Source organism: Spirosoma pomorum (genome assembly GCF_054776615.1).
On record NZ_BAAHBP010000027.1, the window covers coordinates 115,343 to 173,013 of the forward strand.

Sequence of the window (57,671 nt, forward strand, 5' to 3'; positions counted from 1 at the left end):
GGGGATTGATAAAGCCGCTGCCAGCGATACCACACCACGCATGCCGGTCCAGCCGAGAAGCATAGGCGTCAGCCAGCGTCTTCTGGTCGAACGAGCAGGGGGCAGCACGGTAGGGCGAAAGACAAGCGTAGCCAGCAAGGCCGTGTATGCACTAATCATTCTGGAACCAACCAGGACAGCCGTTACCAACATACCGTAGCCAATGGCGGTATGCAATGGAACGCCTTCGGCCCGTAGCCCGTCGACAATTTCGGGGAGTTCCAGACCGATGACCAGAAAGACAATACCGTTTAGGATGAACACAAAGCTTTCCCAGACGCTGAAGCTCTGAATTCGGCTGGCGCTGTTTAAAAAAACCAGTCGTCGGGCCGACATAAACAAGCCACCGCTTACGACTGCCAGCACGCCCGAGCAATGAAGCTCTTCTGCCACCCAATACATGAAATAGGGTTCGATAAGCGTCAGCGCAATATGCGATTGTGCATCAAGAGGCAGTCGTTTGTGGCCCTGCACAAAAATCCAGGCCAGCAACAGGCCAATACCCGCCCCGCCCAGGACCATCCAGATAAAACTCATGGCTGCCTGCTGCCAGATGAACTGCCCGGTGCCCACCGCGACCAGGGCAAATTGAAAGATAATCAGCGATGACGCGTCGTTGAGCAGGCTTTCTCCCTCCAGAATCGCCGACGTAGATTTAGGGATTTTGACAAATTTGGTAATGGCCCCCGTACTGACCGCATCCGGTGGTGATACGATCCCACCCAATAAAAAGCCGAGAGCAACCGTAAATCCTGGAATGAAATGGTTCGCCACCAACGCTACGGACAAGGCGGTGAACAGAACAACCAGAAAGGCGAAACTGCCAATCATACGCCACCATTTTTTCATCTCTTTGAAAGAAATCGTCCAGGAGGCTTCGAAGAGGAGTGGCGGCAGGAAAATAAAAAAGATCAGGTCGGGGTTGATACGTACCCTGGGTAATCCTGGCACAAAACTGACTAGTAGTCCGGCCACAACCAGCAGAATTGGGTACGCAATTTTCAGTTTGTTAGCCCACATATTTAGCAGCACAATAGCCGCAATCATAGCGAGCAGGAAAGGTAAAAGTGTATGCATGAATTTGTCGTAAGTCTGTGAAAGTGGGCAAGTGAAATAGCGTCAATGATCAGATATCAGACCCAATTCTACAAGTTCTTGGGCATCCATAAATCTGTCCTACTTTGTAGTGGAGACCAGTATAAGTAAAGTTAAATTTTCTTCACGATTCCAACGCTTTTGATTAATTGCCTATCATTATCAAACGCCTAATAACACACCATGATGAACTGTTGGATTTACTTTATCTGTCTGTTTTTCTTTTCTCAAACGGTGTATGCCCAAGACTCGACCATTCGCTATGGGCGTCCGGCGGCAGTACTATTGAAAGTAGCCCCACTGTCCATCTTGGTAGATCCTGACGCAACCATTCAGGCAGGCGCAGAAGTTCGCGTCAGTAAACGAAACTCGATGCAGGCCGAAGTTGGATTTGGGCGAAAAGGGTTTGCGATCACCACCGACGATAAGCAAAACTTTACAGATTGGTCCGTCTGGCGCGTTCGCTCGGAGTGGCGACACTACATGAATCGCTATCGTACTAATAAACGTAGAAACATTCGTATCAGGAGTGGTTTTCCGTTAGGGAATTACCTGGCTATAGAAGGTTTCGCCAAGCAGATCAACGGTACGAAAGCCGGCTGGCCGTATAATAACGAGTCGATTTCATCCCCTGTGGAGCAATCAATTCATCGATTTGTGTGGGGCAGCCACGTCAAATGGGGACGACAGATTGCCCTTCCCGGCGAAACATCGAATAGTCCATCGCGGGTGTTACTTGATTTTTACGTGGGGGTAGGCATCCGTTACGGTAGTACTGAAACAAATCCGGAACTGGGCTCCTGTGGTTGCGGCTTTTTGCCAAACCGGTTTGCGAAAGGACACTCTATTTTGCCAAGTGCAGCGGCAGGCATAAAAATTGGTCTGGTAACATTCCGCAGATAGAGCGTTAGCGAAGCGGTCTAGACGAATGGTTTGTTCCGGATTAAGACGCTCTGCCGGAGCCGAAGGCCTACATCTCCCGCACCCAGATAATGAAGTCAGTGACGGGGGCTTGTTTCACCATGGGGCGGATAAGCTGCACGACCTGCCCCCGGTGATAAGCCGCGTGGTGGCTCATGTGGGTGAGCATATCCAGCAACGTATTCTGGTAATTGTCGCCCTGTGAACTGACGTAATCGATTGGTTTGAGCAGATCGGCTTCGGCCAGGGTGTTTACGTAGCTTACTATTTTGTGATGCTGCCGTTCGGCCATTTCGTTCATCCAACTCACGGGGGTATCCTCCCAGATGGAAATGAAGGTCGGTTCGCCAACGAACCGACCTAACCATACTTGTTGCGCCGACAGGATATGACCCATTACGGCCACCGCCCGGCTGGGTGGATTCTCCAGTACCTCAAGGGCGTCAATAACGCGTTTGTTCGCCCAGAGCTCGTAGTTCAGCAGATGAATCAGATGGTTTTTCATGGCATACCGTGACGGATGGCCTGATAGAGAGCCTCGACTACATTCGTCCTCGTATTCAACGTGCTAATTTTATTATTGTTTCGCGTTGGATACACCCGGTTGGATAGGAAAATGTAAGTCAGATTATAGGCTGGATCGGGATCAACCCAGACGAACGTACCCGTAAAACCGGAATGGCCGTAGCTGCTGGCTGTCCCGGAGCGGGGGGCGTTGCCCGAGTAAGGTTGCGATGGTTTGTCGAACCCTAGGCCCCGGCGGCTTTGTCCCGGAAACTGATAGCGGGTGAATTCCGCAATGGTTTTCGACGTAATGTACTGCTTGCCGGCGTAGTTACCTTTCTGGCGGTACATCTCGAATAGTTTCATCAAATCATTGGCCGAGCCGAACAAGCCCGCATGTCCCGAGAGCCCATCAAGCATAGCCGCGCCCTCGTCGTGAACGCGCCCCCAGATCAGCGTTTTCCGGAATAGCGAATCGTATTCGGTCGGTACAATTCGATTGAGTGGGTAGAACCGACGTGGTTTGAAGGTTAACGTTGAGGCACCCAGCGGTTTGTAGAACGTTTCCTTCAGGAAGTCTTCGAATGGCTCGTCCGTGAGCCGCTTTACGATCTGAGGATACAGGATGAATGACAGATCGGAATAAACGTATTCCTTTTTGCCACTCACCGGCGAGTCCCGAATTTGCTCAAAAATAGTTTTGGGGTACCGTCTGAATTCGTAAAGACTGTCGGTTACTTCGATCGAGTATCGACCAGAGCGCTCCGCCTGAAACGTCCTGGGTTTCCAGCTGCCATCCGGCTCTTTGGTGTCCATCCAGAATGGAATCCAGGCTTTTAACCCGGCCTGGTGGGTCAGCACGTCGCGCCAGCGCAGATTAGCCTTGTTCGATTTTTTGAAATCGGGCAGGTAATCGGCCATAACACCGTCGAGGTTGAACTTGCCTTCGTCGACAAGTTTCATCAGCGCCGGGGTCGAGGTACTGACCTTCGTCACCGACGCCATGTCGAACAGGTCGTCCAGCTTCGTAGCAATTGGCTCGATGCCCAGTGAAGCATCATACGTGTGCGTACCATACGCTTTTCGGAAAATGACCTTGCCGTTGCGTGCCATCTGCACGACACAGCCAGGGAAGGCTTTCTGGATGAGGCCGACATTGACCAGTGAGTCTACTTTCTGCGTTAGGTAACGGCTGTCGATCCCCACTTCTTCGGGGATTGTGTATTTAAGGCGTCCGTTTGGCTGAATGTTGATACCATCGCCCAGCCGGAAACGCTGATTAACGGTTACGGGTAGTTTTCCCGATGCGCCAATCGCGCCAAAAATTAATTGGGCTGCGAGTTCTTCGGTGTAGTTGGTCAGTTGGTAGGGCATCACAATAGCCCGCGCCTGCTCAATGCTGCGTTCCGAACGGACCGTGTCGTTGGGGAAGGTCAGTCGATCCAGGACGTACACGTTACCAAATACCGTAACGACGGCCTTGCCGGTTGCTACCAGTTCGCTGACGAGTCCGGCGGTTTTTGCCTGAAGACCGTATTTAGCCCCTGGCCGAATGTTGTTCAGGTGAACGTCAACCAACAGCAAGTTGTAGTTCTTGAGCGAATCCCGCACCTGCGCAATGGTTGAATCGGGTGATTTTGACGTCAGATTAAAGTGGGTGACGTTGGTATAATTAGCCGCCATTTTTTGGAATAGCGTTGGCTGATCGGCTTCAATCGCGATCGATGCGATACGTAACGTATCGAGATGTTGCAGCGGCAAGATATTCTGCGTATTCTTCAGGACCGTCAGGCTGGCTTCGGTCATCTGGCGATTCAGTAGTTCATCCTGAACGGGATTAAGATCCTGCACCAGATTGTCCAGCACAATAGGTTTGTACTCGTTCAAGCCTACCCACGCTTTGGCCCGTAATACTTTCAGACAGCGGGCATCCAGCGCTTCCTGCGTCAGGCGGCCCTCGACTACGGCCTGTTTGATCTGCGCAATGGCCAGTGGTACGTTCTCCGTGAATTCCAGAATGTCCATTCCCGCTTCCAGTCCCATGCGGTCGGCCTGTCCCGACGGAAAGAATTTGGTAACGCCTTTCATGTTCATGGCATCGGAGAAAACGAGTCCTTTGAAACCAAGCTCATCCTTAAGCAACCGGGTTACGATGTTGGGCGATAGAGTAGAGGGCAGGTTTCGGGTGGTGTCAAGCGAAGGGATATTCAAATGGGCAACCATGACCCCGGCTGCCCCGGCGTTGATCAACTGCCGGAACGGATACAGCTCCAGCGAGTCCAGCTCGACGCGACTCTTGTTGATGAGGGGTAGGTCGTAATGGGAATCCGTACCAGTGTCGCCGTGACCGGGGAAGTGCTTGATGCTGGTCAGTAAGCGGTTGTCCTGCATACCACGAACGTAAGCCAGTGCTTTGCGCGTAACGGTGTATTTGTTCTCGCCGAACGACCGGAAGTTGATGACCGGATTATTAGCGTTGTTATTGATGTCGACGGAGGGGGCGAAGTTGACGTGAACGCCCAGTCGGCGAGCTTGTTTGGCCAGGTTTGCCCCCATTTTGTAAATCAGGCTATCGCTACCGGCTGACATAGCCCCTAAGGTCATCTGGTAAGGATAACGAACCGTGCTGTCGAGCCGCATGGCCAGCCCCCATTCGGCATCCATCGCGATCAGCAGCGGTACCGTTGACAAGGCCTGTAGTCGGTTGGTCAATTTGGCTTGCCGCATCGGTCCGCCCTGAAACATGACTACCCCGCCCAGCTTGTTCGTCCGAACGAGTGAAACCAGCGAATCTTCGTAGACTGGGTTACGGTTCGAGTAACCCGCTACCATAATAAGCTGGCCGATCCGCTCGTCTGGGGTCAAAGCCGCAAAGACGGAATCCGCCCAGCGGTTTTGACGAGTCGTTAGCTGGAGAAAAGCAGGTTCTTTACCCGAAGCAGGTGTCTGCGCAAAAGTGGTTGCGGACAGAAGAAGGCAGAACAACGTTACAAACAGGGACCGGCAACTGGTCATCATACGGAAAGCAAATGTCTTGAACGGGTAAAAATACGAAACAATTGGCGTACGGGCCGAATCAAACAATAATGCCGCACGCACCAGGCTGTTCGTTAGCTATCCTTAGCTGGAAGACAGCCAGGGATAGAGCATAAAAAAACGTGCTGTATGTATTTCACTCACGAAATACATACAGCACGAATGCAAGCTACGCTTGCTGGTATGCCTAGCGACGGTACCGGCTGGGATGTTCTCTACCTACACCGAAACCATAGCCCAGGGTAACCGTGATCGTTGAATTATAGATATTCTGCGCGCCGGTAGCACCGGGTACTACGTTAACGGGCGTAAAGGGAACCGTGATGTCGGCGAGACCGAATGTGTAGCGGGCGTCGATCAGGAACCGCTGCCGTTCGCCAAAGCCAGGAAAATTGAGTTGTAAACCCGCTAGTAAACCCAGGTCCAGGTTTTTGAATGTACTGGAGTTGTCGGTGTTTGGTTGATCAACGTTGTTCAATTTCTGACGAACCCGCTGAGCACTCAGGGGAATGGCCAGCGACGGACCAAAAAATACGTTTGGCCGGAAATCGCCACTCCGCGTCAGGAAGTAACGAAGCGCTACTGGAATTTCAAGATAATTGATGCGCTGCGTGAATTCAGTGGTCGTACCACCATTCGTCGTACTTGGGAACCGGCCTCCGCGTTGAGAATAAAGAACGTCAGCTGAGATACCAAAATGGTTCAGGGAGCTATACATGACGAAAGCACCAGCGGCCAGACCAGGTGCCAGTTTGTAGCCCGTTACGTCCCCACGCAATGTGGATAAATTCAAGCCGACGCGAGGACCAACGCTAAAGCGTTGTTGTGCGTAAGTTGTTGACAAACAGGTAGTAGATACTAAAAGCGAAAGGAGTGCTACCTTTTGTGAAATTGAGCGAAACATAGAGTGTAATGAAAGGTGTTTTGCCCGATTAACTATTGGCCTTTCTTAAATGTTTCGCGAAGCAGAGAAACTTTTGAGCATACGGGACTTTTCGTGGCGCCCTCTTATAGGTCTATTAATGTAGATAAAATGCCGTAAATCCTTGATTAAACGGTGTCTTTACCGATCTTTTGGTTTAGGCGTCGTGTCAATAATAAACCAGCTGGTACTATCGGTACTGGCAACTTTTTCGATAGTAATCTGCCTGAACGTACCGGTGAGTGCGCTCATCAGTTGCGCCGTAGCGTGGGTAGGTGGCGCTGTTTTGGGACGGGCTGGTCGGGGATTGGCAAAGAAAATAAAATAGATCGCCATGGCCAGCATGAACAGAATGGCGGCAGTCGTGGTGGCAATCCAAAGTGGCCACAGCCGCTTTTTCGTGGCCGACTCATGAATACGCTCGTGCAGGGCTACCCGTAAATCGGCCAGTTGCTCGGCGGTGGGAGTCGCTGTTTGCTGCATGGCCTCCAATCCGGCCAGTGCGTCGGCGTAAAACGGATTTTCGAGTAACAACCGCTCAACGCGGTGTCGCGCCTGAGTACTTAGTTGCCCGGCCTGGTAAGCGCGGAGGTCATCAAAAGTGAGTTGGTCGTTCATTATCAGTAGGGTAGAGGCAAGCTCAGCCTATTTGCTTAGACAAATTTTTAAATTTCGTCGCCCGTTCTGCAAACAGCTCTTGACTTTTTTCAGATCGAAGCCCGTTAGGGTAGCCACGTCAACGTAGCTTTTACGTTCCAGATAGAACAGCGTCAGGCAGATACGTTGCTCGTCGGGCAAGGTTTGCAGACAGGCTTCCAGTTGAGTTAGATCGGCTTCCAGATCAAGCTGGTCGTCTTCGTTGCCCGTATGCAACTGATGGTCCAGATCGGGCGTGTCGGCCAGGCTCGCTACGGTATGGTTTTTTCGACTGCGTAGTTGCATCAGGCAGTAGTTTCGGGCAACGCTGTGGAGCCACGCCTGAAAGTTCTGTACGTCATGTCGGCGCAGATCGGTAATCAACTGCTCGAATAACTGCATGACCGCGTCCTTTGCCTCTTCTTCATCGCGCAGGTAATTGTAGCAAACAGCGTATACCAGCTCCATATACTGTTCGTACAACTCACCCAATACGACCAGATCGCCCGAAGCCCGGTAGGCTGCGATGTAATCGGCCGGCGTCTTCGGTCGGCTACTGGCTGATCTAGATGAACGAAGTCGTTTTAAAAACATGAACTAGCTGCTTATCGGGAGTAAGATGCACGTATCGCACCAATTCCACACGGAGGCTGATTAATTTGCCGCATGGGCGTTAATCGTATGATGCATAAAAAGTCCATAATGCGACGTTTTGTCCCGTGAATCCGACCACTCGTCGTTTTTTTACGTGAAACCCCGGCTCGTTTCTTCAGCTTTGCTTTCATAATGAACCGCAAGCTACTACCCCTGATTAATGCATCCCTGTACCAGGCCAATGGGCAGTACCTGTTCATCGGCCTCGCCGTTGGCCTGATGCTTAGTTTACTGCAAACTGTTTTTACGGGGCATTGGATAACGCCGAAAAACCTGCTGTTTTATCTGGCTTTCAGCGTTGCCATCTCAATTAGTATCGCCAATAGCCTGTATCTGTTTGAGCACTGTATAAAAACACGGAACATAAATCAATGGCAGCGCATCGCTGGCTACTACCTGTGTAATCTGGCCGGAATGTTTGTGGGTATCGAACTGGCCTACTGGGTCCTGTCGAGTCTACTGGGTGCACCGTTTCATTTTCTGACGCACTACGATGACTATAAACTAACACCAATCATTGTTTTCATTGTCAGTACGTTAAACTTAGTGTATCATACCAAGCGCTCGGCCTTGCAAATGCGGTTGCAGGAGAAAGAGCTGGATGTGATTCGACTGAAACAACTGACGACGGATGCGGAGCTGAAAAGCCTACAAGCCCGGATGAATCCCCATTTTTTGTACAACTCGCTGAACGCCATCGCCGGGTTAACCATGACCAACCCTGAGAAGGCCGAAGAAATGACGCTACAGTTGTCCAAACTATTCCGGTACAGCATGGGCTCCCAGCACAGCAATAGCATCACGGTTCAGGAGGAAATTGATATTCTAAATACGTATCTAGCTATCGAAAAAGTGCGGTTCGGCGACCGGATTCGGTTTGACGTAACAGTTGACGACAACTGCCAGCTAGTAACGATTCCCCGATTCCTGCTGCAACCACTGGTGGAGAATTCGCTGAAACATGGACTCAAAGACATATTGCAGCGGGGAGAGCTGTTGGTGTCCGTGACCAGAACCGCCTACGAGCTCGTCATCAACGTAGCGGACAACGGTATTCCGTTTCCTGATTCACTGCAACTGGGGTACGGTTTGCAGAGCACGTTCGACAAACTTAACCTGCTGTACGGAAGTAATCACCAGATCCAGTTAGTCAACCCGCCCGATAAGTGCGTACGTATCGTCTTACCAATCATAGTCCCTGCTTCCGCCACATTATTACCCTACTAACCAGCCTACCAATCCTATTTATGTTCCGTAAGTACTACCTCATCGCCCTGTGCTGCTGGCTAATGACTGCCGCTTCAGCTCAGTCTGTCACCGATTACCTGAAAAATAACCGTGCTGATATTACGCAGCAGGTCACCGAGAGCGCTATTGTCAACGACGATTTCTTCAATCATCAGGTGTTCCTGCTGGGCGAGTCGCACGGCATCCGCGAACCACAGAACGTTGATTTTAATTTTCTGAAACTACTGAATCAGAAGGCTGGCGTTCGCACGTACGTGGCCGAAGTTGATTTTGCCAAAGCCTGGTACCTGAATGAATACCTGGATCATGGCGGTGAAGCGAAACTGGATTCCGTTTTCGCCGATTGGGTCAGACAAGATGCCCAGTGGGCCAACAAAGACTTCCAGGAGAAAATACGAAAGATCAGAGCACTTAATCAGACTCTGCCAGCTAATAAACGAATTCATTTCACCGGCATCGATCAAATTCAGAATCCGGTCTTAGTCGCTAACTACCTGGATGCGTTGCTGGTGACAAAGCCGTTGATGCGCTACAAAGCTGACTTCAGTACGTTGTCTGGATTACTCAGGAAAGCTGTGCCAGACAGTGTGATCAGCGAAGAAGCTACTCGGCTGATCGCTCAGCTACAAACGAGCACCTTCGCCAAACTAGCGTCTTCGGAGCGCCAAGAGCTTACATTTGCCTTGACCAACTGCAAGCAAATCGGTGCTCGTCGGGAGGGCGTTATTTACGAAAACTTTAAAACCTGTTACCAGACGCAGCACTGGGCGAAGCAAAAGATATACGGCTTTTGGGGCTTCTTCCACGTACTGCAGGCGAAGACGAACGAAGGTAAGGCCAGCTCATTTGTTGACCGGCTTCTGAGCGATACGACGCTGGCGCTCCGCGGTAAAGTGCTATCAGTTGGTTTCCTGTATGTAGGCTGTAAAATGGCGCTGCCTACACAATTTCTTCCGCCAATGGTGCAGGCCAAAGGAAAACGGTTCACGGTTTTCGACCAGATGAACTACGATGGCCCGATGACTAAATTCGATTTCATTGACGATTTCAAGCAGGTAACGCAGCCAAACACCGTTACGTTATTTAAACTCGATGGTCCGGCGAGCCCGTTTGTGCAGCAACCTATAAAGATTACGTACAGTAACTTCATGCCAGCTGCCCAGCGTCTGCAACTGAACGAGCCGGGTAAGCAGATGGCCGATTATTTTCAGTACGTTATCCTGGTGCGTGATTCGCCCGCCGTGACGACGATAGTCCCTTAATAAAAGTACGCATGAAGGTCTGGAGAACGCTGCTGGTTGAAGATGAGGAACCCGCCCGGGAGCGGTTGAAGCGCTTGCTGCTACCATATCCTGATTTCGTTATTGTGGGCGAAGCCGCCAACGGGATTGAAGGACTTGACCAGGCAAGGGCGCTGCAACCCGAGCTGCTTTTTCTGGATATCGAAATGCCCGGCTTAAACGGCTTCGATATGCTGGCCCGGCTGGAACGTCAGCCCAGGATTGTGTTTACCACTGCCTACGACCAATACGCCATCCGGGCGTTCGAGGAAAACTCGCTGGATTATCTACTGAAGCCCATCGAGAAAGAGCGGCTGGATAAGACCGTAAAAAAGCTGCAACAGGTCGAAGCAACGGAACTGATTCCCTTACCCCTGGCTAGCTTGATCCGGCAGTTACACGAGAAAAAAGAATACAAAACGCTCACGGTAAAACAGGGCGATCGAATACTCCTGGTTAAGCTAAGCGAAGTCGTATATGCCGAGGCTGACGAGAAGTATGTGTTTTTGCATACCATTGATGGCAGGCGGCTCCTGACGGAGTTTACAATCAGTAGTCTGGTTGATCAACTGCCCGATCCGTTTTTACGTATCCATCGAAGCTATATTCTCAACACGGACCATATTCGAGAAATGCGGAGAGGCTTTAGCGGAACTTTGGTATTTTACATGAACGGGCCCGAGGGGCGGAAGCTGACGTCCAGTCGAACCATGAACGAGCAGATACGGACGCGGTTCAATTTATAACCTGGGATTCTTGATTAGGCGAATAGATCGGTTGGTGGACGTAGTCGCTTGATAACCTTATGCATAAGCCATTGGTTAAAGAGCTATATCAATCCATCAACGTTATGCAACGGATCTTATTTCTGACCTTGTCCCTGACTGTTTGCCTGCTGCTTAACGCGCAGGGGCAAAGTAACCAGTCTCCGGTGATGCAGCAGTCGACTTCGACGGAGAAAACACCGCCCACGAGCGAGCCGAAACCAATGATGAAAAATGTTGGTCCCAAGCAGCGGGCTAAAATGGCTGCCGGTCTGGACACGACCCTGCCGAAAGATCGTAAGAAAAAGCGCCTGCGCCCTGATTCGTTACGTCGGGGAGGAGCCACAAAAGTGGACACTGTTCGGTAGCGTAAACAAATACATCAATCAGTAAAAACAAAAAGCCCTCGCCAGAATTGGTGAGGGCTTTTTGTTGAAGATCGAGTAGCTTATTTGGTACCGTACCGTTTGCGGAACTTGTCCACACGGCCAGCCGTATCGAGCAGTACGTTCTTACCCGTATAGAAAGGGTGCGACTGCGAGCTAACTTCAATTTTAACGAGTGGGTAGGTCTGGCCTTCGAACTCGATGGTGTCTTTGGTTTGAACCGTCGAACGCGTCAGAAATTTGTAGTCGCTCGACAGATCGTGGAATACCACGTCGCGGTAATCCGGGTGAATGCCCTTTTTCATAATCTAATGCTCAGTTTCGTCTTCTCGGTTTCCGTCCGAAAAGGATTGCAAAGATACAGGGTTCTTTGTGGATTGGCAAACGTTTTTTATGCTTCTTTTATGTGTTGATTATCAAGATGCTAAGATAATTCCGTTGCCTAAAATACTACAGGAATACCTTGTCCGTATTGGCAATGTCCGTACATTTAGCTACCGTCTGCTCAACACTACTGCGCCCACAACTGGCGGGTATATCAGAGCAGGCTCTTGCGCAATCACCCGAAATTTTAATGTGGTGATTTTACGCTTCATTGACTTGCGGCTAAGTCATTAAGCGTGACGCCTTAACAATTTCTTTACACAGTGCTTGGCCCGGCAGGGCGGCTGGTTTCCGAAATGAGCCTGAACCTTCAGGCTTGATTTTCCGTCTATTTCGAAGCAACTTTAAAAAATCAAGCAACTCCAGTATCGCTCATTTATATATATAATCATTAATCCCAAACGCTCATGCAAGTAGTCAAGCGCGATGGTCGCCGGGAGTCGGTCAAGTTCGATAAAATCACCGCCCGGATCGAGAAACTGTGTTATGGTCTTGATCCGTCCTACGTTCAGCCGGTCGATGTGGCCATGAAGGTAGTTAGCGGGTTGTACGACGGCGTAAAAACCACCGAACTCGATAACCTGGCTGCCGAAACGGCCGCTTCGATGACCACCCGTCATCCCGATTACGCAATTCTGGCCGCCCGAATTGCTATATCGAACCTGCACAAAGAGACGAATAAGTCGTTCTCCGGCACTATCAAGAAATTGTACCACTACGAAGATCCGAAGACGGGTGAGAACGCGTCGCTGATCTCGAAAGAAGTGTACGATGCCGTTCGGAAAAACGCAGCGCTGCTCGATTCGACAATCATTTACGATCGGGATTATAGCTACGACTACTTTGGCTACAAAACGCTGGAGAAATCATACCTCCTAAAACTCGATGGCCGGATTGCTGAACGGCCCCAGCATATGCTGATGCGGGTTGCTGTTGGGATTCACATGGAGGATATCGACGCTGCCATTGAAACCTACAATCTGCTGTCAGAAAAGTGGTTTACGCATGCAACTCCAACGCTGTTCAACGCGGGTACGCCAAAACCACAGATGTCGAGCTGTTTCCTGCTGACGATGCAGGACGATTCGATTGACGGTATCTACGACACGCTGAAACAAACGGCCAAGATCTCGCAATCGGCGGGTGGTATTGGTCTGAGCATTCATAACGTTCGGGCAACGGGTACCTATATCAAAGGCACTAACGGTACGTCGAACGGGATCGTACCGATGCTACGTGTCTTCAACGACACCGCTCGTTACGTCGATCAGGGTGGTGGTAAGCGCAAAGGCTCGTTTGCGATCTATCTGGAGCCCTGGCACGCTGACGTTTTCGACTTCCTGGATCTGAAAAAGAACTCAGGTAAAGAAGAACTGCGCGCTCGTGACCTCTTCTTCGCCCTCTGGACACCCGATTTGTTTATGAAACGGGTAGAAGCCGATGACGTCTGGTCGCTGTTCTGTCCTCACGAGTGCCCAGGTCTGGCCGATTGCTACGGTGATGAGTTCGAAGCGCTGTATGAGCGGTACGAACGTGAAGGCCGCGCGCGCCGGACGGTGAAAGCGCAGGAACTGTGGTTCGCCATCCTGGAAGCACAGACCGAAACCGGTACCCCGTACATGCTGTTCAAGGACGCGGCTAATAAAAAATCGAACCAGAAAAACCTGGGTACGATTAAGTCGTCAAACCTGTGCACCGAGATCATCGAGTACACGTCGCCCGATGAAGTAGCTGTTTGTAACCTGGCGTCGATTGCACTGCCGAAGTTTATCACGCGGGGTCAGGACGGCATAATGCGGTTCGACCACCAGAAGCTTTACGAGGTAACGCAGACCGCCACGAAGAACCTCAACAAAATCATTGACATCAACTACTACCCAGTTGAAGAAGCCCGTCGGAGCAACATGCGCCACCGGCCAATTGGACTGGGTGTGCAGGGGCTGGCCGATGCGTTCATCATGCTGCGGATGCCGTTTGAGTCGGACGAAGCGCGTCGCCTGAACGAAGATATTTTCGAAACGATTTACTTTGGCGCCATGACGGCATCGATGGAACTGGCCAAAACGCTGGGACCATACGAAACCTGGAAAGGCTCGCCAATTTCGGAAGGTGTCTTCCAGTTCGACATGTGGGGTACTTCGCCAAAGTCAGGCCGCTGGGATTGGGAAAGCCTGCGCAAAGATGTCGTTGAATACGGTGTTCGGAATTCGCTGCTGCTGGCACCAATGCCAACGGCGTCGACCTCACAGATCCTGGGTAACAACGAATGTTTCGAACCGTACACGAGCAACATTTACACTCGTCGCGTGCTGTCGGGTGAGTTCGTCGTGGTGAACAAACACCTGTTACGTGATCTGGTGAAACTAGGTCTGTGGAATGATGCCATGAAGAATAACCTGATTCTGGCTAATGGCTCGGTTCAGGCAATTCCAAACATCCCGCAGAACATCAAAGACCTCTACAAAACGGTTTGGGAGATCAAACAGAAACATATCATTGATATGGCTGCCGACCGGGGTGCTTATATCTGTCAGTCGCAGTCGCTGAATATCCACATTCAGGATTCGAACTTCGGCAAACTGACATCGATGCACTTCTACGCCTGGAAAGCAGGGCTGAAAACAGGTATGTATTACCTGCGAACGAAAGCTGCTGCCGATGCGGTGAAGTTCACTGTTGTACAACCACAGGCTGAGCCACAACTGGAGCCCGTGATGAGCGAAGCAGCACCTATCGAGAAGCCACTCGATTACATACAATACGCGAAAGAACACGCAACTAACGCCCAGCCTATGCCGGTGCCGATGGTAACCGATCTCGAACAGCAATACGCGGCCATGACTTGTTCACTGGACGATCCAGAAGGTTGTGAGATGTGCGGCAGCTAGTCGAGTAGCTACGTAAAAAATTGATAAGACCCCGCCTGAAAACGGGGTCTTATTTTTTTATGCTGGTTTGTAGTGAGTAAGTTACTTTGATAACTGACGGCTAAAATAGACTGTGGCTCGGTAAAAAGCCTCGTCACAGTACTTACGTAGTAGATTGACAGGCTTTGAGCTCAATCTATTGGCATGAATCGACGTACTTTCCTCGAACACCTATCGGCTGGTAGTGGTGCTGTGCTGGCTACACCGTTGTTAACTCTTCCTTCTTTTGACACGCAGGCTGGCTCGTGGCTAGACCCCAGAAATCAATCCGGCTACTCTGCCGACGTAATTATTGCGGGTGGTGGACTCGGAGGTTGTGCGGCTGCATTAGGGGCGCTACGAAATGGGCGGACCGTCGTCTTGACCGAAGAAACGGATTGGATTGGTGGTCAGTTGACCCAGCAGGGCGTACCACCTGACGAACATCAATGGATTGAAACGCACGGCGCTACGCAACTCTACCGCGATCTGCGTACTACTATCCGGCAGTATTACGTTCAGCGTTACCCACTAACTGAAGAGGCCAGAAAGCGGCCAAGCCTAAATCCGGGAGACGGGGCTGTTTCACGACTTTGTCATGAACCGCGGGTGGCATTGGCATCCTTGTATCAGTTGTTAATGCCTTACCTGAGTTCCGGTAAATTGACGCTGCTGTTGGAACACAAGATTAGCGGGGCTGATGTCGACGGTGATGTGGTACGAGCTTTACAGTCCGTTGACCTGCGCAGCGGTAAGAAATATACGTTGACGGCTCCCTACTTTGTTGATGCCACTGAGTTAGGTGATTTACTACCCCTGACCAAAACCGAATTTGTGACGGGAACTGAGTCGCAGCAAGAAACCCGTGAATTACACGCACCTGAGAAAGCCGACCCGAATAACTGCCAGGCATTTACGATGTGCTTTGCGATAGATTACGTACCTGGAGAGAACCATATTATTACTCGACCCAGGGAGTATTCGTTCTGGCAGAGCTACGTGCCTAACGTAACGCCTGCCTGGTCGGGAAAGCTGTTGAGTCTAAGCTATTCAAACCCGAAAACACTGGAGCCAAAGCAACTGGGCTTTCACCCGGAGGGTATCAAAACCGGTGAGACGTTGAACCTGTGGAACTACCGGCGGATCATCAGCAAGGCCAATTTCAAACCGGGGACCTACGCGGGCGATATTTCCAGCGTCAACTGGCCTCAGAACGATTATATATTAGGTAACTTGATCAGTGCCAGCGACAAAGAATTTAAAAAGCACGTGGAACGAGCCAAGCAGCTGAGTCTGTCGTTGCTCTACTGGCTACAGACTGAAGCGCCCCGCCCGGATGGGGGACAGGGTTGGGCTGGCTTACGCCTGCGTCCTGATATTATGGGCACAGAAGATGGGTTGGCCAAATATCCATACATCCGCGAATCCCGACGTATCAAATCCGTCTTCACAATACTGGAGGAACACGTTGGGGCAGAAAACCGGGCGCTCATCACGGGAAAGAAAACCGGCAACATGGCGTCTGATTTTTACGATAGTGTAGGAACTGGCTACTACCACATCGACCTGCATCCGAGTAGCAGCGGGTCCAATTACATTGACTTCAGCTCATTGCCGTTTCAGATACCACTGGGTGCCTTACTTCCCCAGCGCGTGACGAATTTACTCCCCGCCAACAAGAACATCGGTACGACGCACCTGACTAATGGCTGCTATCGCCTGCACCCGGTTGAGTGGAGCATTGGGGAAGCGGTGGGGATGCTGGTGGCTTATGCGCTGAGCAAAAAAGTGCCGCCCCGTGCTGTTCGGGAAGACAATAAGCTACTCCAGGATTTTCAGAAATTGGTTCGCTCGCAGGGCATTGAGACGCACTGGCCCAACTAACTACTTCTTCCCCAACTCGATCACCTGCATATCGCCGATCCGGCCGGCGTCGAGGGTGAAACGGATAGCGGTACGCATTTTATGAAAACCTGTTTTGCCAGCCGCTCCGGGGTTGAGATAAAGCATATTATTCAGGCTGGTATCGCGTAACACTTTCAGAATGTGTGAGTGACCACAAACAAATAGATCCGGCGGGGTGCCCTGTAGTACAGGGCGAACCTCCGGATTGTAGCGGGGTGGTGCTCCACCAATGTGCGTCATCCAGACGTGGAAGCCTTCGATCGAGAACCGTTGCTCGGCGGGTAAATCGGAACTTACCCGATCAATATTACCGCTAACGACACGTAGCGGCCGAAAATCCCGTAGTTGCGTTAGTACGTCCAGCGCCCCTACGTCGCCCGCGTGCCAGACCTCGTCGCAGGCGTCGAAATGAGTAAAAATCTGTGGGTCCAGAAAGCTGTGCGTGTCCGAGAGTAAGCCGATGCGGGTCATATTAATCAGGTTGTGATGAGGCAAAGGTCGGTACTTTTCGCCACTACTTACCCGTTCAGGAGGCCGACGTAGAGCTTGCCAGTTGACTATTCAGCTCAGCGCGGATCTGCTTCTTGTCGATCTTGCCTACGCTCGTTTTCGGGATGGCTGCTACCAGATGAACGCCATCCGGAACGTACCATTTGTTCAGCTCGCCCTTGTCCACCTTGGCCTGTAGTTGTTGTTTGATGCTGGCTTCGCTAAGCTCGTAGTCAGGTTTCAGGACAACCAGCGCATGAGGGCGCTCTCCCCACCGCTCGCTGGTGATACCCACCACAGCTGACTCCGCGACGCCCTCCAACTGCGACAGCACGTTTTCCATATCCAGCGAGGAAACCCATTCCCCGCCGGTTTTGATAACGTCTTTCAGCCGGTCGGCAATCTGCACCCAATTATCGGGCGTGATGCTTGCTACGTCACCAGTATGGAGCCAGCCGCCCTGCCAGAGCGTTTTTTCTCGCTCGGGGTCCTGGTAATAGCCCTGGGTAAGCCAGGGGGCTCGCACGACGAGTTCACCAACGGACTCTCCATCGTGTGGTACATCATTACCCGCATCATCCAGCAGTTTAAACTCAACGAAAGGAGCTGTGCGCCCGGCGCGGGTACGCAACGCAAGCTGCTCATCGCCAGATCCGTTACGTTCGGTATCATTCAGGTGGGTAAGGGCCAGTACCGGAGCCGTTTCCGACATCCCATACCCCTGATAAATCTGGATACCCAGTGAAGTAGCTGCCTGCGCCAAACCTCTGGTTAAGGCCGAACCCCCGATGATAACTTTCCAATGACTCAGGTCGACTTGCTGCGCAGCGGGGCAAGCCAGGATCATTCCCATAACCGTCGGCACGCAATGGGAGAGCGTGACGCCTTCGTTCGCCAGCAGCTTGACCAGCATGTCCGGTTCGTAACGGCCCGGATACACTTGCTTCGTAGACAGCATCGTCGCCAGAAACGGAAATCCCCAGGCATGGACATGGAACATGGGCGTTAACGGCATGTACACATCCGATAGTGATGAAAAGGGAACCGCCTGATACCCGCACACGTACGTTGCGAGTCCCATGGTATGCATAAAGAGCTGCCGGTGGGAGAAATAAACCCCCTTAGGATTCCCCGTTGTGCCTGTCGTGTAAAACGTAGTAGCCCAGGTATTCTCGTCAAAATCCGGGAAGTCGTACTGGGTCGAATTGTCAGCAAGCAAAGCTTCGTACTCGCCGGAAAAATTTGCGGGTACGTCTGGCACGGCACCCGTATAGACTTTATCCGACAGCAGGACGTACGATTCGACGGTTGTCAACTGATCCTTGACCGCATTCAGAATAGGTAGAAAGTCTTCATGAATTAGGACGACCTTATCCTGTGCGTGATTCATCGTGTAGAGAATCTGCGCGGGCGATAACCGAACGTTGACCGTGTGCAGAATGGCGCCCAGACTCGTTACGCCGAAAAAACATTCGAGATACCGATGACTGTCCCAGTCCAGCACAGCTACCGTATCCCCCGGTTGTACGCCCAGGGCCGTCAGCATGTTGGCTAGCCGACGTACCCGCTCGTTGAACTGAACGTAATCCATGCGAAACAAATCCCGATAGATGATTTCCCGCTGGAGTTCGTATTTCAACGATTGGGCCAGCAGCGATTTAATCAGCATGGGTGGTTCGTACGCTTCAGCGGCTCGGGGAATCAGCTTGGTCTGAATCATGGTAGTCGTAAGTTTTCCTTAAAACGACCACATAATACAATAAATTAAATTATACGTAGAAAAAATGGTAAAAAATAAAAGGCCCGGTAGTTGTACCGAACTTTTAAAAATTGGTGCGTTTGAAACCAGCTTATTGTATCAGGTTTTTAATTGCTACTGCAAAGGTCCTCGAGGAACGTGCTAATGCAGAATAGTTAACTTGGCGGGTGAGTTAGAGTACGTCAACCGTGAATAGCCGCTGCTTAGTTCTCGAAGGCTAACAGGTAAATGTCTTTTTTGAGAGCTAATCAATTGCTCATAAAAAAAGCCCTTGCAAGGGCTTTTTTATAGATGTTCGGCTGAGTAGACCAGGTATACGGCAAATTTAAAGAAGCAGACCGGCCAGCGTTGCGGACATGTAACTGGCCAGTGTACCGCAAATAAGCGCTTTAAAACCCAGCCGTGCCAAGTCACTCCGGCGTTGGGGAGCCAACTCGCCGATACCACCCACCTGAATGGCAATGGAACTAAAGTTCGCAAAACCGCAAAGCGCAAAGCTGGTGATGGCGATGGTTTTCGGGTCGAGGGTACCTCTGACTTTAACTAGCTCTAGATACGCCACAAATTCATTGACCACCATTTTGGTCCCCATCAAAGAACCCGCTACTTCAATGTCTTTCGAGGGTACGCCCATGGCCCAGGCGAAAACAGAAAACAGCTTACCCAGCAGAAAATTCATGCTCAGGTTGTCCATGTTCAGGACGTAAAAACCGATTCGGAACAATAGACTGTCGATCAACGCAATCAGCGCAATAAAGCCAATCAGCATGGCAATTACGTTGAAGCCGACTTTTAAGCCCTCACTGGCACCAGCCGCAATGGCATCGAGCAGGTTGGCGTGTGATTTCTTGATTTCTACCTTAACGGTACCCTGCGTTTCCGAAACCTGCGTCTCGGGCATGACAATTTTACTGATGACCAGTGCGCCCGGTGCAGCCATGATACTAGCGGCCAGCAGGTATGGAGCCGGAACGCCCAGCGAGATATAGACGGCCAGAACGCCCCCGGCAATACAGGCAAACGAACCCGTCATGCTGGCCAGCAGTTCGGAATTGGTCATGCCGTTCAGATAGGGCTTGATCATGATCTGTGCTTCTACCTGCCCCACGAAGGTGCTGGCTACGTTCGACAGGGCCTCGGCTCCGCTGACGCCCATCAGCCACTTCATGGCCCGCGCCATAATGGCTACTACGCGCTGCATGATGCCCAGGTGATAAAAGATATTGACCAGTACGGCTACAAAAATGATGGTCGGAATAATCTGGAAGAAAAAGATCAGATTGTTGTCCGTACCGAAGGCCTGAGAGAGCAAATAGCGCTTAACGAGGGGGCCAAAAACGAACTCCGCGCCCGAGCTGGCCTTTTGTAATAAACGGTCGACGTAATAACCCAGTCCCTGGAAAAGATCCCGGCCAACGTCGGTTTTAAGAACAAAGACGGCCAAGCCGAACTGGAGGGCTAAACCTACACCAACGGTTCTGAAGTTGATGGCTTTGCGGTTATCAGAGAGGGCATAGGCGATTCCTAAAATCAATACGACGCCTATTAAGCCTGTAAAACGATCCATTCAATAATGACGAGCTTACGGTTGATTTGGCGAAGATACAACGGAAAAAGGGAGAATGAGATTACCCAACGGTCCCCATTCTCCCTTTTTGTCGGTTTCTAATCGCTTAAATATCGGCAATAGCGCGTTCGGCGTTTTCCTGATATTCTGTTTCGATCTGAGCAATTTCGGTTTCTTTTACCGTCGTGAACAGTTGCGCATCGGCAATGTCTTTCTCGGTGACATCGAAAAAGCGTTCGTGCATGTTGAACGGCTCGCTGCCTTCGGCTACTTCGCACTTCGTGAATGAACCATCCTCGTTCAACTCGTAGGCGTTGACGTTATCCAGCAGGTTGTACTTCAGAATCAGAATGGCCTGCTGTTTTACGCGCTGGTCGGCCAGGTAGAACAACGATTCAATCCGGCGGTCAAAACTACGGACCATGATGTCGGCACTGCCACCGTACACCTTGGAATCCCCGTTGTTGTGGAAATAGTAAATCCGCGTGTGCTCCAGGAAGTCGCCGACGATCGACCGAACGGTAATGTTCTCGCTCAGTCCTTCGCGTTTGGGTCGCAGACAGCAGATACTCCGCACGATCAGCCGGATGGGTACGCCCGCCTGCGACGCCAGGTATAGCTCGTCGATGATCTGTTTGTCTTCCAGCGAATTTGCTTTGATGCAGATACCGCTGGGCAAACCCCGCTGGGTGTTGCTGGCTTCGGTTTGAATCAATTGGATGAGCTGATCCCGCATGCCTCGCGGGGCCGTAATCAAATACTGGTAGTCGTTCGGCAGCGAGTGCCCCGTAATGACATTGAAAAATTCCGAAATGTCGTGCGTGTAGACTTCGTTGGTCGTTAGCAGGCCAATATCCGTGTAAAGCTTCGACGTGTCTTCGTTGTAGTTGCCCGTTGCCATGTGGGCGTACCGGGCCACTCGGCTACCTTCGTTACGTACTACCAGCAGAAGTTTAGTATGGGTCTTAAAGCGGCTGATTCCGTAGATCACAAAGCAGCCCGCTTTCTGTAGCTTCTGGGCTTCACGTATGTTATTTTCTTCGTCGAAGCGAGCTTTCACCTCGAACAGGACCGAGACGTGTTTGCCATTTTCGGCCGCTTTCAGAAGGGCCTGCGTAATACGGGAACGTTTGGCCAGCCGATACACGGTTATTTTGATCGCCAGTACGTTGGGGTCTTCAGCCGCCTGTTCCAGCAGTTGCAGGACAGGCTCGAAGTTGTTGTACGGGTGATGCAGCAGCAGATCACGCTGTTTAATGACCTCAAAAATATCATCGGCTTTCTCGCGGTTATAACCAATCGGAGTAACTGGCGCGTGGGGCCTGGGCATGTCGTCTTTGAACTCAGGATTGCCGATGATCTGCCAGAAAGCCGAAAAATCGAGCAGACTCTTCGATTCGAAGATATTGAGATCGTCCAGCTCCCATTTCTTCTTGAGCATATTCAGCAGCCAGGCCGCAGTGGGCGTGTTCTCCAGGGCGGATTCGATCTCGACGCGGGTAACGCGGCCAAGGCGCCGGTTTTTGATTTTTTGCCGTACCTCGTCAATGAAATCAACTTCGTCGTCGTCGTTTTCATCAAGCGTGAAATCACCATTCCGCGTAATCCGGAAAAGATGGACGGACGTAATATCGACGTTTCGGTACAGCTTTTTGATATGCTGCCGGATAATGGCTTCGATGGGTAAAAACGCTATGGTTTCGTCCCGGTCAAACGTCATAAACCGAGGCAGGTTGGCCGGAATCTGCACAAAGGACAGTCGCTGCCGATCATCGTCATCGTCCGCTTTGGTCGTGAGCAAAGCATCATTATCCGGGTCCTGGGAAATAACCCCAAATATCAATACTCTAGCCAGCAGTACCGGAAACGTATGCGTGTAGTCATACAGCATCGGCGTCAGCGTAGGGTAGATGGCTCGATCGAAATAATTCGTGGCTTCCTCCTGCTCTTCTTCCGTGAGCTGATCGTAGCTGATCAGTTGCAGACCATTCTCCGGGAAAAGCGGCAACAGTTCTTCCGTGAACAATTGCTGCTGTTGCTGCACAAACTGTTGAGCCGCCGTAAACAAAGCCTTCCGGAAAGGGCCTTCCCGCAGACCTGAATAATCAATCCGCTGTTTGTGATAGTCTAAGTAATTATAGAGACTACCCACCCGGATCATAAAGAACTCATCGAGGTTTGAGGCCGAAATAGCCAGAAATTTCAGACGCTCGAGCAACGTCCGGTGTTCGGGCGATTGCTGGTTGTCCCGAGCCTGGTCAAGTACTCGTTCGTTAAATTTAAGCCAGCTCAGGTCACGACTCAGGTAATTACTCTGGTCAATTACGCTGCTGACTTTTTCACTTACTTTAGCCATTTTGTCGGTTGTCTGCGTTGGCTTATCGGTTGGCCGATTCGTAAACCGGGAAACCAGATTCCCTAGTAGCGTTCGGTTGGGATCTAATGGGTGTCGCATAGCGGTCAGGATCATTCGGAAGTCGACTGACGAGGTCAACTCCGCAAGGTTCGTACTATAAAAACCGATCCAATTGGATCAGTGATGATGGTAGTAAATTTAGTTCGTCAATAATCCTCTCTGGCTAAGCACAAATATGTTGCTGCAAATACTCAGTTTATTGGCTATTTTAAAACAGAAACAAAATTTCTTAATAATGTGGTAAAACAAAAAAGCGGGCTAAGTGGCCCGCTTTTTTTTGCTGAGAGGACTAAATATCCACTCGGGCATATTTGGCATTTCGTTCGATAAAGTCGCGTCGGGGAGCAACCTCATCGCCCATCAGGGTCGAGAAGACGTGGTCGGCGTCAGCGGCCGATTCGACCGTAACAATTTTTAGCGTGCGGGTGTCGGGATTCATGGTCGTGCTCCAGAGCTGCTCAGCGTTCATCTCGCCAAGACCTTTATAGCGCTGTACGCCCACGTTCTCTTCCCGACCACTGCCGGCCAGTTCTTTCACCGCTGCTTCGCGCTGGGCTTCGGTCCAGCAGTACCGCTCTTCTTTACCCTTCTTAACCAGATACAGGGGTGGCTGAGCAATGTAGATATATCCATTGTCGATCAGCGACTTCATGTTCCGGTAGAACAGGGTCAGAATCAGTGTTCGAATGTGACTGCCATCGACGTCGGCATCAGTCATGATGATGATTTTGTGGTACCGGAGTTTTTCCAGGTTCATCACGGTTTCGTCATCTTTTTTCTCCAGCCGAACGCCCAGGGCCGTCCAGATATTTTTAATCTCTTCGTTTTCGTAGATCTTGTGCTCCATGGCCTTCTCCACGTTCAGGATCTTACCCCGTAGTGGCAGAATCGCCTGGAACGCCCGGTTACGCCCCTGCTTGGCAGTACCACCCGCTGAGTCACCCTCTACCAGGTAGAGTTCGCACTTTTCCGGATCGGTATCCGAGCAGTCGGCCAGTTTGCCCGGCAGACCAGCTCCACCCATGAAGTCCTTACGGTCCGTCATGATGCGTTTGTAAGCCATATCAGCTGCGATACGTGCCTGAGCCGATACAAGGACTTTCTTGACGATACCTTGGGCTGTTTTTGGGTTTTCTTCCAGCCAGGTTTCGAGCATATCGGCCATGGCCTGACTAACGGCGCTCACAACTTCCTGGTTACCCAGTTTTGTTTTAGTCTGCCCTTCAAACTGGGGTTCAGCTACTTTTACAGAAATAACCGCCGTTAGACCCTTACGGAAATCTTCGCCACTGAACGTGATCTTACCCGCGTTCTTTGGCATCACACCGGGGTTTTTGTCGGCGTAGTTTTTCAGCACCCGCGTCAACGCCGACCGGAAGCCTTGTACATGGGTACCGCCTTCGTGCGTGTTGATGTTGTTCACGTACGACAGGACGTTTTCACCGGCTTCATAGTTGTACACCAGCGCTACCTGAACGGGCGTTGCGCCTTTGGTACTTTCCATATAAACGGGATGCATACCGTCCAACGCCGGGCGGGTTTCGTCCAGGTACTGGACAAACTCAACCAGACCCCCTTCCGAGAAGAACTCGTCCTGCCGTAGGGGGGCGCCGGCTTCGTCCAGCTCACGCAAATCTTCCAACGTAATCCGGATACCCTTGTTAAGATAGGCCAGCTCACGCAGACGACCGGCTACGGTGTCGTACTTATAAACGGTTTCGGTGAAGATGCTTTCATCAGGCTTGAAATGAACGATCGTACCGGTGTCTTCAGCTTGGCCGATGATCCGAACCGGATACTGTGGGTGCCCGATTTTGTATTCCTGCTCATAAATGTTGCCCTCCCGATGGACCTCAACGCGCAGATCCGTAGAAAGCGCGTTTACGCAGGAAACACCCACGCCGTGTAGACCACCCGAAACTTTATAGTTGTCTTTATCAAACTTACCACCCGCGTGTAGTACGGTTAATACTACTTCGAGGGCTGATTTGCCCATTTTGCTGTTGATACCCGTTGGGATACCCCGCCCGTTATCTTTTACGGTAATCGAATTGTCGGGGTTTATGGCAACCGAAATCTTATCGCAATAACCCGCCAGTGCTTCGTCGATCGAATTGTCCACGACCTCCCAGATCAGGTGGTGTAGCCCACGGATACCGACGTCGCCGATGTACATGGATGGACGTTTGCGAACGGCTTCCAGACCTTCTAGTACCTGAATGTTATCGGCACCGTAATTGCCTCTGGGGGCTTCGGCTGGAGCGTCTGCTTCAATCAGTTCATTGGTCATATGTGAAATCAGATAATGTCGAAGAAATTACTACGTAGTGTGTAGAAAATGAAGCCAGAAAGGCCGTACTTACAGATTGTAAAAATACAAAAAAAAAGCCGCATTTCATAGCTATTTAACAAGAAAAGTGAACGGTTACTTAAAGAAGGTTTTCTTCCTCCAGGAAGAATTAATTGGTAACCAGAGCCGTATTTCCTGCAAATTTCTGAGTAGTAGTAGACCCAATTCTTACCGCAATGTAGGCCTATTCGTATAGGATCGCTTATCTCCAAAAAGTATCATTAATCGGTTGATTGTGCTTCCCCTTATTTTACCGAGTCTAACAGGCTGAAAAAGCAAAAAGGCCAGACCCTAGTAGGGCCTGGCTTGCAAAATCTGCGTATAACGGTATTAATCTTCCGGATAAGGAATATAGACAAAGCCTGCAAAATCGCCGTGTACGACGAACAGGCAGCAGTACTCATCCGGCTTCTTGTAGTTTTCCTTCCAGAGATCAACGGACTCCGCGCCGATCAGGGCCCGCTGCACAAACTCATCCACGAACGACGCTTTGTAATTCCATTGATTGCCGAGTTCGTCAGTACCAATCAAGAGCTGCCCAAGAGGTACTTCGCGCCGGGAAGCCACGAAGACCGGGAACTCCGAAAAGCCACGTTTCCGGATCTGGTACGAAGCTTCCTTCAACTGGTCGGATACTTTAATAAAATCAGACGAAATGACACCCATCAGCTCCTTGTTAACATCATAGGAGTTGGCGTCGTCGAGTAGGGTATTTTCGTTACTATGATTAATCATGTTGATGATCAGTGATGTAGATAAGCCACCGGAGATGTCTATTCTAGAAGCGGGCTGCCAGCAGCAGGTCCAGGTCCTTGTAGCGCATGTTATACTTCCGGGCGATGTAGGAGTTTGTGAGCATCCCCTTATGGGCATAAACACCTTTCATAAACCATCGGTTCGCGTACATCATCTGTTCAATACCTCCCGTCGTGCCGGTCTCCAGCAGGAACGGTAAAAAGATATTACTCAACGCCATACTAGCCGTGTGCGACACGCGTGAGGCAATGTTGGGGACACAGTAATGGATTACCCCGGCATGCTTAAATGTTGGCTGTTTATGGCTCGTCATGCGGGATGTTTCGAAGTTGCCGCCCTGGTCGATGGAGACGTCGATAATGACCGAATCGGGTTTCATCCGGCTGATCATTTCCTCGGTCACGACGACGGGGCTGATGCCGTCTTCGGCCCGGATCGCACCAATAACGACGTCGGCACGCTGGATGGCTTCGGTAAGCGTATCCGAATCGATAATAGACGTATAGATGTGCTGGCCGAGCGAGTATTTAAGCCGCTGGAGTTTGTACAGATGCCGGTCAAAAACCTTCACGTCGGCACCCATGCCCAGCGCGGCACGAAGCGCGTATTCCGTTACGGTACCGGCGCCCAGCATCACCACTTTCGTCGGCGGAACCCCCGTTATACCCCCGAGGATAATACCCCGGCCGTTATCGGCATTGCTGAGGTACTCGCCCGCAATAAGCATAACTGCGCTACCGGCAATCTCACTCATGGAGCGGATGATTGGTAAGCCGCCAGCCTGATCCTCAATGTATTCGTAGCCGAAAGCCGTTACGTTCTTGCTTGTGATTTTTTCGAAATACTCCCGCTCCCTGGCCGGAAGCGTCAGGGCGGAGATAACCGTACTCCCTGATTTGATGTGCTCGAACTCTTCAGTGACAAGGGGCTCAATTTTCAGGATGAGGTTGGCGTCGTAAACCTCTTTCGGCGAATAAGCAATCTGGGCACCTGCCTCACTGTATTCGCTGTCGGTAAATTTTGCTTTCTCGCCGGCACCCTGCTCCACAATAACGTTGTGGCCGTTGCGGACCAAAATAGCGACCGCTTCGGGCGTCAGCGCGATTCGGTTTTCTTGGTGAGACACTTCTTTGGGTAAACCGATAAGCAGGCTGTTCCGATTTGTTTTCACCGCCAGGGGGGCTTCTTTCGGGTACAGTGCCGTTTGTTTGGCTAATTCCTCAAATCCAGTCATGCGCTCCGGCAAAAAACAAATTAGTGGGGAAGAATTTTAGAGATTACGTAACGTCTGTTCTAGTGAGTGGTAAACAAACGTCAACGTCAGGTCAGAGTGGCGGTAACGGTTCGGCTACCATCGGGATTGACATTCAGCTGCACGCGATAATAATTGCTGGGCCACAGCGCTTCGATCCGTTCCGGCCATTCAATGAAGCAGTAGTCGCCGGAATCGAAATACTCTTCAATCCCGATGTCCAGTGCTTCGGCTTCGTTGCGCAATCGATAACAATCGAAATGATACACCGAATGCCCTTCGTGGGTAGTGTATTCATTGACGATCGAAAACGTCGGACTTTGTACCATGCTAATGACACCCAGCGCCCGGCATAATGCTTTGATTAGTGTCGTTTTACCAGCGCCCATGTCACCATCGAATAGCCAGACGGATCGAACGCGCCCTTCGGCCAATAATTGATGAGATACGGTATCGAGTTCGTCAAGCTGTTGAAACCGGGTTGTCATGGGGCTAGATAGTTGACCGGCAAAGATACGTATTTTAAGCGGTCTGTTCCTGCTAACTACTAGTAGAAGCGAATTCGAATCGAAACTGTTACCAGCTTCTGGTATACATTGTTTGTCGACTTCGAGCCGAACAGTGCGCGGAAGAACGTCAGAGGACCGTCGTGTATCGCCCGGTAGGATTGACTGCAAACAAAAACAGTCAGCAGGGAGATACCCCTGGCTGACTGCTTTGCATCGATTCGTTGTGGGTTAATAGCCCGGATTCTGCTTTAATGTAGCCTGGCCATTTAGTTTACTGTTCAAGATTTCCTGCAGGGGAATAGGGTAATATTCGTGCTTGCCTTTGACGAAGGCCGCGCCTTTGAAATACGTACGCATACCGGATTCTTTCTGCATGTAGGCGTTCAGCGTTTCAGCCGCGATGCCCCAGCGAACCAGATCGAAGAAGCGGTGGCCTTCCATGCCAAATTCAAGTCGGTGTTCAAACTGAACCGCTTTTCGGGCTGTCGTCTTATCGGTCCAGGCTTGCGTATACTGGTTGACTACATAATTGGCCGCTGCTTTGCCATCATCCATTTTAACAAAGCCATCCGAATTAGAAGCCCGCTTCCGGATCAGGTTTACGTATTCCCGGGCTTTTTCCAGGCTACCGACTTCTACTTCTGCTTCAGCAAGCCACAGGTAAACGTGCGACAAACGTAAAATCCGGTAGTTGTTCGCGTTCTGGCGGTTATTGCTGGCGAAGGTATTTGTGCCCACGTCAGTCCGGTAGAACAAGTGTTTCTTGGGTTCATAAGGACCGCCATTACCTTGGTCGCGTACCCAGGCTTTGCCGGGCATGAGACCCCAGTCCAGATAAGGAATACCCCGGCGACCCACGGTCCAGTCCAGTCGAGGATCGAGCTGGCCCGAGTAGGGCGTAAACGACTGCGTTGATTCCAGTCCCTGATCGCTGGTTACGTCTGAGCTGTTGAATGTATCAAGTAGGGGTAGGCCGTTCGCGTCGGTTTTGTACGCGTTAACCAGGTTCTGCGAGGGTTGGAAGAAGCCGCAGCAGGTGGTAGGCCCACCGTAGGGATAATTCAGTACGGCGCCGTTATTACCATTCTCGCCTGTACCGTCATTCACCGAAAACTGAATCTCGAAAATAGACTCCGCGTTGTTATTCATAGCCGCGCGATGGTTGTCGTGGTATTTGTCCATCAGTTTGTACTGACCACTGGCTACGATGGCTTCGAGCAGGGGTTTGGCGTCGGCCCATTTTTTCTGGAAGACATACGCTTTTGCCAGCATCCCGGCGGCTGCCCACTTTGTCGGACGACCCACTTGTGTTTGTTTGGCAGGCAGATTTTCGTACGCGAATTTGAAATCGGATTCAATGTTGGGCCAGATGTCCTTGTCGTTGGGAACTTTGGTACTGTTCAGATCTGTCGGATTGTACGTCTTCTCATCGATGTAAGGCACCATGTTCCACATTTTCTTGGCTTCGAAATGGTAATGCCCGCGCAGAAAACGAGCCTGTGCCCGAACCTGAAGCTTATCGGCATCCGCCATATCCGTTGCTTTCTCAACGGCCTGCAAGGCGTCGTTTGACCGGGCAACACCGTCGTAAACGACCCGCCATTTACCCCGGAAATACCCGTTGTCCGGCTGGATACTTTTGTACTCAATGTACGAAATATCGGGTTGGTCGCCTGTGGTCGAGCCTTTGTACGCATCGTCGGCGGCAACAGCGCCAAACACCCAGTTATCGGCCGCTGAGTGGTAGGATGTACCACCCGAGCCCCAGCCGTCGAGCAGAGAATAGGCACCTACTAAGAGGTAATTCACGCCCGTTGCGTTATTGAGACTTTGTGCGCTCAGTACAGCTTTGGGTTGCACATCTAAAAAACTGTCGTTACAGGCCGTTACCAAACCCGCGGTCAGGAAGAGGGCCCAGAGTCTATATTTTTTCATGATGATATCGAGAGGAAAGGGTCGTTAAAAAGCCAGATTTAAGCCAACCAGCATAGTTTTCGCAACGGGATAAGCGCCTTCGTCAACACCAATGTGCCGGTCATTGCCAGTACCGCTTGAGTTCCGCAGGTTAATTTCAGGATCCAGACCGGAGTAGTTCGTGACGGTAAATAGGTTCTGGCCCTGGATGTAGATCATCGCGTTACTTACGCCCAGGCGTGACATAACTTTCGCCGGTAGGTTGTATGACAACTGGATATTTTTCATCCGCAGGTACGAGCCGGGTTCCAGGTAATAGGTCGATGGGTTCGAGCTGATGTTGTCGTTCGAGCGGAGTTGCGGCAGTTTAGCATCCGTTTTACCGGGACGCCACGAATCCTGCCACATCCGTACGCTACGGTTACCCGCAAACGTCTGGAAGTCGGTCCAGTAACGGTTGTAGTTGAAAATCTCGTTGCCATACACACCCTGACCAAAAACCGTCAGACTAAAGTTTTTGTAGCCAACGTTCAGGTTCAGCCCGTACGTAAATTTGGGGTGTGGGTTGCCGATCACCTGCCGGTCGCTGGCGTTGATGATACCATCGCCGTTCAAATCCCGGAAGTGAAACTGCCCTGCTTTATTATTTAATCCGCCACCAAACTGAACGGCGGCCGCAGCTGCTTCTTCGTCCGTCTGGAAGATGCCGTCGATGACGTAGCCAAAGAAAGATGAGATAGGATACCCCTGCTGAGTGATCGTCATCGCCGGAATGCGGGGCGTGAAGCCAAAATACTGTGTGCTGGGGTTTCCGTCAGTGCGAGTCACCAGGTTGCGATACGTAGCGATGTTAGCACCAACGCTATAAGTCAGTCCGGTCCGGCCGATGCTGCCGTTGTGGTTAAGGCCCAGTTCGACCCCCCGGTTCCGGAAGGAAGCAATGTTCTGGAACGGGTTGGTTGCCTGCCCCTGGGTGAATTGTACCTCAACTGGAAAGAGCGCATTAGACGTAACGCGGTTGAACCAGTCAAACGTTACGTCCAGTTTGCCCTTAAACAAGGACGCATCAACCCCGAGGTCAACGGATGTGGTTGTTTCCCACTTAGCGTTGGCGTTGCCAAACTGTTGCAGTTCATAGCCCTGAATAGACGAGGTACGGGAACCGTTGAGGTCATAGAACGCCGTGGTTGGGCTGGTTCCGTAAATCAGATAAGGGTTGTAGTTACCAATTTCCTGGTTTCCGGTTTGGCCGTAGGCCGCCCGAATTTTTAGATCATTGAGCCACGTAACGGGCTTAAGAAAAGCTTCCTGCGAAACGCGCCAGCCCGCCGATACCGCCGGGAAGTAAGCTACCCGGTTGGCAGCCGCAAACCGCGAAGAGCGGTCCCGGCGGATGGTTCCGTCGAGCAGGTATTTGTCGTAGAAAGAGAAGCTTGCTTTGGCAAACTCAGAGGCTAGCCGCCAGTCGGAGCCGCCACCCGTGTTGGTTTGTGTACCGGCGTTACCAGCATCTAGGTAGCGGTTGTACAGATCATCGTTGGCAAACCGGCTTCGGTTAGCTTGAAAAAACTCGAAGTTGTTTTTGATCGATTCTGTGCCCGCCAGGAGGTTGTATTTGATGTTACTGCCAATCTCGCCGTTGTACGTCAGCGTGTTGTACCAGGTCCAGGTATAGCCAAATTCATTCCGGGTAAACATGGAATTGGCTGTGGCCGCTTCCGACGACTCAATGTCACGGGGGGTATATGCCCGAATGTTGTAGATGTTGTAGTCAACCCCGAAGCTGGTTTTTGCCGTCAGGTTTTTGACGATGTCAAGCTCGGCGTATACGTTACCGAAAAATCGGAGTTCTTTCCCGATGTTATCCTTGTTGCGGTAGAGCAGCGCAACCGGGTTCCGGGCGTTATCGAGATCCCCACCTTTGGTACCAGCAAAGTTACCCGCTACGTCGTAGACCGGAATAATAGGCTGAATCCGGTAAGCAAACGAAACGGCGTTGCTTTCGTTGTTGTTGGCCGTAATACTCTGCGTTGAGTTGTCGCCACCAACCCGCTCACCGTAGGCAATCTGGATATTTTCGCCCAACCGAATGCGTTTTGTTACGTTGAATTCGGTGTTGGCGCGGACCGAGTAGCGTTTATAATATGTGTACTTCATGATCCCTTCCTGGTTGAAGTAGTTGGCTGAAATGGCATAACGCCCTCCTTCGCTGCCGCCCGTTACGCCGATCTGGTGGTTTTGGATGGGTGCTGGGTCAAAAATTTCATCGAACCAGTTTGTCCCTTGTTTATTGGCTTTCGTGATCAGCCAGTTCGTCTTGCGGAAATTATTGTTGTCCACATCCGTGGAGTAGTTGACGAAGTTGCCGCTAGCGTCTTTGGCCAGCCGGGAGTCGCCTTCCATAGCGCCATCCGGGAAAATAAAGTCCGGAATAACGGGGTTAGCGCCGTTGCCAAACTGGGAGTGCTTGGGATTACCGTTCACCAGGTTTCCGGCGTTTCGGCGCGATTCCCAGACCAGATTGGCGTAATCCTGTGTATTCAGAAGTTCAGGAAACTTACCCGGCCGGGCAATACCGTAGTAGGCGTCGTACGTCAGTTTGGGCTTGCCCGCTTTCCCTTTTTTCGTGGTGATGATGACGACACCGTTACCCGCGCGTGAGCCGTAAATAGAAGCTGCTGAAGCGTCTTTCAGTACTTGTAAGCTCTCGATGTCGTTTGGGTTGAGAGTGTTGAGGTTTCCTTTCGTGGGAACGCCATCGACGACGTAAAGCGGAGAGTTATCATTGATTGTACCAAAGCCGCGAATCCGGACCATGACTCCCCCCCCCGGTGAGTTATCATTCCCAACGGTAACGCCCGCTACCCGTCCCTGTAAGGCCTGCGCAACGTTCGCAGCCGGTACTTTCAGGGCTTCCTTCATGTCGACCGTAGCCACGGCACCCGTGATGTCGCGTTTGGCCTGGGCGCCATAACCCGTTACGACAACTTCGTTCAATGTTTTAACATCCGGCCGTAATGCGATGGTAAGCGTGGTCTGATTGCCAATCGTTACGTCCTGCCCAATAAATCCGATGGCTGAAATCGCCAACGTATTACGGCCGGGAGCAACGTTCAACGTAAACCGACCATCTGCATCCGTGACAACCCCGGTTTGCGTTCCTTTCACCAGTACGTTGGCCCCGGGTAAAGGCTCGTTCGTGTTACCGTCGCTGATCTGGCCACTAATTCGACGGTCTTGTGCGTAAACACTCACAGAGAGTAACCAACTCAGTATAAATACCACAAGGGTACCATACCTGCGTGCGCAACGGTTTCTCATAAGATTCTTGGTTTTAAAAGGTTAAAGGGTAGGAATACTGTACATTGTACGAGTGATGAAAGAAGGATGCTTAAGGGATATACTTATATTTTTAATTGAAATATTTATATATCTAGTAAGTATATATACAAAAAGCCCGGCTGCTTGCGCAAACCGGGCTTTCAAAAGAAACTTGTGTTAGTAGCCTATTTCAGCTGTAGATCATCAATTACCCGTTGTACTTTGGCTTTCAATTGATCGTACGTACTGTCGAAGGCTTCTTTGCTTTCGAGCGGCTCACGCACGCTGACGTAAAATTTGATTTTTGGTTCTGTACCTGATGGGCGAGCAGAAACTTTCGTGCCATCAGCCGTGAAGAACTGCAGCACGTTCGATGATTCGATCCCCATCTTGCCCGCTTCGATAGCGTTCGTTTCGTTGCTTTCGGTGTTGGTCCGTGTCAGTGATTTGTAATCGTCGATCCGCACAACGGCTGAACCGGCGATTTCCTTTGGCGGATTCGCCCGGAAGTCGGCCATCATCTGCTGAATTTCTTCGGCACCGCTTTTGCCTTTCTTCGTCAGCGAAACCAGGCTTTCGTAGTAGAAGCCGTTTTCCTGGTACATGGCCATTAGCATGTCGAACAGGCTTTGGCCATTGTCTTTAGCGTAGGCCGTCAACTCGGCAATCATCGCGCAGGAAGCAATGGCGTCTTTGTCGCGAACGAAGTCACCGATTAGGTAACCATAGCTTTCTTCGCCACCACCAATGAATTGCTCTTTACCTTCCAGCTCACGAATGACTTCGGCGATGTATTTGAAACCCGTCAGTGTGTTGTAGCAAGCAACGCCATACCGCTTACACATCTCATCGATCAGATCAGTCGTAACGATGGTTTTGGCGATAAATTCTTTACCCGTAAGTTTACCCGCATCTTTCCAGGCATTGAGGAGGTAATAGATGATCAGGCTAGCCATCTGGTTACCGTTCAGCAATTCGAACTCACCGTGGTGGTTTCGGGCACCTGCGCCCACACGGTCGGCGTCGGGATCGGTTGCCATAACCAGATCGGCGTTGAGTGAGTTAGCCAGATCGAGGGCCAGTTGCATTGCAGGGCGCTCTTCTGGGTTTGGGGATTTCACCGTTGGAAAGTTACCATCGGGCGTGGCCTGCTCCTCAACGATATGGACGTTCGTGAAGCCCAGAGCGTCCAGCGCGCGGGGAACGAGCGTAATACCCGTACCGTGAATAGGCGTGTAGACAATGTTCAGATCGGCCTGCCGCTTGATTACGTCTGGATTAACCGCGTTCGACTTGATCCGCTCGATGTAGGGCGCATCAATCTCCTCGTCGATCAGGTGAATCCGCTCGGGGACGCCTTCAAACTTGATGTCGTCGACTGACGTAATTTTATTCACCTCGGCAATAATGGCTTTATCGTGTGGCGCTACGACCTGCGCGCCATCGTTCCAGTACACTTTGTAACCGTTATACTCGGGTGGGTTGTGCGACGCCGTCACAACAATACCGCTCTGGCAACCCAATTGCCGGATAGCAAATGAGAGCTCGGGTGTGGGCCGCAGAGCGCTGAATAAATACACTTTAATGCCATTAGCCGTGAAAATATCAGCGACCAGCCGGGCAAACTCGGGACTCATCCGACGGCTATCATGCGCAATCGCTACGCTGATGTCTTCGCCCGGAAACGCGGCATTGATGTAATTGGAAAGTCCTTGCGTAGCCGCACCAACGGTGTAGCGGTTCATGCGGTTAGAACCAACGCCAACTACACCCCGCAGGCCACCCGTACCGAACTCAAGATCCCGGTAAAACGAGTCGGTTAGCTCGGTTGTGTTACCTGAGTCGAGCAGATGCTGGATAGCTTCTTTTGTGTCGGCATCATAATTACCACTAAGCCACTGGTCAATGCGTTGCTGAGTTGAGGAATCGAAAGCGGTTGTCATGTTCTAATAGTGGTATTTACTTACGGATTAAAGTGCTTGTGGGTCAAAATTAGTACTACCGACGGGGCTGTCAAACACGCAAACTAGAATCCGCCGAATTTTAGCGAGCTACGCCTTAGGGAGAACGGACCGGTACAGACGGCAAAGTAGATTGTTTATCAGCGTGTTGTTTGGCGCGCGCAGGATGATTTCGGTGAGTTACCGGTCCAGCAGGCAAGCATAATTTTACGTACCGGTAACAGTTTTGTGCCTGATTACTAAAGCTTTTTGTCGGTGCGATATACTTGTCACCTTATTGGGTAATAAATTGACAGGAGCCCAAGCTTTAGCGTAAGGTGTTGAAGCAGTTTCGATTACTGTCCTGCCGTATTATTTATTTAATTCGGCATATTTTTGATCTTCGGTGATTATTTACTGTTTTACAACAAATAATCACCGAAGATCAAAAATAGATTTTATGAGAGATCATACGTATCTCCGGATTCTACGAATTGTAGTGACAATCTCGTTCGTGTGGATGTGCTTGTTGACTCCCGCCGTTTTATTCTCGGAAATTAGCAAACTGGTGAACGACGGGCAGGCATTCGTGTCGATAAATACGAGTAGCTTACAGGTTGGTAAGAAACAATCTACCTCGATAAGTGAAAATGGGCCGCTTATAAACATCGATCCGAGCGGAGATACTGTTATTAATATCAACTATGATGGAAATATTACGAGCTCGGATGTCTGGCTGATTACGGCCTCGTATGGGCCGCAAAGTTTGATCATACTCGCTTTAATCTGGTTGTTGTGGCTGGTACGGGCCGTGACATACACCCTGGGCACAAATCGGGTATTCAGTATAGAAAACGTCAGACGGATTCAGGGAATCGGTTTGCTGGTAGTAGGCATAAAACTGCTATCGTTGACACCCTGGTGGCTTACCAAAGCATATATTATAGACACCTTGAGCAGTCATCACATCCAGTTCACAACGAATTCGAATTACACCTTGCTTAACGAGGTGTTTCTCGGCGTACTTATTATTGGACTGGCTGAAGTGTTCCGGCAGGGAATGACATTAAAAGAGGAACAGGCGCTAACAATCTAACCTTATGCCGATTGTTGTGAACGTCGACGTAATGATGGCCCGGCGAAAGATGTCACTGACCGAACTATCCGAACGTGTCGGCATTACGTTGTCTAACTTGTCGATCCTAAAGACGGGTAAAGCGAAAGCGATCCGGTTTGAAACGCTGGAATCACTGTGCGTAGCGCTCGATTGCCAACCCGGCGACTTGCTTGAATACGTTCCCGATCCAGTAACGGATCGGGAACGGGAGGATATTACACGTACCGCTCCGTGATGTGCGCCGTTAGTTCGCTCGTTTCGACCAGCAGCGGATGACGAGGCTGGGTCAGCGCCGTTTCTAGTTCGGCAATAGTGTCCTTGAACAGCAGATTGACCGGAATATCGAACGTTTCGCCCTGCGCATTGGTGTATCGAAGCTGGGGACGTACGGATCCTGTAGCCGCTAACTGGTTGTATTGCTGTTTAGCAGCCACAAAATCGTCATCACTTGGTCCGAAGGAAACAACCTCTACGGGTAGCGGATTCGCCTTACGTTCGGCAAGCTGCGCGTCCAGGTTGGCCAGCAGTTGCTTGAGGTGGAATGTATCCTTGCCCGTGCGAATTCGTTCGCGTAACGATTGCCGAATCAGATACGTGAGTGAGTTCGACAAATTCAGGCCAATTTCGGCCATCTGCTTGAAAATAAGCGACGAGGGCGACATGCCCGGAATGGTGTTCGGATCATGCAGTAGTACATCGCCTGCTGGTGTCAGAAAGCCATCAATGCGAGAATAAACGTTGATGCCCAGACGGGTGAAGACTTCCGAAACGGCTAACTGAATCTTGCGATTGTTTTCCAGACTGGTTTCGACCGGAATCCGTTTCTTCGTCGTGTTAAGCTTGTATTTCGATTCGTAGTCGAAGCTCGTTACGTTGTAAATTTCGGTCGGAGGGAGGGCGATCGCATTCTGATCATCGTCCTGAATAACGCCACACGAAAACTCCTGACCACTGATAAACTCTTCAAACAGCACTTCGTCTTCGGCGTTGATGTACGACAATGTCAGGTCAGGCTGCTGGCCGTCGGTCGTCAAGTTATCGAGAGTCGTGACAAAATCTCCTGGATGGTTGATGATTGTTCCCGTTTGCTCCACTACCAGCGGAAAACTAATGCCTGATTCGAGGTTGACCATTTCCTGCGCCAGCTTATGCTTCTCGTCGGGCATCAGTGACGGCCACTCTCCGAGTTTGCTCCAGCCATCGGCCTGGATATGCAACGTAAAGAAACACTGCTCAACGGCCCGGCAAAAATCAGTGAGGTTGTTTTCACGGACGATGGCAACACCAATCGATGAACCCTGATGCGGGGCTTTCACGACGATCGGTAAACCCAGGTGCGTCACTAATGACTGAAAGAACTGGACTTTGTCGGCCTGTTCGTATTCGTCGCGGGTAATGGTAGCCGTTTTCTTCTGCTGCCCATTAGCCAGCGCAATCAGCTCGTTTTGCAGGATTTTATTAATACCTACCGCCGATCCGACCAGACCTGGACCCGTATATGGCATCTTGTACCACTCAAACAATCCCTGAATGGCTCCGTCCTCGCAGTTGGGACCGTGCATGGCCAGGAAAGCAATATCAAAATGGTCACGGAATTGTTCCGGACGTAGCTCGGGTAGGTGGGCTTCTAGAGCGTCGTCAGCCAGTGATTCATCATAAACGGAGAAACCGGAATCGTCCTGGGGGAGAGCGTCACGTAAGGACGGCGCTTCCAGAAAGGAAGGATCAACGAGACGAAACCGACCTCGCCCATCCACAAAAACCAGCACCGGCTCAAATAAGCCTTTATCCAAATTAGCCAGGGCGGTCCGGCCACCCGCATACGATACCTCACGCTCCCGCGCGGGTCCACCGAAGAAAATACCTACTCTCACTGCATTAAGGAATGTTGCGAAGCACAAATAAACAAAAAAGCCGTCTGTTTCTAGGAACAGACGGCTTTCGTCCTGTAAGTTATGAAGGGTATTACGCTCAGACGATGTATGCTGATGCGTAACGTATAACGGCTCCTATAGCTCAAAAAGCAGGAGTGATATTGATTGCTTCAACTTTCTTTATTTCGGGAACTGCTTTCAGAATAGCTTCTTCCAGCCCTCCTTTGAAGGTCATTGCCGACATGGGGCACGAGCCGCAGGAGCCCATCAGTTCTAGTCGAACGGTTTTATCGTCAGTTATCTCCAGTATCTTTACATTACCACCATCGGCTGCCAGATATGGGCGTACACTGTCAAGAGCTCGTTCGATACGGGTAATCAATTCGTCGTTTACTATTGCCGTCTCCATGAAATCCTGTGATTTACGGTAAAATTATCATTTCTGGTTGATCTACGCAACCACTACGCGTTTTGTCTGCTCCTGCGACGCGTTCCGGATCGCAACCTGCTGGGCCAAGGCTTCGGCGGCCGACTGAAAAGCTTCTGTGGCAACGGGTTCACCCGAGCTGATAGCCGGACGGCCTTCGTCGCCCGCTTCGCGAATGCTTTGCACCAGCGGAATCTGACCCAGTAAGGGAACATCAAACTGATCGGCTAATTGCTGGCCACCGCCTTTGCCAAAAATGTAATACTTATGATCCGGTAGCTCGGCCGGGGTGAAATACGACATATTCTCAATTACACCCAGTACCGGTACGTTAATCTGTGGCTGACGGAACATCGCTAAGCCTTTGGTAGCATCGGCCAACGCTACTTTCTGCGGAGTTGTGACGATAATTGCGCCAGTTACCGGTACAGTCTGCACTAGGGTTAGATGAATATCACCCGTACCAGGAGGAAGGTCAATCAGTAGATAATCCAGTTCACCCCAGTCTGCGTCGGAGAAAAACTGCTGCAGGGCGCGACCGGCCATAGTACCGCGCCAGATAATGGCCTGACCCGGTGCTACCAGTAGACCCATTGAGAGCATTTTAATGCCGAACTGCCGGATAGGTTCCATGCGTGTTACGCCGTCGACTTGAAAGACGCGGGGCTGGATGTCCTCCGCGCCAAACATGGTTGGCATAGACGGGCCGTAAATATCGGCGTCGATAATGCCGACTTTGGCGCCTGATTTATGCAGGGCAATAGCTAGATTCGCCGTTACGGTCGATTTACCAACGCCACCTTTGCCCGACGAAACGGCGATGATATTCTTTACACCGGGTAGGGTCGGCGTATTAATACGCGTTGACGTAACGTCCGATACCATGTTGATCGATACCTGAATATCGGCGTCAATGTGAGCGTGGATCGCGTCTTCGCAGCGTTTCCGGATAACTTCTTTTAGGGGACAGGCTGGGGTCGTTAGAACCACCGTAAATTTTACGGAGCCGATACCAAGATTGATATCCTTGACCATACCCAGCGACACCAGGTCGCGTTTCAGATCAGGCTCTTCAACGGTACTTAAGGCTTGTAAAACAGATTCTTGCGATAATCGATAATCAGACATATTGCTAAAAAGGAGAAAGGAGGAGAGGAGGAGGGGGAAAGGGAATAGCTATGCGAATATCCCTTCTCCTTCTTCCCTCTCCTCCTTCCGTTCCCAGTTTAAACGACTTCGTACATCGGTCAGTTCCGCCGATACATCCACCAACTTGGATATATTTTCCAGTTTCTGCTGCAAGTTGGTTAAAAACTGACGATGAGCGCAAGATTGCTCACCGTGTAGCGGCCGATGCTGTAGTGCTTTACGGATACCAGTCCACTCCTTAATGAAATGACGCAGTCTATCGTCGAAGGCACTTTCGGCAAATTTGCCGAATATATAATCATGCGCCTGCGCATTCGGATGGATCAGATCGGCCTCATAAAACCGGTAGTCGCGCAGATCGTCCATCATCAGTTCGTAGGCAGGGAAATAGGACACCCCCTTGTGCCAGGTGGTCAATTCGTGTGTCAGGACACGTAACATGGACTTACTAACCTGATTGAGGGGCAACGTATCGCGGATGTGCCTTACCGGACTAACCGTCAGAAGCACATTCAGCGCCGGATTTGCCTTACGAAGTCTTTTAAGCAAGTCCGTCAATTCGTCGCGCAGATGATCGATCTGGTAGAGGTACTTCTCGAACAGCGAACCGGGCTTTTTGTGGCAATTCGCCACGACCTTGCCCGATTCAATATGTCGATAAACTACCGCCGTTCCCAACGTTAAAAACAGAATATCGGCTTGCTTGATAGCAACGGCAGTTTGTTGTAATACGTGAAGCAGTTTTTCCCGAAGTTCGTCTTTAGTTGCCGCGAACAACGACGAGTGAAAATCATAATGGAACCAGATGCCGTCGCGCTCAACATAGTGATTATCTGCTGGCTCGACGCCCATCAGTGCCATTGTGAGTAGTCGGTTGATAGAAACCGGGTTAAAGATTGTACCGAATGGGTTATTCAGGACTGCCAGTTTATTATCGCATAGTCGCTGGCCCATAACATCGGCAAAACACGAGCCGATCGTTACAATGCGGCTACTCAGGTTGATCTGAAAAGGAAGTGTCTCGGGCGAAAGTTCGGTATGAAACTGCATACTTAATTAACACAAAAACGGGCCGATAAGGTCCGTTTTTAGTAAAACTTTCTGGTGTGTAAATGGCTGGTTATGAGACTAAAAGTAGTGCAGTTGATGGCTGTAGTTCTTACTAACTCGTTTTATTCAACCATAACGAAAATCGGTCTGTCAGGCTTCCCCGACAGACCGATTTTTTGTGGTTGCTTACCGACTATTCAGCCGCTACAACGTCAAATTTCACCGTGTGTTTCACGTCTTTGTGCAGATCGATCAGCGCTTCGTACGTACCCAGCGTTTTTACGTCGTCAACCGAGATTTTCTTCCGGTCGATGTCGAAACCTTTTTCACGGAGGGCATCAGCTACCTGCGTGTTGGTTACGCGGCCGAAGATTTTACCGCTGTCACCAGCTTTGGCTGGGATGGTCAGGGTCATATCACCGATGTTGTCAGCAATTGCCTGCGCATCGTTTTTGATTTTCTCAGCTTTATGAGCTGCCTGACGAACGTTTTCAGCAACGATCTTCTTGTTCGAATCAGTTGCCATTACTGCAAACCCCTGAGGAATCAGGTAGTTGCGGCCGTAACCGGGCTTCACCGTAACGGTGTCGTTCTTATAGCCCAGACCGGCGATATCGGTTTTTAAAATGATTTCCATTGATCTAAAAAGTTTGGCGATCCGGCGATGCAAGCACCGCCTGACAATTATTTCAGAGAATCTCCTACGTATGGCAGGATGGCCAGATGGCGAGCGCGTTTAACGGCCTGAGCCACTTTACGCTGGTTTTTCAGGCTCGTACCGGTCAGCCGGCGAGGCAGGATTTTGCCTTGCTCGTTGAGCAGTTTCAGCAGGAAGTTGCCGTCTTTGTAGTCAATGTATTTTATGCCGGCTTTCTTGAAGCGGTCGTATTTTTTGCGGTTCTCGGTTTTCGAGACAGATTCGTTTTGCAGACTCATGATTACTTGGCCTCCCCGGCGTTTTCGGTTTGTTTTTTCTTACCCACTAAGCCATTCCGTTTCCGATCGTTGTAAGCAACAGCGTGCTTATCGAGCGAAACCGTTAGGTGACGGATGATACGTTCATCACGCAGATACTCGGTGTTGAGTTTCTCAATGATGGTACCGGGAGCCTTGAACTCAAAGAGTTGGTAGTAACCCGTGTTTTTGTGCTGGATAGGGTACGCTAGTTTACGCAGACCCATGTTCTCTTCGTGAACGAGCTCCGCACCGTTGTCGGTCAGCACTTTGCGGAACTTGTCAACGGCGTCCTTCATCTGAGCATCAGATAAAACGGGAGTTAAAATGAACACCGTTTCGTAGTTATTGGGAAACATTGTGTAATTGGTTTGAAATGAGGGCGCAAAGGTAAGAAAAAAAGGAGAAATGACACAAGGAAGAATTGTAAAAAAGGAGGAGAGGAGGATGCAGGAAAGGAAAGAAGGGGAGATTAACGCTTTTACGTTCTCCTAGTCCTTTATTTTCCTTTCCTACTTCCTCCCCTCCTCCTTTTTTCGTATCTACTTAACCGTGAATCCGCCTTCGCCGATGCGGAAGCCTTCGCAGTAAAGTTCGATGGTGTAAGTGCCGGGCTTGAACCGCTGACCACCTCGACCATAGATAAAGTTGACTTGCTGACGGCTGTTGTCAAAGTCAAACCGTTGCATGGCCGTATAAATCATCTGCTGATTGTTATACGTAAACTCGCCGGAGCCCGTTGCCAGATCTGAAATGACAGCGCCGTTAGGATCCAGGATACGAAGAAACAGCTCTTTCGACTCCTGACGCGCGAGACCATTCGGCGCCAGACGAATGGCGATATGAAGCTTGTCGATCTGTTTCGCCCGGAAGCTTTCGCCGTCGCGCTCACGTCCATTGTCATTAATGGCCGACACCGTAACGCTTTCCGCTCGTAGGGCTGCTGCAATACTCACTTTTTCACTCAACTCCTGATTACGCGACACAACTGATTGCATAGAATCACTCAGTGATTGTCGCTCGGCCTTTAAGCCGGAGTTTTCCTGACGTAAAGAATCATTGACCTGACTTAACTGACCGTTTTCGGCTGCCAGTCGGGTAAGCTCCTGATCTTTCTGGGCCAGTAACGATTGATAGCCGCGAATCTTCTGGTCAAATTTCTTGCTGTCGAACTCATTGACGTTACGCAGAGCCGCTTTGTCACGTTCGAGTTGTTCCCGTACTTTAATGAGCGAATCAACACTACCACCAAGACGTTGTATTTCGTCAATTTTAACGTCCAGCTGAGCGGAGATAGAATCGAGCTTGGTACGAGCCGATAGGACCTCTTCGGTTTTAACGGCAATGGCAGCGTCCTTTGATTTGTTTTCCTGACGCTCCTGAAACCAGAAATAGAACAGCAGTATGTTCAGAAAGGCCAGAATCAAGAGGGCAACAAGCAGGTAATTTCGACTGGTGTTTTTAGGTTGAGGACGAGGTTCAAGTAAAGCCATACACGATTCAAAACAGTTGGGTCGCCAGGGGCACTGAGAACTAATACAACGAATAGTTTATTGTACTAAGACATACAGTCCGGGGTTTTTCGGCCAAAAACTACGCCTTTCTACGTAGTTCTCAAACCTAATACTATGCAAACTCCCGATTGGTTAATTTGTCACCGTTTGTCGATTTTTATGATTACCGAGAGTATTCAACTGATTGAGCGTGAGTTAGCCGGTAAAGCTCGATTAATTGCTGTTACGAAAACAAAACCGGTTTCTATGTTGCAGGAAGCCTATGACGCTGGCAGCCGGTTGTTTGGTGAGAATAAGGTACAGGAAATGGCGGAGAAGCAGCCCCAGCTTCCGGCGGATGTGAACTGGCATATGATTGGTCACCTGCAAAGCAACAAGGTGAAATATATTGCCGGTTTTGTTACGCTCATCCATTCGGTTGACAGCTTAAAACTATTGCAGGAAATAAACCGGCAGGCAGCCAAGCATAATCGCATCATTGACTGTCTACTGCAAATTCATATTGCTACTGAAGAAACCAAGTTTGGTTTTTCGGCGGATGAAGCTGAAGCGTTACTACAGGCACCAGAACTGGATCAACTGCCGAACATTCGGATCATCGGACTGATGGGGCTAGCATCGAACACCGACAATCAGGAACAGGTACGACAGGAGTTTCGGGGGCTGAAACAATTGTTCGATAAACTGGCCACGATCCTGCGCCCAATGATTCATTTCCAGGAGCTTTCCATGGGGATGAGTGGTGATTATTCGATCGCTGTAGAAGAAGGAAGCACGCTAGTTCGGGTGGGTAGTGCTATTTTTGGCGCTCGGTAGGATCAACCGAACCGTAAAGGCGGGCATTATTCTACGTATTAAACCGGACAGTGTCGTTCGAACAACTACTATGAAATTCTTTATTCAGGCGGGGGCCATACTTGGTTTGCTGGGTGTTGGTCTGGGTGCTTTCGGAGCCCACGCATTACGAACCATGCTCGAAGCCTCAGGCCGGGCCGATACGTTTGAAACAGCGGTAAAGTACCAGTTCTATCACGCGCTGGCGCTGGTGTTGATTGGCGTATTGATGCAGGTATTTGGCAACAATCCCACAGCGGTGAAGCTCCTTGGGTGGGCAGGTTACTCGTTTTTAGGGGGCGTCCTGATTTTCTCGGGTTCGTTGTACCTGCTCTGTTTTACGGGCGTTACGTGGCTAGGAGCCATCACGCCATTAGGCGGCTTGGCCCTGCTAGCGGGATGGGCGTTGCTCTTTTGGGCATTTCTATGAAAAAATAGAAAACAGGGCGTTACGTACAGGGTAGGTTATCGTCCGAAGCGCATAACCTACCACTATAATGCTGAACATTGATCCGTATACATACTACTTAGTCGTTTGGCTGATTACGCTTGGATTGGCTGTCGCCTTCGGGTTTCTGCTGGGAATAATCCTGAACGAGCGTCGCCCATTGCAGTCGCTGCAACCAAAGCGGAAATCAACCTGGATACGACCATAACTTGTAACGAAGCTTTTTTGGCCCCGGTAGCGCGTGTTGCCGGGGCTTTTTTGTGTCATAATCAGGCTGCTAGCCAGTGAAGGATAGCTTATGAGTACGACGCAGTACGCTGCTGCGACCTTCCGTTCCTAATCGAACTTTCGTACCTTTGCTGACGTATTTCTATACAGAATACAATAGACGGATCATTCATCCAGATGAATACAAATCAAGAAACCGCCCGTCGGCGGACATTTGCCATTATTAGTCACCCGGATGCCGGGAAAACCACGCTGACCGAAAAATTATTACTGTTTGGGGGGGCTATCCAGACCGCTGGAGCCGTTAAATCCAATAAAATCAAGAAGTCGGCCACGTCGGATTTCATGGAGATCGAGAAGCAGCGTGGTATCTCGGTGGCTACGTCGGTGATGACGTTTGAATACGACAATTTGAAAATCAATATCCTCGATACCCCTGGTCACAAAGATTTTGCGGAAGATACGTACCGGACACTAACCGCTGTGGATAGCGTCATCCTGGTCATTGACTGCGTAAAAGGCGTTGAGGAACAAACCGAACGACTGATGGAAGTCTGCCGGATGCGTGATACACCGGTGATCATTTTCATTAACAAACTGGACCGTGAAGGGCAGAATCCGTTCGACCTGCTGGACGAGCTGGAAGAGAAGCTGAACATCCGGGTTCGGCCCATGACCTGGCCCGTTAACATGGGTTCGGATTTCAAAGGGGTCTATAGCCTGATCGAGAAAAAGTTATATTTCTTCAAAGTCAATAAAACCAAAGTTGAGGACGACGTACTGGCGATTGAGTTGAGTGATAGTTTGCTCGACGAGAAAGTTGGCGAGCGTGATGCGGCTCAACTGCGGGAAGACGTTGAATTGATCGAAGGCGTTTATGATTCATTCGACCGGGAAGCGTACTTAGATGGTAAACTGGCTCCGGTGTTCTTTGGGTCAGCGGTGAACAATTTCGGGGTGAAAGAACTGCTCGAAGGCTTCTGTGACATCTCTCCCGAACCCATTGCGCGTCCAACCGACAAGCGCGAAGTACTGCCCAGCGAAAAGAACTTCAGCGGATTCATTTTCAAGATCCACGCTAACCTTGACCCACGTCACCGCGACCGGATCGCCTTCCTGCGCATCTGCTCGGGGGTGTTCGAACGTAATAAATTCTATCACCATACGAGACTCGACAAAAACGTCCGTTTTGCCAGTCCGTTCTCGTTCATGGCCGACAGCAAAAGCGTTCTCGATGAAGGATTTCCTGGCGACGTAGTGGGTTTATACGATACGGGCACGTTCAAAATCGGCGATACGCTGACTGAAGGCGAGGAGCTACAATTCCAGGGAATTCCAAGCTTTTCGCCGGAGATCTTTAAAGAGCTGGTCAACCTCGATCCAATGAAATCAAAGCAGTTGGATAAGGGTATTCAGCAGTTGACGGATGAGGGAGTTGCCCAGTTATTTAATCTGGACATCGGTAACCGTAAATTCGTCGGCACCGTCGGGGAACTTCAGTTCGACGTAATTCAATACCGTCTTGAACATGAATACGGGGCCAAATGCCGGTGGGTACCGCTCAATTATACGAAGGCATGCTGGCTGACGGCTGATGACCCAGCTAAATTGGCTGAGTTTATCCGGTTAAAAGGCAACCAGATTGCGTATGACAAGGATAAGAATCCGGTTTTCCTGGCTGAATCTGACTGGATTCTGCGGATGAACCAGCAGAATAACCCGGATATTCAGTTTCATCTGACGTCGGAGTTCCAGGTAGCAGCCTAAGCTGGATTTATACCGATTTCGAAAACCACCCGCGTTACGTAGTGTTATAGCTTTATTAGCAAGGCAATTGCCCCGCAAAGGGCGTTGTTTCCTGAACGCTACGCAACGCTATGAAACATATAATCGGAATGATCACCGCTGGGCTGCTTTTGACGGCAGGCGCAGCTTTGGCTCAGCAGGCTAGTAACCCCGCTGCGGGAACGAGTGTCGCTGGAACAGGCAACACGAATGAACAATACAATGCTGCGGCCGGACGCCCGACACAGGGCGGTGCGTCAAGTTCTTCCAGCGCAACCAGCGCGAATGGAATGACGCCAACGGCTGGAACGGGAACTACTTTGGATCAGAATCAGGCTGTCAGTGCCGGGTCTCCTGCGCCTGGAACCGCGCCCGTCGAAACTAAAACAAAGACCGACAATACACACAGTGTGATTAGCGGCCATTCGACGGACGTAAAAGCCCGAAAGAAAAACCCAAAGAAAAAGAACACAGAGCAACGAAACCGACCTTAGTCGAAGCCTCGCTGGAGCAATTCTATCAGCGAGGCTTTTTTAATTTATAATTAACAACAAATACTAGTCTATCGAGTTTATGACTCAGATCTTAAATTAATCACAAACGAAAAAAAGTTACTATGAAAACGGTATTTGCTGCTGTAGTTGCAATTATGGTAATGTCGGGCGCTGCTTTCGCGCAGGATGACATGAAAAAAGATGCTAAAATGGCCCACAAAGAAATGAAAAAAGAGGCCAAAGAGATGAAGAAGGACGCTAAGCGCGCTGGCAACGATGCCAAGGCTGATGCGGCTAAAGAAATGAAGAAAGAGCACAAAGAAATGAAGAAGGAAGCGAAAAAAATGGATAACAACCGTTAGTATCGCTTTATTCGTAGCATTGAGAAAGCCTGCCAAACCGCTTCTTAAACGGTTTGGCAGGCTTTCTTATTAGTTTCCGCTTACCTCCACACGGGTTGGCTGTACTCAGCCACGTGCACAAGGCTTATCTGAAGGGGAAAAGGATGTTCTTTATCATAGCCACCTGCTTATCGTAGTACCCGAGCTACAATATCCGCAAACGTAGCCGTCTGGTTTTGCTGGTCTTTCGACGAAACTTGGTCCCGTAATTTCAAACGAGTGTAGACATGTAAGTCTGAATCAATCATGTCAACATCGATCGGCTGGCCAGTTGCCGTTTTCACACCGCGATAAATGAGTACGGCGCTGACCGGGTCGGCGGCCGAATCCTTCTTCGATTTGTAGATTTTCATATTACAATTGGTCGGTAGCGTAACCCCCTTCTCCAACTCCTTCCGTGCTATGTTCAGCACCGTTAGTAGTTGTTGCAATGTTTCCTGCGGGCGAAAGTGGTAGTAGTATTTGTCTTCAGCAGCTGGCTGCTTCGTATCAATATAGCCCAGCATAGGTCCGAAGACGCCAATTAACGAAAGCGACTTGTCGGACGGAATAATGATCGGATCAACCAATAAAATAGTACGTGGGGCCAGTCGACCATTGAAATACCCCGAAGCGACCAATTCCGTCAACAGGGCTCCGCTCGTCGAAGAGCCCAATAAGCTGATGTTCTGGTAGCCCGCTTTTACCAGTTGCTCGTACTCAGTTATAATAGCTGACTGCCAGTCCCGCCAGGTCGATTTTTTGAAGTCCTCGTAACTTCGCCCGTGACCACCCAACAGCACCTGTGATAAATAAAAATCAGTACGTCCGTTAGCCCACGACCGAAACTCATCCCACTCGAAGGTCGACGCTGAGTAGCCATGGCAGGCGATAATGACTGGTTTTCGAGCTTGTTCAGCGGTAGGTCTGGGGATTGCTTTGGACACGAGATAACGCTCGGAGTTGTACAGCGACGGGTCGAAAAACGTACCGCTGTCCAGCATGTCGTTCGTGATCGCTGGGTCCGGTGAGCAGGCCAGACTAACAACGAGTAGCGATAGTAAGACGAGTAAGGTTTTCATGGCGGGATTTATTTACGTAATACGTTCCAGGTAATACTAGTCTGCACAAAAACGGGATAGAGGGTTCCCGGACCAGCCACACCAGTGCCTGTGAGTAAGTTATAGCCAATCGATCCGCTTATTTTAAGTGGAAAATTAGGGCAGTAGCAGAGGCCTAGTTCCGGCGAAGCCAGCAGCGAGGTGCGGGGTAAATCGTTGAAGATAGGACTGCCGTACTGAGCAGAGAAATAGCCAACGTTAGCCCGCACAATGGGCCGAACCAGCCACTGAGGCCGGAAGTAATACCCAACTGTTGCCAGGAAATTGTCCTGCTGAATAGCATTTGACCCCAGGGCCGTGCCCAGCCGGGAGGTTACGTAACTACCCCCGACATACAGCCGCTGGTTAGCGAGTTTGGCGTGGGTGTATTGAAACGTAACGCCATTTTCGGTGTACAGATTAACGGTTTTCTGAAACCGGACGCCTACGTCAAGAATACCTGAACGTTGCGTTGGGACTGTCTGTCCAAAGGAAGCAGAGGCCAGGAACCACAAATACAGGACACTCTGCAACTGTGATAATCTTCTCAAGAAGGAATTCATCATAAAGTGGATATGGGATCGATAAGGTTGAGATCGTAATTGTATCGACGGCAAAATACAGCAACATACCGGGAATCCAGTAGACAGTTTGAGGAATTGGTAGACAAGTGGCTATGTCGTAGCTGAAAAATAAAAATGTAGATAGGGCTTGACTTTCATCGAATTAAAATCGATTGTTGTAGTGTATTAGATATATAGTACACTAGAAGCTACAGACATGGTAGAACTATCGAACGTTTCGTTTACATACCAGCGCAATGAGCCATTGTATAGAGGGTTGACTATTACGCTAAATCCCGGTTCGATTTATGGCCTGTTAGGACCAAATGGAGCTGGTAAGTCGACGCTGCTACGATTAATGGCAGGGCTTCTATACCCTAAAGAGGGGAGCATTCGGGTAAAGCAGTACGTCCCCGGCGAGCGTCGTCCGGATTTTCTGGAGGATCTGTTTCTAGTGCCGGAAGAGTTTTACCTGCCGCCCGTCCGGATTCGTCAGTTTGTGGCAACCAACGCGCCGTTTTACCCCCGTTTCGATCATCAACAGATGAAACGCTACCTGGACGAGTTTGGATTAACCGACGATCAGAAGTTACCAGCGCTGTCGTACGGTCAGAAAAAGAAAGTACTGATTGGCTTCGGCCTAGCTACGAACACAGCGCTTCTGTTGATGGATGAGCCAACGAACGGACTGGATATTCCGTCGAAAAGCCAATTTCGGCGTCTGGTCGCCGGTGCTGTGGACGACCAGCGGACAGTGGTTATTTCCACTCATCAGGTTCGAGATCTAGAGGCCCTGATTGACCCGATTATCATTCTGGCCGAAGCGCCAAATGATAATATGAATGCAGCGCTAAACGCCAGCATTGAGGAAATCACCAATCGGCTTTGGTTCGGCCTGGTAGACGAGCTGCCGCTGTATCAACCGGTCTTGTACGCTGAGCGGGTTGTAGGAGGCTACGCGATCGTGGCCGAGCGGACGGAGACCAGTCGGTTGGCAAACGAAAACAATCGACTCGACCTGGAGCGGTTGTTCAATGCCGTTCAGGCGCATCCTGATCGGATACAAGCTTTATTCTCTACCTCATCCAGTTACACTACCCTATGAATTCCTACTTTTCAATGACCCGATTCCGGCGGCTGACCCGTACGTACTTTATCGAGAACCGGGCAGCGCTGTTGCTGAATGTGGGTTTACTGCTGGTTGTCTTGATTATTTGCGCCCTGTTTGTGTACGATAATCTGCCCAATTTTATCGTTCAAAGTCGGCTGGCTACGCTTACGCTGATTGGAACGTTTGCTTGGGGAACATTCACGGTACAACAGGTTACTTCACTAAGGAGCAGAGAGAGGTCAATTTCTTACTTGTTACGTCCGGCTTCCCGACTCGAAAAATACCTGCTGATTCTGCTTGTATCCGGACTGGGGTTCTTTCTGGTCTATAGCCTTTTGTTCGTTCTAATCGACGCTGTTGGTCTGGCATTTGTCAATCATCGGCACTGGACTGATTCGCAACTAGCTGACATACAGAATTACACACTTGATGGTGGGGTAGTAGCCAAAGTCGAGCCCATATATAAGTTTCAAGGTTTTGATCGAACCTCGCCAACGACCTGGGTTATGGTCGCTCTAATCCATCCGGTTTCCTTGGCACTGTCACTCCTGTTCCGGCGTTTTACGTTGCCGCTGGTCGCATTGACTATTGTGGCGCTGGTTAGCCTAGGAACGTTAGGAAACGAAACCGTACTAGGTACGCTGATGAACAAAGGGCCTGTCGAAGTGAACTATGGCCTTCCCTTGTCGGCTGTCGTGTTGAAGAATAAAGAGGTATACCGTACGCTGGAGTTACCCCAGCCAATCGGCAGACAGCTACAATACTTGGTTGGCGTAACAGTCGTTGGTTTACTTTACCTAACGGCGTACTATCGCCTGAAAGAGCAGGAGGTGTAAGCATGGATTTTCGGGACAAACAAGCAATTTACCTGCAAATAGCCGAGTACGTCAGTGAGCAGATCCTATTGAATCGCTGGCCAGCGGGCGAGAAAATTTCGTCCGTTCGGGAGCTGGCGGCTGAACTGGAAGTAAACCCCAACACAGTTATGCGTACCTACGAATTTCTAAGCCAGAAAGCCGTCATCGCTAACAAACGGGGTATTGGTTACTTTCCCACCAACGACGCCAACGACCGGATTCGGGACTACCGGCGGGAGCAGTTTCTGGAAAATGATCTGCCTATCTTCTTTAAAAACCTCTATCTGCTTGGTATCGATCTGTCAGAAATCGAGACGCGTTACGAGCAGTATGTAGCCGATAACTATAATCATTCCTAAAACACGACTATGAAAACAAGCCATATACTTCTGGCGATCATCGTTCTTATTACGTTAATGGGCATGACTGCTACCAACGTATTGCTTAAGCAGGAGTACGACAAGCTGGACTGGTCGAACCCGCTACAAGGGTTTGACAAAAGAATGTTACCTGCCGCCCGCCACTGGGTTATCGATGGGCCTGTTGATGAAGTTATTGTTGAACATGGCCCGCAGTCAGAGGCATACATTAGTCCTGGGAGATCTAACTATCAGCTGAAGCAGCAGGGCGATACCATGTTTGTATCGTATCTGGTCGTCAAGCAGAAATACATGTATGCAAAAAATAGGGAAACGGACAAAGAAGAAACTATTGAGCTAGTCATACGTACTCCTGATCTGGAAAGTGTTCGGATGAAAAACGGTCGGCTGACCATCCGAAAATTTACGCTTGACTCGCTGAACGTATCGCTGATAAACGGGCGCCTTCGAACCAGTGGACTAACTGTTACGGGCAACTGTGCCCTGGATATTAGCCAATGCAGCAAAACCATTCTGGGGACCGATCAATATGCTTCGTTGCAGGCGACAGTACGTGATTCGAGCGCCTTACAATTAAGTAACACACAAGTAAGAACACTCGCGGTTGATCCCTCGCACAAGGCCGAAGTGGAGCTGAGCGGACGCGCGTTACGCTGGCTGAAAAAGTAGTAAGCAGGCATAGTCCGCAGGGGAATCAGGAAAGTGGCAGCCGCCATCAAGCCAGGTAAGATTGTGTTGAGCGATACGTATTCAACCAACATTAGCGACTAAATTGCGGTTATTAAGAGTCTGGTGACTGGCTTATAGACAACCCGACTTTTATCTGTTTTCTCAATTTTCAACTGAAGACATGGATTTTTACAAGCAGGTATTCGAGAACAATAAGCAGTGGATGTCGAAAGAGATAGCTGCTGACGGAGAATATTTCAAACGAATGGCAGAAGGCCAAACGCCCGAAATCCTGTACATCGGCTGCTCCGATAGCCGGGTACAGCCCGAGAACTTCATGGGAACCCGGCCCGGCCAATTGTTCGTGTATCGTAACGTAGCGAACATGGTGCCTAACAACGATATCAGTTCGTTGTCCGTTATTCAGTACGCTGTCGAACACCTGAAAGTTAAACGCATTGTTGTTTGCGGTCACTACGGTTGCGGAGGGGTGCAGGCATCCGTATCACACAGGAATTTCGGGGAAACCAACATCTGGATCCGGAATATTCAGGATACGGTTCGGCTGCACAAAGACGAACTGATGGCTATCGAAGACCCGGAGCAGCGGCACCGGCGGCTGGTTGAGTTAAACGTTCGTGAGCAGTGTCTCAACGTCCTCAAAATGTCGTTTGTGCAGCGAGGAGTCTTTACGGAGGGTACGTTAAGCGTGCACGGCTGGGTATATGACCTGGAAACGGGTAGCGTTCACGATATGGAAATCAATATTGACTCGATGGCCAAAGACCTGGAAACGTACCGATTCCTGCAGAAAGAAGCGAAACTATAGAACTTATTAACGTAAACTAGAATGGCCAGACTAAGCAGTCTGGCCATTCTAGTTTACGAGAGCTTTGACCAGTTTAGCTAACTTGCTTTAATAGTGGCCATACAGTGTTCAATAGACATAAATGTCTTTATGCTACCCATTTTCTTTTCAGCTGTTCGCTGCATCGGCAATCCGGCCAGCTGCTAATGGTTGTTGTTTGGGCTCGGGAGCTACGAACGGGGTAGGAAGCGTGACCTTAAACGTGGTTCCCGTTCCAACGACTGATTGAACGCTGATCCTACCCTGGTGGAGTTCGATAATACGTCGGGTCAGCGCTAGTCCGATACCGTGCCCACTGACAGTCATTGTTGAGTTCGATCGGTAAAACGGCTCGAAAATATGGGGTAAATCACTTTCCGGAATACCGTATCCCCGATCGCGGACTGTGACCTGAATCTGTCCTTTCTGGAACGACAAAAGTACGACAACTGTATTGTCGGGTGAATACTTACAGCCGTTCTCGATCAAGTTCTGGAAGGCGGTTTGTAAGAGTGGCTCTTCGCCAATCACCACCATTTCTTCCTCGTGTTCAGGCATGTCGTCAAAGTCAATGTTGATTTGATACTCCGGCTTTTTTTGAACGATCTGGCTCTGAGCCTGCCAGAGTAATTCGTCAATCCGAACGGGCTGGTGATTCAACATTGTGCTGTCTGAACTAGCTCGGGCCAGCTCCAGTAGGCCGTTTACCAGTCGGATCATACTCTTTACCTCATCCAGTACGCCGTCCAACGCCTGTTCGTAATCTTTGCTCGAACGGGCTTGCAAACGAGTCACTTCAATGTGTCCCATCATGACCGTGAGTGGAGTACGCAATTCGTGGGAGGCATGCGAAACAAAGCTCTTCTGCGATACGAAGGCTACCTCCAGCCGACTTAATAAGTCGTTGAATGTGCGGGCTAGATCAGCCAGTTCATCACGCTGGCGGCCTACGTACAAACGCATATGAATGTTGGTCGCTGAGATCGCGTTGGCTTGCCGAATAAGCTCGGCGACTGGTCGTAGGGCGTCGGTTGCAAATAAGTAGCCTGCTACTCCAACAATAGCCAGACTTAAAAACCAACTGTAAAACAGAATAGTCCGTAGCCGCTCTAACTGGCCCAGACCATACTTGTCAAAACCAGAAGCGACAATGTAAAGCTGCTGATTTCTGGGATTCAGATAACTAACGCCAACTGCCTCCTGGTTGCCGAGACGAACGTAGTGGTGACGGCCAGGGGTGATCTTTTGAAGGAAAGTAAACGAAATCGGAAAGTGGGAACCCAGGCTATCCAGATTGTATAAAACTTCGCCCTGAGGGCTATAAACGGTGACCTGCGCTTCACTAATCTGGGGTAGATCGCCCTTGGGAACCTGACCAACGTCCTCCCGCAGTCGGACTGTTGTTAACGCCTGCCCCTCTAACCGCTGCTCGAATTCCTGCTGGCGAAGCTGATCGTACAGATAATAAACCGAGACGGTAAACAGGAGCATGATGGATGCTACCAGCAGTACGAACAGCAACGTCAGGCGGGTGCGGATATTCATAGAATAAAGGCTGAGGAAACGAAAAGTCCCGAGTTACGCAGAAGCTCTTATTCCTCCTTAAGCATGTAGCCCATACCAATCACCGTGTGGATGAGCTTAGTCGGAAAGTCTTTGTCGATTTTTTTGCGCAGGAAGTTTACGTAAACATCAATTACGTTAGTGCCTGTATCAAAATGAATATCCCACACTTTTTCGGCAATATCAATGCGGGAAACAACCCGGCCCCGGTTACGCATGAAGTATTCCAGGAGGCCGAATTCCTTAGCTGTCAATTCGATACGTTTATCGCCCCGACGCGCTATTTTTTCGTTTAAGTCCAGTTCCAGATCGGCAACCCGAATTACGTTCGATTGGAGCCCCCCGTCACTGCTACGTTTGTTGAGCGCGCGCAACCGGGCCATCAGCTCGCGAAACTCAAAGGGTTTGACCAGATAATCGTCGGCCCCGGCTTCAAAACCAGTCAGTTTATCATCCACCGAGCCCATCGCCGTCAGCATTAGAACAGGGGTTCGGATATTTTCCTGCCGGACAGCCTGCACTACGTCGAAGCCATTCATTTTGGGAAGATTGACATCTAAAATGATGACGTCATACGGGTTATTAAGCGCCATATTCCGACCTACCTGGCCGTCGTAAGCGACATCAACCTCGCAGGATTGTTCTTCCAGTCCTTTCTTTATAAACGAAGCCAGTTTGGGCTCATCTTCTACTACCAGTATTTTCATATCAGCAACATACAGAACAATAGACGCAATTAAAAACGTCAAAGCATCAGATTAGTTTCTGACGGTAAAGATGCTTGATTTTCGTACTTGTAGGTGAAGTCGCTGGGCCGGTTATGGGTAGAATGAACAGATATACATGAGGCAATGGATGATGAAAGCTTCGATCCTCAGTACAATTTTTAACAATAGGGCCGAACAAGTCTCGATAGGTCGGCCCACATACGGTCGCATGTGCTTTCTTTGCACTCCGTAACCTAACCCTTGCTGTCATGCGACTTGGTCTGCTCTCTGTACTTATTATTCATACGACGCTGGCGATAGCCCAATCTGGAACCAAGTCTGGAAAATGGATTGAATTATTCAATGGGAAAGATCTAAACGACTGGAAAGTCAAGATAACTGGTCATCCAGTGGGCGATAATTATGGGAATACGTTCCGGATTGAGGATGGAAAAATGGTTGTGCGCTACGATCAGTACACGGCCTTTGACGAACAGTACGGCCATATCTTTTACAAGAAACCTTTCTCTGCCTACCTGCTGGTCGTGGAATATCGGTTTACGGGAGAGCAGGTAAAAGGCGGGCCCGGCTGGGCGATTCGTAATAGCGGAGCCATGTTACACGGACAGGCGCCCGAAACGATGGGCGTTCAACAGGATTTCCCGATTTCGATGGAAATGCAGCTACTAGGCGGAGATGGCCAGCACGAACGGTACACGGCTAACTTGTGTACCCCCGGCACCAACGTTGTCCTCGACGGCAAACTCTTTACACCACATTGCATCGATTCCAAGTCAAAGACCTATCCCGCCAGCCAATGGGTTCGGGCTGAAGCGCTGGTGTTGGGCGACTCGTTGATCCATCATATTGTCGAGGGAGATACGGTACTGACTTACGCCAAACCGCAGATTGGTGGCGGAAACGTCATCCATTATGATCCGGCAGTGAAGAAGGATGGACAAATACTCAGTGCTGGTTACATCTCGTTGCAAAGCGAAAGCCACCCGGTTGAGTTTCGTCGGGTTTCCTTGTTTGATTTATCGCCATATATGAACAAGCCAAAGCAATTGCAGGCTGTTCTGCGGCAGCTTCAAACTCGGAAGAAAAAGTAAACTTGTCGAGTGTGTTTGCGCACTTGTCGCTACGTAACGATTATGGCTAATTATTCGTAATGGATACGTAATCAGGAAGCTGATTTTGCTAAGCCATCAGGCTTTAAGCCAAAGGCTTGGGATGGATATAGGGGGTTTCTTTCATTAAGCAAAATCAAAGCTAGAAACGTAAACGGGAGCGCCAATTGCTAGCTGATCCAGTGAAATATTCACTGGTTTGACCAACACATGAGTGCGCACACCTTTTTGGTAACCGCTCAATAGACCCATCGATTGATTGGATAGCAGCGCGCGGATGGGATCTTTTTCGTCCAACTGCCACAAGGCCGAATGTAGACGGAAATGAGCCAGCACGCTCTCCAGTAAAAGAGGTAGCTGTTCCTCCCGGCCTGGTCTGAGATAAAGTCCCTCCAGAACGACGAAAGTATAGTTCGCTGGGTCGAAAAAACGTCGGGTAATGGATGTTCGTGGTAGGAGATTCATTGTTAGCCAACCGCTAAGACCTGGCATTTGAGCAAACTGCCAACGTACTGGATTGGCCTGAATACCAGCTACTAGTTCATTCCCTTCCTGTAAGACAAAATAATTCCCCCGGTAGCCAACTCGTCCCAGACTACAAAGTGCGTAGGGTGCATACGCCTGTTCAAGTAGTTTGGTAATCGTTGGCAGCTCATCGGCGCGGGCTGGACGAAACCGCGAATCGATGTGGGGACTATACCGACGAAAGATATAGGTACTCAACATAGCGATTGAGACAAAACCTTCCGCCTGCGAGATACGTATCGAGCGACTGTTTTTCTCTTCGACATAAGAATAATACAGATGAGCGTTGTGCGTTTTTTGCTCGATGTAGGCTATTGCCTGAGACTTGAGTAAATGCCCATATCCTTTACCCTTGTGCTGTTCATCGATTGCCAGATAGCGGCCATAGTAAGCTGACAGGTGTTGAGTGCCTGTCAGGGCGACTTCACGGCCATCCAGACAATAAATGCCCACTAACTCATTCTGTTGGTAAAGGTGAAAAAACAGAGGATTGTATAGATGGGAGAGCTTTTGATCTTGCCCAGTCTGAGTGTAGCGAATACCATTGGTGCCGTAAGTGGTTCGCTGTAGCAATGCTAGAGCCGCGGGCTGCATAGTTCTATCCAAGGTAAGACATAGCTGACCCTGTTGGTAGACTGTTTCCCCGGCAAAGAGAGATGGAGGAATCATAGACAACGATTAGAAACGCTGAAAAGAGAAGAATTTTTGAAAGAACACAAAAAAGCCGCTCCGAAATTCGGGGCGGCTTTCCGCTTCTATCCACACCATTTCAAGACTGGCGACCGGGCGGCCGCCGAATCTTGATGTTCAACCTTCCCTTTGTAAAGGATTGTTATGCTAAACTAAGCAATTTCTTTTAGAGCGCAATAAGCAGCTGTTGCTTTCTTATTTACTGTCCCTTTTTCGCCATTTCTGGCTCTATATCTAATTAACGCCTAACACCTAACAGAAAGTGCCTGCCGTCTAATATATTTATTTGACTCTAATTCTTATCGACAAGGGCTGGTAAAAC

Annotated in this window: 52 protein-coding genes (1 of these 52 cut by a window edge); 21 read left to right on the forward strand and 31 right to left on the reverse strand. The window is 50.2% G+C overall.

All coding sequences use genetic code 11. From position 1 onward, the window contains the following. On the reverse strand, window positions 1-1,116 hold the 5' portion of the coding sequence (locus ACYVAD_RS15920) for a Na+/H+ antiporter (RefSeq protein ID WP_461140502.1). Its footprint begins 468 nt before the window's first position; only the first 1,116 of its 1,584 coding nucleotides appear in the window; it begins with the start codon at window positions 1,114-1,116; the stop codon falls past the left edge of the window. Between the two features lie 201 nt (window positions 1,117-1,317). On the opposite strand from ACYVAD_RS15920, the gene ACYVAD_RS15925 reads away from it, so the two are divergent. Beyond that, a complete protein-coding gene (locus ACYVAD_RS15925) occupies window positions 1,318-2,037 on the forward strand; it encodes a hypothetical protein (RefSeq protein ID WP_461140503.1) in 720 nt (239 codons plus the stop codon). A gap of 67 nt (window positions 2,038-2,104) precedes the next feature. On the opposite strand, the gene ACYVAD_RS15930 is transcribed toward ACYVAD_RS15925, so the two are convergent. The 5 genes from ACYVAD_RS15930 to ACYVAD_RS15950 form a co-directional block, all read right to left on the reverse strand. Next, window positions 2,105-2,560, reverse strand: coding sequence for a DinB family protein (locus ACYVAD_RS15930; RefSeq protein ID WP_461140504.1), 456 nt, complete (start codon window positions 2,558-2,560; stop codon window positions 2,105-2,107). Then, window positions 2,557-5,574: a glycoside hydrolase family 3 N-terminal domain-containing protein gene (locus ACYVAD_RS15935; RefSeq protein WP_461140772.1), complete on the reverse strand. Its 3,018-nt coding sequence runs from the start codon at window positions 5,572-5,574 to the stop codon at window positions 2,557-2,559. The genes ACYVAD_RS15930 and ACYVAD_RS15935 overlap by 4 nt, the downstream gene beginning before the upstream one ends. Window positions 5,575-5,782: 208 nt before the next feature. Further along, window positions 5,783-6,499, reverse strand: coding sequence for a porin family protein (locus ACYVAD_RS15940; protein ID WP_461140505.1), 717 nt, complete (start codon window positions 6,497-6,499; stop codon window positions 5,783-5,785). Between the two features lie 159 nt (window positions 6,500-6,658). Continuing rightward, window positions 6,659-7,135 carry a hypothetical protein gene (locus tag ACYVAD_RS15945; RefSeq protein ID WP_461140506.1) on the reverse strand — a complete coding sequence of 159 codons (477 nt, stop codon included), beginning with the start codon at window positions 7,133-7,135 and terminating at the stop codon, window positions 6,659-6,661. Between the two features lie 27 nt (window positions 7,136-7,162). Beyond that, entirely contained in the window at window positions 7,163-7,747 is a 585-nt protein-coding gene (locus ACYVAD_RS15950) for an RNA polymerase sigma factor (RefSeq protein WP_461140507.1), read from the reverse strand. A gap of 192 nt (window positions 7,748-7,939) precedes the next feature. Between ACYVAD_RS15950 and ACYVAD_RS15955 the strand changes: the two genes are divergently transcribed. From ACYVAD_RS15955 to ACYVAD_RS15970, 4 genes are all read left to right on the forward strand, one after another. After that, the gene (locus ACYVAD_RS15955) at window positions 7,940-9,034 is read left to right on the forward strand and encodes a sensor histidine kinase (RefSeq protein WP_461140508.1); all 1,095 of its coding nucleotides are present in this window, start codon (window positions 7,940-7,942) and stop codon (window positions 9,032-9,034) included. Window positions 9,035-9,054: 20 nt separating this feature from the next. Further along, window positions 9,055-10,317 (forward strand): erythromycin esterase family protein, encoded by a 1,263-nt coding sequence (locus ACYVAD_RS15960; protein WP_461140509.1) that lies wholly within the window; start codon window positions 9,055-9,057, stop codon window positions 10,315-10,317. 11 nt (window positions 10,318-10,328) lie between these two features. After that, window positions 10,329-11,081 carry a LytR/AlgR family response regulator transcription factor gene (locus tag ACYVAD_RS15965; RefSeq protein WP_461140510.1) on the forward strand — a complete coding sequence of 251 codons (753 nt, stop codon included), beginning with the start codon at window positions 10,329-10,331 and terminating at the stop codon, window positions 11,079-11,081. 104 nt (window positions 11,082-11,185) lie between these two features. Then, the gene (locus ACYVAD_RS15970) at window positions 11,186-11,467 is read left to right on the forward strand and encodes a hypothetical protein (protein ID WP_461140511.1); all 282 of its coding nucleotides are present in this window, start codon (window positions 11,186-11,188) and stop codon (window positions 11,465-11,467) included. A gap of 80 nt (window positions 11,468-11,547) precedes the next feature. On the opposite strand, the gene ACYVAD_RS15975 is transcribed toward ACYVAD_RS15970, so the two are convergent. Continuing rightward, a complete protein-coding gene (locus tag ACYVAD_RS15975) occupies window positions 11,548-11,790 on the reverse strand; it encodes a type B 50S ribosomal protein L31 (protein ID WP_176566371.1) in 243 nt (80 codons plus the stop codon). A 486-nt stretch (window positions 11,791-12,276) separates the two neighbouring features. On the opposite strand from ACYVAD_RS15975, the gene ACYVAD_RS15980 reads away from it, so the two are divergent. Both ACYVAD_RS15980 and ACYVAD_RS15985 read left to right on the forward strand, forming a co-directional pair. Further along, window positions 12,277-14,757: a ribonucleoside-diphosphate reductase subunit alpha gene (locus tag ACYVAD_RS15980; RefSeq protein ID WP_461140512.1), complete on the forward strand. Its 2,481-nt coding sequence runs from the start codon at window positions 12,277-12,279 to the stop codon at window positions 14,755-14,757. Window positions 14,758-14,940: 183 nt separating this feature from the next. Next, the gene (locus ACYVAD_RS15985) at window positions 14,941-16,659 is read left to right on the forward strand and encodes an FAD-dependent oxidoreductase (RefSeq protein WP_461140513.1); all 1,719 of its coding nucleotides are present in this window, start codon (window positions 14,941-14,943) and stop codon (window positions 16,657-16,659) included. On the opposite strand, the gene ACYVAD_RS15990 is transcribed toward ACYVAD_RS15985, so the two are convergent. From ACYVAD_RS15990 to ACYVAD_RS16040, 11 genes are all read right to left on the reverse strand, one after another. Continuing rightward, complete coding sequence (locus ACYVAD_RS15990; RefSeq protein WP_461140514.1) at window positions 16,660-17,151, reverse strand: metallophosphoesterase family protein; 492 nt, start codon at window positions 17,149-17,151, stop codon at window positions 16,660-16,662. Window positions 17,152-17,206: 55 nt separating this feature from the next. Further along, entirely contained in the window at window positions 17,207-18,889 is a 1,683-nt protein-coding gene (locus ACYVAD_RS15995; protein ID WP_461140515.1) for a fatty acid--CoA ligase, read from the reverse strand. A gap of 364 nt (window positions 18,890-19,253) precedes the next feature. Continuing rightward, window positions 19,254-20,495 (reverse strand): NupC/NupG family nucleoside CNT transporter, encoded by a 1,242-nt coding sequence (locus tag ACYVAD_RS16000; protein ID WP_461140516.1) that lies wholly within the window; start codon window positions 20,493-20,495, stop codon window positions 19,254-19,256. 106 nt (window positions 20,496-20,601) lie between these two features. Next, window positions 20,602-22,950: a polyphosphate kinase 1 gene (gene ppk1, locus ACYVAD_RS16005; protein WP_461140517.1), complete on the reverse strand. Its 2,349-nt coding sequence runs from the start codon at window positions 22,948-22,950 to the stop codon at window positions 20,602-20,604. Between the two features lie 250 nt (window positions 22,951-23,200). Further along, a complete protein-coding gene (gene gyrB, locus ACYVAD_RS16010) occupies window positions 23,201-25,201 on the reverse strand; it encodes a DNA topoisomerase (ATP-hydrolyzing) subunit B (RefSeq protein WP_461140518.1) in 2,001 nt (666 codons plus the stop codon). A 390-nt stretch (window positions 25,202-25,591) separates the two neighbouring features. Next, window positions 25,592-25,996 carry a hypothetical protein gene (locus tag ACYVAD_RS16015; RefSeq protein WP_461140519.1) on the reverse strand — a complete coding sequence of 135 codons (405 nt, stop codon included), beginning with the start codon at window positions 25,994-25,996 and terminating at the stop codon, window positions 25,592-25,594. A gap of 43 nt (window positions 25,997-26,039) precedes the next feature. Continuing rightward, window positions 26,040-27,251 (reverse strand): alanine dehydrogenase, encoded by a 1,212-nt coding sequence (locus ACYVAD_RS16020; RefSeq protein ID WP_461140520.1) that lies wholly within the window; start codon window positions 27,249-27,251, stop codon window positions 26,040-26,042. 86 nt (window positions 27,252-27,337) lie between these two features. After that, complete coding sequence (tsaE, locus tag ACYVAD_RS16025; RefSeq protein ID WP_461140521.1) at window positions 27,338-27,757, reverse strand: tRNA (adenosine(37)-N6)-threonylcarbamoyltransferase complex ATPase subunit type 1 TsaE; 420 nt, start codon at window positions 27,755-27,757, stop codon at window positions 27,338-27,340. A gap of 249 nt (window positions 27,758-28,006) precedes the next feature. Further along, window positions 28,007-29,713, reverse strand: coding sequence for a RagB/SusD family nutrient uptake outer membrane protein (locus ACYVAD_RS16030; RefSeq protein ID WP_461140522.1), 1,707 nt, complete (start codon window positions 29,711-29,713; stop codon window positions 28,007-28,009). Window positions 29,714-29,737: 24 nt separating this feature from the next. Next, a complete protein-coding gene (locus tag ACYVAD_RS16035) occupies window positions 29,738-33,013 on the reverse strand; it encodes a SusC/RagA family TonB-linked outer membrane protein (RefSeq protein WP_461140523.1) in 3,276 nt (1,091 codons plus the stop codon). A gap of 185 nt (window positions 33,014-33,198) precedes the next feature. Then, window positions 33,199-34,956: a phospho-sugar mutase gene (locus ACYVAD_RS16040; RefSeq protein WP_461140524.1), complete on the reverse strand. Its 1,758-nt coding sequence runs from the start codon at window positions 34,954-34,956 to the stop codon at window positions 33,199-33,201. A gap of 457 nt (window positions 34,957-35,413) precedes the next feature. Between ACYVAD_RS16040 and ACYVAD_RS16045 the strand changes: the two genes are divergently transcribed. Further along, window positions 35,414-36,049, forward strand: a complete 636-nt coding sequence (locus tag ACYVAD_RS16045; protein ID WP_461140525.1) for a DUF2975 domain-containing protein — start codon at window positions 35,414-35,416, stop codon at window positions 36,047-36,049. 4 nt (window positions 36,050-36,053) lie between these two features. Further along, window positions 36,054-36,305: a helix-turn-helix domain-containing protein gene (locus ACYVAD_RS16050; protein ID WP_461140526.1), complete on the forward strand. Its 252-nt coding sequence runs from the start codon at window positions 36,054-36,056 to the stop codon at window positions 36,303-36,305. On the opposite strand, the gene ACYVAD_RS16055 is transcribed toward ACYVAD_RS16050, so the two are convergent. The 8 genes from ACYVAD_RS16055 to ACYVAD_RS16090 form a co-directional block, all read right to left on the reverse strand. Further along, a complete protein-coding gene (locus tag ACYVAD_RS16055; RefSeq protein ID WP_461140527.1) occupies window positions 36,286-37,944 on the reverse strand; it encodes a D-alanine--D-alanine ligase family protein in 1,659 nt (552 codons plus the stop codon). The genes ACYVAD_RS16050 and ACYVAD_RS16055 overlap by 20 nt on opposite strands. 142 nt (window positions 37,945-38,086) lie before the next feature. Further along, complete coding sequence (locus ACYVAD_RS16060) at window positions 38,087-38,353, reverse strand: NifU family protein (RefSeq protein ID WP_461140528.1); 267 nt, start codon at window positions 38,351-38,353, stop codon at window positions 38,087-38,089. Between the two features lie 42 nt (window positions 38,354-38,395). Further along, window positions 38,396-39,499 carry an Mrp/NBP35 family ATP-binding protein gene (locus ACYVAD_RS16065; protein WP_461140529.1) on the reverse strand — a complete coding sequence of 368 codons (1,104 nt, stop codon included), beginning with the start codon at window positions 39,497-39,499 and terminating at the stop codon, window positions 38,396-38,398. A gap of 48 nt (window positions 39,500-39,547) precedes the next feature. Further along, entirely contained in the window at window positions 39,548-40,570 is a 1,023-nt protein-coding gene (locus tag ACYVAD_RS16070; RefSeq protein ID WP_461140530.1) for a GSCFA domain-containing protein, read from the reverse strand. Between the two features lie 193 nt (window positions 40,571-40,763). Then, the gene (gene rplI / locus ACYVAD_RS16075; RefSeq protein ID WP_461140531.1) at window positions 40,764-41,207 is read right to left on the reverse strand and encodes a 50S ribosomal protein L9; all 444 of its coding nucleotides are present in this window, start codon (window positions 41,205-41,207) and stop codon (window positions 40,764-40,766) included. Between the two features lie 47 nt (window positions 41,208-41,254). Continuing rightward, entirely contained in the window at window positions 41,255-41,506 is a 252-nt protein-coding gene (gene rpsR / locus ACYVAD_RS16080) for a 30S ribosomal protein S18 (protein ID WP_012925715.1), read from the reverse strand. A 2-nt stretch (window positions 41,507-41,508) separates the two neighbouring features. Then, complete coding sequence (gene rpsF / locus ACYVAD_RS16085) at window positions 41,509-41,883, reverse strand: 30S ribosomal protein S6 (protein ID WP_176566394.1); 375 nt, start codon at window positions 41,881-41,883, stop codon at window positions 41,509-41,511. 183 nt (window positions 41,884-42,066) lie between these two features. Next, window positions 42,067-43,017, reverse strand: a complete 951-nt coding sequence (locus tag ACYVAD_RS16090) for a hypothetical protein (protein WP_461140532.1) — start codon at window positions 43,015-43,017, stop codon at window positions 42,067-42,069. A gap of 180 nt (window positions 43,018-43,197) precedes the next feature. Here ACYVAD_RS16090 and ACYVAD_RS16095 point away from each other — a divergent pair, with 180 nt between their 5' ends. The 6 genes from ACYVAD_RS16095 (at window position 43,198) to ACYVAD_RS16120 (ending at window position 47,189) form a co-directional block, all read left to right on the forward strand. Then, window positions 43,198-43,854, forward strand: coding sequence for a YggS family pyridoxal phosphate-dependent enzyme (locus ACYVAD_RS16095; protein ID WP_461140773.1), 657 nt, complete (start codon window positions 43,198-43,200; stop codon window positions 43,852-43,854). Window positions 43,855-43,924: 70 nt separating this feature from the next. Continuing rightward, entirely contained in the window at window positions 43,925-44,302 is a 378-nt protein-coding gene (locus tag ACYVAD_RS16100; RefSeq protein WP_461140533.1) for a DUF423 domain-containing protein, read from the forward strand. A gap of 67 nt (window positions 44,303-44,369) precedes the next feature. Continuing rightward, window positions 44,370-44,528 (forward strand): hypothetical protein, encoded by a 159-nt coding sequence (locus ACYVAD_RS16105; RefSeq protein WP_461140534.1) that lies wholly within the window; start codon window positions 44,370-44,372, stop codon window positions 44,526-44,528. Between the two features lie 197 nt (window positions 44,529-44,725). Further along, on the forward strand, window positions 44,726-46,315 hold the full coding sequence (locus tag ACYVAD_RS16110; protein ID WP_461140535.1) for a peptide chain release factor 3: 1,590 nt from the start codon (window positions 44,726-44,728) through the stop codon (window positions 46,313-46,315). Between the two features lie 110 nt (window positions 46,316-46,425). Further along, on the forward strand, window positions 46,426-46,827 hold the full coding sequence (locus tag ACYVAD_RS16115) for a hypothetical protein (RefSeq protein ID WP_461140536.1): 402 nt from the start codon (window positions 46,426-46,428) through the stop codon (window positions 46,825-46,827). Between the two features lie 122 nt (window positions 46,828-46,949). Further along, window positions 46,950-47,189: a hypothetical protein gene (locus ACYVAD_RS16120; protein WP_461140537.1), complete on the forward strand. Its 240-nt coding sequence runs from the start codon at window positions 46,950-46,952 to the stop codon at window positions 47,187-47,189. Window positions 47,190-47,356: 167 nt separating this feature from the next. On the opposite strand, the gene ACYVAD_RS16125 is transcribed toward ACYVAD_RS16120, so the two are convergent. Beyond that, window positions 47,357-48,289 carry an alpha/beta hydrolase gene (locus ACYVAD_RS16125; RefSeq protein ID WP_461140538.1) on the reverse strand — a complete coding sequence of 311 codons (933 nt, stop codon included), beginning with the start codon at window positions 48,287-48,289 and terminating at the stop codon, window positions 47,357-47,359. 8 nt (window positions 48,290-48,297) lie between these two features. Continuing rightward, on the reverse strand, window positions 48,298-48,873 hold the full coding sequence (locus ACYVAD_RS16130) for a hypothetical protein (protein WP_461140539.1): 576 nt from the start codon (window positions 48,871-48,873) through the stop codon (window positions 48,298-48,300). A 214-nt stretch (window positions 48,874-49,087) separates the two neighbouring features. Between ACYVAD_RS16130 and ACYVAD_RS16135 the strand changes: the two genes are divergently transcribed. The 5 genes from ACYVAD_RS16135 (at window position 49,088) to ACYVAD_RS16155 (ending at window position 52,716) form a co-directional block, all read left to right on the forward strand. Then, window positions 49,088-49,975 carry an ABC transporter ATP-binding protein gene (locus ACYVAD_RS16135; RefSeq protein ID WP_461140540.1) on the forward strand — a complete coding sequence of 296 codons (888 nt, stop codon included), beginning with the start codon at window positions 49,088-49,090 and terminating at the stop codon, window positions 49,973-49,975. Beyond that, window positions 49,972-50,817: a hypothetical protein gene (locus ACYVAD_RS16140; RefSeq protein WP_461140541.1), complete on the forward strand. Its 846-nt coding sequence runs from the start codon at window positions 49,972-49,974 to the stop codon at window positions 50,815-50,817. Before ACYVAD_RS16135 ends, ACYVAD_RS16140 begins: the two co-directional genes overlap by 4 nt. 2 nt (window positions 50,818-50,819) lie before the next feature. Further along, window positions 50,820-51,197, forward strand: coding sequence for a GntR family transcriptional regulator (locus ACYVAD_RS16145; protein ID WP_461140542.1), 378 nt, complete (start codon window positions 50,820-50,822; stop codon window positions 51,195-51,197). A gap of 9 nt (window positions 51,198-51,206) precedes the next feature. Then, complete coding sequence (locus ACYVAD_RS16150) at window positions 51,207-51,887, forward strand: hypothetical protein (protein WP_461140543.1); 681 nt, start codon at window positions 51,207-51,209, stop codon at window positions 51,885-51,887. Between the two features lie 181 nt (window positions 51,888-52,068). Further along, entirely contained in the window at window positions 52,069-52,716 is a 648-nt protein-coding gene (locus tag ACYVAD_RS16155; protein ID WP_461140544.1) for a carbonic anhydrase, read from the forward strand. Between the two features lie 147 nt (window positions 52,717-52,863). On the opposite strand, the gene ACYVAD_RS16160 is transcribed toward ACYVAD_RS16155, so the two are convergent. Together ACYVAD_RS16160 and ACYVAD_RS16165 are read right to left on the reverse strand one after the other, a co-directional pair. Further along, window positions 52,864-54,279 carry a sensor histidine kinase gene (locus ACYVAD_RS16160; protein ID WP_461140545.1) on the reverse strand — a complete coding sequence of 472 codons (1,416 nt, stop codon included), beginning with the start codon at window positions 54,277-54,279 and terminating at the stop codon, window positions 52,864-52,866. A gap of 47 nt (window positions 54,280-54,326) precedes the next feature. Further along, window positions 54,327-55,004, reverse strand: a complete 678-nt coding sequence (locus ACYVAD_RS16165) for a response regulator (protein ID WP_461140546.1) — start codon at window positions 55,002-55,004, stop codon at window positions 54,327-54,329. Between the two features lie 269 nt (window positions 55,005-55,273). On the opposite strand from ACYVAD_RS16165, the gene ACYVAD_RS16170 reads away from it, so the two are divergent. Continuing rightward, window positions 55,274-56,116: a 3-keto-disaccharide hydrolase gene (locus tag ACYVAD_RS16170; protein WP_461140547.1), complete on the forward strand. Its 843-nt coding sequence runs from the start codon at window positions 55,274-55,276 to the stop codon at window positions 56,114-56,116. Window positions 56,117-56,260: 144 nt separating this feature from the next. Here ACYVAD_RS16170 and ACYVAD_RS16175 read toward each other — a convergent pair whose 3' ends face one another. After that, a complete protein-coding gene (locus ACYVAD_RS16175; protein WP_461140548.1) occupies window positions 56,261-57,253 on the reverse strand; it encodes a GNAT family N-acetyltransferase in 993 nt (330 codons plus the stop codon). Between the last annotated feature and the right edge of the window lie 418 nt (window positions 57,254-57,671).

Excerpts from the sequence above, each read along its gene's own strand:
- ACYVAD_RS16115 (WP_461140536.1), top strand. The coding sequence starts at position 46,426 with ATGAAACATATAATCGGAATGATCACCGCTGGGCTGCTTTTGACGGCA.
- ACYVAD_RS16110 (WP_461140535.1), top strand. The coding sequence starts at position 44,726 with ATGAATACAAATCAAGAAACCGCCCGTCGGCGGACATTTGCCATTATT.
- ACYVAD_RS16050 (WP_461140526.1), top strand. The coding sequence starts at position 36,054 with ATGCCGATTGTTGTGAACGTCGACGTAATGATGGCCCGGCGAAAGATG.
- ACYVAD_RS16040 (WP_461140524.1), bottom strand. The coding sequence starts at position 34,956 with ATGACAACCGCTTTCGATTCCTCAACTCAGCAACGCATTGACCAGTGG.
- ACYVAD_RS15980 (WP_461140512.1), top strand. The coding sequence starts at position 12,277 with ATGCAAGTAGTCAAGCGCGATGGTCGCCGGGAGTCGGTCAAGTTCGAT.
- ACYVAD_RS16175 (WP_461140548.1), bottom strand. The coding sequence starts at position 57,253 with ATGCAGCCCGCGGCTCTAGCATTGCTACAGCGAACCACTTACGGCACC.
- ACYVAD_RS16165 (WP_461140546.1), bottom strand. The coding sequence starts at position 55,004 with ATGAAAATACTGGTAGTAGAAGATGAGCCCAAACTGGCTTCGTTTATA.
- ACYVAD_RS16150 (WP_461140543.1), top strand. The coding sequence starts at position 51,207 with ATGAAAACAAGCCATATACTTCTGGCGATCATCGTTCTTATTACGTTA.
- ACYVAD_RS16135 (WP_461140540.1), top strand. The coding sequence starts at position 49,088 with ATGGTAGAACTATCGAACGTTTCGTTTACATACCAGCGCAATGAGCCA.
- ACYVAD_RS16145 (WP_461140542.1), top strand. The coding sequence starts at position 50,820 with ATGGATTTTCGGGACAAACAAGCAATTTACCTGCAAATAGCCGAGTAC.
- ACYVAD_RS15925 (WP_461140503.1), top strand. The coding sequence starts at position 1,318 with ATGATGAACTGTTGGATTTACTTTATCTGTCTGTTTTTCTTTTCTCAA.
- ACYVAD_RS16100 (WP_461140533.1), top strand. The coding sequence starts at position 43,925 with ATGAAATTCTTTATTCAGGCGGGGGCCATACTTGGTTTGCTGGGTGTT.
- ACYVAD_RS16065 (WP_461140529.1), bottom strand. The coding sequence starts at position 39,499 with ATGTCTGATTATCGATTATCGCAAGAATCTGTTTTACAAGCCTTAAGT.
- ACYVAD_RS16120 (WP_461140537.1), top strand. The coding sequence starts at position 46,950 with ATGAAAACGGTATTTGCTGCTGTAGTTGCAATTATGGTAATGTCGGGC.
- ACYVAD_RS16020 (WP_461140520.1), bottom strand. The coding sequence starts at position 27,251 with ATGACTGGATTTGAGGAATTAGCCAAACAAACGGCACTGTACCCGAAA.
- ACYVAD_RS16045 (WP_461140525.1), top strand. The coding sequence starts at position 35,414 with ATGAGAGATCATACGTATCTCCGGATTCTACGAATTGTAGTGACAATC.
- ACYVAD_RS16070 (WP_461140530.1), bottom strand. The coding sequence starts at position 40,570 with ATGCAGTTTCATACCGAACTTTCGCCCGAGACACTTCCTTTTCAGATC.
- ACYVAD_RS15930 (WP_461140504.1), bottom strand. The coding sequence starts at position 2,560 with ATGAAAAACCATCTGATTCATCTGCTGAACTACGAGCTCTGGGCGAAC.
- ACYVAD_RS16170 (WP_461140547.1), top strand. The coding sequence starts at position 55,274 with ATGCGACTTGGTCTGCTCTCTGTACTTATTATTCATACGACGCTGGCG.
- ACYVAD_RS16155 (WP_461140544.1), top strand. The coding sequence starts at position 52,069 with ATGGATTTTTACAAGCAGGTATTCGAGAACAATAAGCAGTGGATGTCG.
- ACYVAD_RS15950 (WP_461140507.1), bottom strand. The coding sequence starts at position 7,747 with ATGTTTTTAAAACGACTTCGTTCATCTAGATCAGCCAGTAGCCGACCG.
- ACYVAD_RS15955 (WP_461140508.1), top strand. The coding sequence starts at position 7,940 with ATGAACCGCAAGCTACTACCCCTGATTAATGCATCCCTGTACCAGGCC.
- ACYVAD_RS16015 (WP_461140519.1), bottom strand. The coding sequence starts at position 25,996 with ATGATTAATCATAGTAACGAAAATACCCTACTCGACGACGCCAACTCC.
- ACYVAD_RS16000 (WP_461140516.1), bottom strand. The coding sequence starts at position 20,495 with ATGGATCGTTTTACAGGCTTAATAGGCGTCGTATTGATTTTAGGAATC.
- ACYVAD_RS15940 (WP_461140505.1), bottom strand. The coding sequence starts at position 6,499 with ATGTTTCGCTCAATTTCACAAAAGGTAGCACTCCTTTCGCTTTTAGTA.
- ACYVAD_RS15935 (WP_461140772.1), bottom strand. The coding sequence starts at position 5,574 with ATGACCAGTTGCCGGTCCCTGTTTGTAACGTTGTTCTGCCTTCTTCTG.
- ACYVAD_RS15970 (WP_461140511.1), top strand. The coding sequence starts at position 11,186 with ATGCAACGGATCTTATTTCTGACCTTGTCCCTGACTGTTTGCCTGCTG.
- ACYVAD_RS16105 (WP_461140534.1), top strand. The coding sequence starts at position 44,370 with ATGCTGAACATTGATCCGTATACATACTACTTAGTCGTTTGGCTGATT.
- ACYVAD_RS15990 (WP_461140514.1), bottom strand. The coding sequence starts at position 17,151 with ATGACCCGCATCGGCTTACTCTCGGACACGCACAGCTTTCTGGACCCA.
- ACYVAD_RS16125 (WP_461140538.1), bottom strand. The coding sequence starts at position 48,289 with ATGAAAACCTTACTCGTCTTACTATCGCTACTCGTTGTTAGTCTGGCC.
- tsaE (WP_461140521.1), bottom strand. The coding sequence starts at position 27,757 with ATGACAACCCGGTTTCAACAGCTTGACGAACTCGATACCGTATCTCAT.
- gyrB (WP_461140518.1), bottom strand. The coding sequence starts at position 25,201 with ATGACCAATGAACTGATTGAAGCAGACGCTCCAGCCGAAGCCCCCAGA.
- ACYVAD_RS15960 (WP_461140509.1), top strand. The coding sequence starts at position 9,055 with ATGTTCCGTAAGTACTACCTCATCGCCCTGTGCTGCTGGCTAATGACT.
- ACYVAD_RS16160 (WP_461140545.1), bottom strand. The coding sequence starts at position 54,279 with ATGAATATCCGCACCCGCCTGACGTTGCTGTTCGTACTGCTGGTAGCA.
- ACYVAD_RS15985 (WP_461140513.1), top strand. The coding sequence starts at position 14,941 with ATGAATCGACGTACTTTCCTCGAACACCTATCGGCTGGTAGTGGTGCT.
- ACYVAD_RS16030 (WP_461140522.1), bottom strand. The coding sequence starts at position 29,713 with ATGAAAAAATATAGACTCTGGGCCCTCTTCCTGACCGCGGGTTTGGTA.
- rpsF (WP_176566394.1), bottom strand. The coding sequence starts at position 41,883 with ATGTTTCCCAATAACTACGAAACGGTGTTCATTTTAACTCCCGTTTTA.
- ACYVAD_RS16140 (WP_461140541.1), top strand. The coding sequence starts at position 49,972 with ATGAATTCCTACTTTTCAATGACCCGATTCCGGCGGCTGACCCGTACG.
- ACYVAD_RS16095 (WP_461140773.1), top strand. The coding sequence starts at position 43,198 with ATGATTACCGAGAGTATTCAACTGATTGAGCGTGAGTTAGCCGGTAAA.
- ACYVAD_RS16060 (WP_461140528.1), bottom strand. The coding sequence starts at position 38,353 with ATGGAGACGGCAATAGTAAACGACGAATTGATTACCCGTATCGAACGA.
- ppk1 (WP_461140517.1), bottom strand. The coding sequence starts at position 22,950 with ATGCGACACCCATTAGATCCCAACCGAACGCTACTAGGGAATCTGGTT.
- ACYVAD_RS16090 (WP_461140532.1), bottom strand. The coding sequence starts at position 43,017 with ATGGCTTTACTTGAACCTCGTCCTCAACCTAAAAACACCAGTCGAAAT.
- ACYVAD_RS15945 (WP_461140506.1), bottom strand. The coding sequence starts at position 7,135 with ATGAACGACCAACTCACTTTTGATGACCTCCGCGCTTACCAGGCCGGG.
- rplI (WP_461140531.1), bottom strand. The coding sequence starts at position 41,207 with ATGGAAATCATTTTAAAAACCGATATCGCCGGTCTGGGCTATAAGAAC.
- ACYVAD_RS15995 (WP_461140515.1), bottom strand. The coding sequence starts at position 18,889 with ATGATTCAGACCAAGCTGATTCCCCGAGCCGCTGAAGCGTACGAACCA.
- ACYVAD_RS16035 (WP_461140523.1), bottom strand. The coding sequence starts at position 33,013 with ATGAGAAACCGTTGCGCACGCAGGTATGGTACCCTTGTGGTATTTATA.
- ACYVAD_RS15965 (WP_461140510.1), top strand. The coding sequence starts at position 10,329 with ATGAAGGTCTGGAGAACGCTGCTGGTTGAAGATGAGGAACCCGCCCGG.
- ACYVAD_RS16130 (WP_461140539.1), bottom strand. The coding sequence starts at position 48,873 with ATGATGAATTCCTTCTTGAGAAGATTATCACAGTTGCAGAGTGTCCTG.
- rpsR (WP_012925715.1), bottom strand. The coding sequence starts at position 41,506 with ATGAGTCTGCAAAACGAATCTGTCTCGAAAACCGAGAACCGCAAAAAA.
- ACYVAD_RS15975 (WP_176566371.1), bottom strand. The coding sequence starts at position 11,790 with ATGAAAAAGGGCATTCACCCGGATTACCGCGACGTGGTATTCCACGAT.